Source organism: Qipengyuania pacifica (assembly GCF_019857205.1).
Lineage (GTDB): Bacteria > Pseudomonadota > Alphaproteobacteria > Sphingomonadales > Sphingomonadaceae > Qipengyuania > Qipengyuania pacifica.
The window spans coordinates 109755-164709 of record NZ_JAHWXO010000004.1; the positions used below are offsets into that span (position 1 = coordinate 109755).

At 60.1% G+C, this 54955-nt stretch carries 66 protein-coding genes and 1 tRNA gene (2 of these 67 only partly in view); 33 read left to right on the plus strand and 34 right to left on the minus strand.

The features are described from left to right. Positions 1-55, plus strand: the end of a protein-coding gene (locus KYK83_RS07875; RefSeq protein WP_222827825.1) for a hypothetical protein. 365 nt of this gene lie to the left of the window's left edge; 55 of the gene's 420 nt are visible here — the last part of the coding sequence; the start codon falls outside the window, past its left edge; it ends in the stop codon at positions 53-55. 57 nt (positions 56-112) lie between these two features. Here KYK83_RS07875 and KYK83_RS07880 read toward each other — a convergent pair whose 3' ends face one another. From KYK83_RS07880 to KYK83_RS07920, 9 genes are all read right to left on the minus strand, one after another. Further along, positions 113-868 (minus strand): phosphoadenylyl-sulfate reductase, encoded by a 756-nt coding sequence (locus KYK83_RS07880; protein ID WP_222827826.1) that lies wholly within the window; start codon positions 866-868, stop codon positions 113-115. Beyond that, positions 865-1290 carry a DUF934 domain-containing protein gene (locus KYK83_RS07885; RefSeq protein ID WP_222827827.1) on the minus strand — a complete coding sequence of 142 codons (426 nt, stop codon included), beginning with the start codon at positions 1288-1290 and terminating at the stop codon, positions 865-867. Before KYK83_RS07885 ends, KYK83_RS07880 begins: the two co-directional genes overlap by 4 nt. After that, positions 1283-2917 (minus strand): nitrite/sulfite reductase, encoded by a 1635-nt coding sequence (locus KYK83_RS07890; protein ID WP_222827828.1) that lies wholly within the window; start codon positions 2915-2917, stop codon positions 1283-1285. The genes KYK83_RS07885 and KYK83_RS07890 overlap by 8 nt, the downstream gene beginning before the upstream one ends. Then, positions 2917-3213 carry a DUF2849 domain-containing protein gene (locus KYK83_RS07895; RefSeq protein ID WP_103024254.1) on the minus strand — a complete coding sequence of 99 codons (297 nt, stop codon included), beginning with the start codon at positions 3211-3213 and terminating at the stop codon, positions 2917-2919. Before KYK83_RS07895 ends, KYK83_RS07890 begins: the two co-directional genes overlap by 1 nt. Beyond that, entirely contained in the window at positions 3210-3968 is a 759-nt protein-coding gene (cobA, locus tag KYK83_RS07900; RefSeq protein WP_222827829.1) for a uroporphyrinogen-III C-methyltransferase, read from the minus strand. Before cobA ends, KYK83_RS07895 begins: the two co-directional genes overlap by 4 nt. 97 nt (positions 3969-4065) lie before the next feature. After that, positions 4066-5133 carry a mechanosensitive ion channel family protein gene (locus KYK83_RS07905; protein ID WP_196847906.1) on the minus strand — a complete coding sequence of 356 codons (1068 nt, stop codon included), beginning with the start codon at positions 5131-5133 and terminating at the stop codon, positions 4066-4068. Positions 5134-5135: 2 nt separating this feature from the next. Continuing rightward, entirely contained in the window at positions 5136-6347 is a 1212-nt protein-coding gene (metC, locus tag KYK83_RS07910) for a cystathionine beta-lyase (protein WP_222827830.1), read from the minus strand. A gap of 2 nt (positions 6348-6349) precedes the next feature. Beyond that, the gene (locus KYK83_RS07915) at positions 6350-7183 is read right to left on the minus strand and encodes a sulfurtransferase (RefSeq protein WP_221598640.1); all 834 of its coding nucleotides are present in this window, start codon (positions 7181-7183) and stop codon (positions 6350-6352) included. 37 nt (positions 7184-7220) lie between these two features. Further along, on the minus strand, positions 7221-7889 hold the full coding sequence (locus KYK83_RS07920; protein ID WP_222827831.1) for a hypothetical protein: 669 nt from the start codon (positions 7887-7889) through the stop codon (positions 7221-7223). A 540-nt stretch (positions 7890-8429) separates the two neighbouring features. On the opposite strand from KYK83_RS07920, the gene queF reads away from it, so the two are divergent. From queF to KYK83_RS07935, 3 genes are all read left to right on the plus strand, one after another. Beyond that, positions 8430-8888 carry a preQ(1) synthase gene (gene queF / locus KYK83_RS07925; RefSeq protein ID WP_103024249.1) on the plus strand — a complete coding sequence of 153 codons (459 nt, stop codon included), beginning with the start codon at positions 8430-8432 and terminating at the stop codon, positions 8886-8888. A gap of 15 nt (positions 8889-8903) precedes the next feature. Then, positions 8904-10511, plus strand: coding sequence for a phytoene desaturase family protein (locus KYK83_RS07930; RefSeq protein ID WP_222827832.1), 1608 nt, complete (start codon positions 8904-8906; stop codon positions 10509-10511). A 116-nt stretch (positions 10512-10627) separates the two neighbouring features. Further along, entirely contained in the window at positions 10628-11050 is a 423-nt protein-coding gene (locus tag KYK83_RS07935; protein ID WP_222827833.1) for a response regulator, read from the plus strand. 21 nt (positions 11051-11071) lie between these two features. Here the strand turns inward: KYK83_RS07935 and KYK83_RS07940 are convergent, their stop codons facing one another. From KYK83_RS07940 to KYK83_RS07960, 5 genes are all read right to left on the minus strand, one after another. Further along, positions 11072-12262: a sensor histidine kinase gene (locus tag KYK83_RS07940; protein WP_222827834.1), complete on the minus strand. Its 1191-nt coding sequence runs from the start codon at positions 12260-12262 to the stop codon at positions 11072-11074. A gap of 213 nt (positions 12263-12475) precedes the next feature. After that, the gene (locus KYK83_RS07945; RefSeq protein ID WP_103024245.1) at positions 12476-12688 is read right to left on the minus strand and encodes a hypothetical protein; all 213 of its coding nucleotides are present in this window, start codon (positions 12686-12688) and stop codon (positions 12476-12478) included. 57 nt (positions 12689-12745) lie between these two features. Next, positions 12746-12898 (minus strand): hypothetical protein, encoded by a 153-nt coding sequence (locus KYK83_RS07950; protein ID WP_222827835.1) that lies wholly within the window; start codon positions 12896-12898, stop codon positions 12746-12748. Between the two features lie 44 nt (positions 12899-12942). Next, a complete protein-coding gene (gene infA, locus KYK83_RS07955) occupies positions 12943-13209 on the minus strand; it encodes a translation initiation factor IF-1 (protein WP_103024406.1) in 267 nt (88 codons plus the stop codon). 357 nt (positions 13210-13566) lie between these two features. Continuing rightward, a tRNA-Ser gene (locus tag KYK83_RS07960) sits at positions 13567-13656 on the minus strand. A 161-nt stretch (positions 13657-13817) separates the two neighbouring features. On the opposite strand from KYK83_RS07960, the gene hspQ reads away from it, so the two are divergent. Continuing rightward, on the plus strand, positions 13818-14198 hold the full coding sequence (hspQ, locus tag KYK83_RS07965) for a heat shock protein HspQ (protein WP_103024244.1): 381 nt from the start codon (positions 13818-13820) through the stop codon (positions 14196-14198). 13 nt (positions 14199-14211) lie between these two features. Here the strand turns inward: hspQ and KYK83_RS07970 are convergent, their stop codons facing one another. Continuing rightward, entirely contained in the window at positions 14212-15111 is a 900-nt protein-coding gene (locus KYK83_RS07970; RefSeq protein ID WP_221598713.1) for an ABC transporter permease, read from the minus strand. A gap of 71 nt (positions 15112-15182) precedes the next feature. Here KYK83_RS07970 and KYK83_RS07975 point away from each other — a divergent pair, with 71 nt between their 5' ends. Together KYK83_RS07975 and KYK83_RS07980 are read left to right on the plus strand one after the other, a co-directional pair. Next, the gene (locus tag KYK83_RS07975) at positions 15183-15872 is read left to right on the plus strand and encodes a GcrA family cell cycle regulator (RefSeq protein WP_222827836.1); all 690 of its coding nucleotides are present in this window, start codon (positions 15183-15185) and stop codon (positions 15870-15872) included. Positions 15873-16070: 198 nt separating this feature from the next. After that, positions 16071-16592 carry a DUF1993 domain-containing protein gene (locus KYK83_RS07980; protein ID WP_222827837.1) on the plus strand — a complete coding sequence of 174 codons (522 nt, stop codon included), beginning with the start codon at positions 16071-16073 and terminating at the stop codon, positions 16590-16592. Here KYK83_RS07980 and KYK83_RS07985 read toward each other — a convergent pair. The 7 genes from KYK83_RS07985 to KYK83_RS08015 all read right to left on the minus strand — a co-directional run bounded on the left by KYK83_RS07985 (position 16582) and on the right by KYK83_RS08015 (position 23277). Next, positions 16582-17268 (minus strand): spermidine synthase family protein, encoded by a 687-nt coding sequence (locus KYK83_RS07985; protein ID WP_196847895.1) that lies wholly within the window; start codon positions 17266-17268, stop codon positions 16582-16584. The two genes, KYK83_RS07980 and KYK83_RS07985, sit on opposite strands and share 11 nt — an antisense overlap. A 73-nt stretch (positions 17269-17341) precedes the next feature. Next, positions 17342-18094, minus strand: a complete 753-nt coding sequence (locus tag KYK83_RS07990; RefSeq protein WP_222827838.1) for a hypothetical protein — start codon at positions 18092-18094, stop codon at positions 17342-17344. 151 nt (positions 18095-18245) lie between these two features. After that, positions 18246-20537, minus strand: a complete 2292-nt coding sequence (pnp, locus tag KYK83_RS07995; RefSeq protein ID WP_222827839.1) for a polyribonucleotide nucleotidyltransferase — start codon at positions 20535-20537, stop codon at positions 18246-18248. Positions 20538-20710: 173 nt separating this feature from the next. After that, the gene (gene rpsO, locus KYK83_RS08000; RefSeq protein WP_103024238.1) at positions 20711-20980 is read right to left on the minus strand and encodes a 30S ribosomal protein S15; all 270 of its coding nucleotides are present in this window, start codon (positions 20978-20980) and stop codon (positions 20711-20713) included. Between the two features lie 5 nt (positions 20981-20985). Continuing rightward, on the minus strand, positions 20986-21984 hold the full coding sequence (gene truB / locus KYK83_RS08005; RefSeq protein ID WP_103024237.1) for a tRNA pseudouridine(55) synthase TruB: 999 nt from the start codon (positions 21982-21984) through the stop codon (positions 20986-20988). After that, the gene (locus KYK83_RS08010) at positions 21981-22673 is read right to left on the minus strand and encodes a site-2 protease family protein (RefSeq protein ID WP_103024236.1); all 693 of its coding nucleotides are present in this window, start codon (positions 22671-22673) and stop codon (positions 21981-21983) included. Before KYK83_RS08010 ends, truB begins: the two co-directional genes overlap by 4 nt. Before the next feature lie 25 nt (positions 22674-22698). After that, positions 22699-23277 (minus strand): thymidine kinase, encoded by a 579-nt coding sequence (locus KYK83_RS08015; RefSeq protein ID WP_222827840.1) that lies wholly within the window; start codon positions 23275-23277, stop codon positions 22699-22701. Between the two features lie 99 nt (positions 23278-23376). On the opposite strand from KYK83_RS08015, the gene KYK83_RS08020 reads away from it, so the two are divergent. Continuing rightward, positions 23377-25008, plus strand: a complete 1632-nt coding sequence (locus tag KYK83_RS08020; protein WP_222827841.1) for an AbgT family transporter — start codon at positions 23377-23379, stop codon at positions 25006-25008. A 3-nt stretch (positions 25009-25011) separates the two neighbouring features. Here the strand turns inward: KYK83_RS08020 and rbfA are convergent, their stop codons facing one another. The 7 genes from rbfA to pspF form a co-directional block, all read right to left on the minus strand. Further along, positions 25012-25410: a 30S ribosome-binding factor RbfA gene (gene rbfA / locus KYK83_RS08025; RefSeq protein ID WP_103024233.1), complete on the minus strand. Its 399-nt coding sequence runs from the start codon at positions 25408-25410 to the stop codon at positions 25012-25014. Then, positions 25410-25820, minus strand: a complete 411-nt coding sequence (locus tag KYK83_RS08030; RefSeq protein ID WP_247714503.1) for a PaaI family thioesterase — start codon at positions 25818-25820, stop codon at positions 25410-25412. The genes rbfA and KYK83_RS08030 overlap by 1 nt, the downstream gene beginning before the upstream one ends. Further along, positions 25820-28372: a translation initiation factor IF-2 gene (gene infB, locus KYK83_RS08035; protein ID WP_222827842.1), complete on the minus strand. Its 2553-nt coding sequence runs from the start codon at positions 28370-28372 to the stop codon at positions 25820-25822. Before infB ends, KYK83_RS08030 begins: the two co-directional genes overlap by 1 nt. A 50-nt stretch (positions 28373-28422) precedes the next feature. Further along, positions 28423-29121 (minus strand): DUF448 domain-containing protein, encoded by a 699-nt coding sequence (locus KYK83_RS08040; RefSeq protein WP_222827843.1) that lies wholly within the window; start codon positions 29119-29121, stop codon positions 28423-28425. After that, on the minus strand, positions 29102-30763 hold the full coding sequence (nusA, locus tag KYK83_RS08045) for a transcription termination factor NusA (protein WP_103024230.1): 1662 nt from the start codon (positions 30761-30763) through the stop codon (positions 29102-29104). Before nusA ends, KYK83_RS08040 begins: the two co-directional genes overlap by 20 nt. After that, positions 30763-31329 (minus strand): ribosome maturation protein RimP, encoded by a 567-nt coding sequence (gene rimP, locus KYK83_RS08050; protein ID WP_222827844.1) that lies wholly within the window; start codon positions 31327-31329, stop codon positions 30763-30765. Before rimP ends, nusA begins: the two co-directional genes overlap by 1 nt. A gap of 135 nt (positions 31330-31464) precedes the next feature. Continuing rightward, a complete protein-coding gene (gene pspF / locus KYK83_RS08055) occupies positions 31465-32487 on the minus strand; it encodes a phage shock protein operon transcriptional activator (RefSeq protein WP_222827845.1) in 1023 nt (340 codons plus the stop codon). A gap of 167 nt (positions 32488-32654) precedes the next feature. Here pspF and KYK83_RS08060 point away from each other — a divergent pair, with 167 nt between their 5' ends. The 13 genes from KYK83_RS08060 (at position 32655) to KYK83_RS08120 (ending at position 37083) form a co-directional block, all read left to right on the plus strand. Beyond that, positions 32655-32807 carry a hypothetical protein gene (locus tag KYK83_RS08060; RefSeq protein ID WP_222827846.1) on the plus strand — a complete coding sequence of 51 codons (153 nt, stop codon included), beginning with the start codon at positions 32655-32657 and terminating at the stop codon, positions 32805-32807. Positions 32808-32809: 2 nt separating this feature from the next. Beyond that, a complete protein-coding gene (gene pspA, locus KYK83_RS08065) occupies positions 32810-33700 on the plus strand; it encodes a phage shock protein PspA (protein WP_430299113.1) in 891 nt (296 codons plus the stop codon). Positions 33701-33703: 3 nt separating this feature from the next. After that, a complete protein-coding gene (pspB, locus tag KYK83_RS08070) occupies positions 33704-34000 on the plus strand; it encodes an envelope stress response membrane protein PspB (RefSeq protein WP_103024226.1) in 297 nt (98 codons plus the stop codon). Continuing rightward, positions 33997-34374 (plus strand): envelope stress response membrane protein PspC, encoded by a 378-nt coding sequence (pspC, locus tag KYK83_RS08075; protein WP_103024225.1) that lies wholly within the window; start codon positions 33997-33999, stop codon positions 34372-34374. Before pspB ends, pspC begins: the two co-directional genes overlap by 4 nt. Positions 34375-34397: 23 nt before the next feature. Continuing rightward, positions 34398-34706 (plus strand): hypothetical protein, encoded by a 309-nt coding sequence (locus tag KYK83_RS08080; RefSeq protein WP_222827847.1) that lies wholly within the window; start codon positions 34398-34400, stop codon positions 34704-34706. After that, complete coding sequence (locus KYK83_RS08085) at positions 34706-35014, plus strand: hypothetical protein (RefSeq protein ID WP_196847886.1); 309 nt, start codon at positions 34706-34708, stop codon at positions 35012-35014. The genes KYK83_RS08080 and KYK83_RS08085 overlap by 1 nt, the downstream gene beginning before the upstream one ends. Next, entirely contained in the window at positions 35014-35328 is a 315-nt protein-coding gene (locus KYK83_RS08090; RefSeq protein WP_222827848.1) for a hypothetical protein, read from the plus strand. Before KYK83_RS08085 ends, KYK83_RS08090 begins: the two co-directional genes overlap by 1 nt. Further along, positions 35325-35612, plus strand: a complete 288-nt coding sequence (locus KYK83_RS08095; protein ID WP_222827849.1) for a hypothetical protein — start codon at positions 35325-35327, stop codon at positions 35610-35612. Before KYK83_RS08090 ends, KYK83_RS08095 begins: the two co-directional genes overlap by 4 nt. A 35-nt stretch (positions 35613-35647) precedes the next feature. Continuing rightward, positions 35648-35872 (plus strand): hypothetical protein, encoded by a 225-nt coding sequence (locus KYK83_RS08100; protein ID WP_247714544.1) that lies wholly within the window; start codon positions 35648-35650, stop codon positions 35870-35872. Further along, positions 35869-36045, plus strand: coding sequence for a hypothetical protein (locus KYK83_RS08105; RefSeq protein WP_222827850.1), 177 nt, complete (start codon positions 35869-35871; stop codon positions 36043-36045). Before KYK83_RS08100 ends, KYK83_RS08105 begins: the two co-directional genes overlap by 4 nt. Positions 36046-36086: 41 nt before the next feature. After that, positions 36087-36494, plus strand: a complete 408-nt coding sequence (locus KYK83_RS08110) for a SufE family protein (protein ID WP_222827851.1) — start codon at positions 36087-36089, stop codon at positions 36492-36494. A gap of 6 nt (positions 36495-36500) precedes the next feature. Next, a complete protein-coding gene (locus KYK83_RS08115) occupies positions 36501-36851 on the plus strand; it encodes a YbaN family protein (RefSeq protein ID WP_103024219.1) in 351 nt (116 codons plus the stop codon). Positions 36852-36924: 73 nt separating this feature from the next. After that, entirely contained in the window at positions 36925-37083 is a 159-nt protein-coding gene (locus KYK83_RS08120; protein WP_103024218.1) for a YqaE/Pmp3 family membrane protein, read from the plus strand. A 36-nt stretch (positions 37084-37119) separates the two neighbouring features. On the opposite strand, the gene KYK83_RS08125 is transcribed toward KYK83_RS08120, so the two are convergent. Together KYK83_RS08125 and KYK83_RS08130 are read right to left on the minus strand one after the other, a co-directional pair. Beyond that, positions 37120-37638 carry a sterol desaturase family protein gene (locus KYK83_RS08125; RefSeq protein ID WP_222827852.1) on the minus strand — a complete coding sequence of 173 codons (519 nt, stop codon included), beginning with the start codon at positions 37636-37638 and terminating at the stop codon, positions 37120-37122. Between the two features lie 52 nt (positions 37639-37690). Beyond that, positions 37691-38116 carry an acyl-CoA thioesterase gene (locus tag KYK83_RS08130; RefSeq protein WP_222827853.1) on the minus strand — a complete coding sequence of 142 codons (426 nt, stop codon included), beginning with the start codon at positions 38114-38116 and terminating at the stop codon, positions 37691-37693. Between the two features lie 91 nt (positions 38117-38207). On the opposite strand from KYK83_RS08130, the gene leuC reads away from it, so the two are divergent. The 11 genes from leuC (at position 38208) to KYK83_RS08185 (ending at position 46485) form a co-directional block, all read left to right on the plus strand. Continuing rightward, positions 38208-39659, plus strand: a complete 1452-nt coding sequence (leuC, locus tag KYK83_RS08135) for a 3-isopropylmalate dehydratase large subunit (protein ID WP_222827854.1) — start codon at positions 38208-38210, stop codon at positions 39657-39659. A 13-nt stretch (positions 39660-39672) separates the two neighbouring features. Further along, positions 39673-39831: an isopropylmalate isomerase gene (locus KYK83_RS08140; protein WP_222827855.1), complete on the plus strand. Its 159-nt coding sequence runs from the start codon at positions 39673-39675 to the stop codon at positions 39829-39831. 70 nt (positions 39832-39901) lie between these two features. Then, entirely contained in the window at positions 39902-40507 is a 606-nt protein-coding gene (gene leuD / locus KYK83_RS08145) for a 3-isopropylmalate dehydratase small subunit (RefSeq protein ID WP_222827856.1), read from the plus strand. Beyond that, positions 40504-41502 (plus strand): NADPH:quinone oxidoreductase family protein, encoded by a 999-nt coding sequence (locus KYK83_RS08150; RefSeq protein ID WP_222827857.1) that lies wholly within the window; start codon positions 40504-40506, stop codon positions 41500-41502. Before leuD ends, KYK83_RS08150 begins: the two co-directional genes overlap by 4 nt. A 67-nt stretch (positions 41503-41569) precedes the next feature. After that, positions 41570-41896: a DUF1476 domain-containing protein gene (locus tag KYK83_RS08155; protein WP_103024211.1), complete on the plus strand. Its 327-nt coding sequence runs from the start codon at positions 41570-41572 to the stop codon at positions 41894-41896. A gap of 5 nt (positions 41897-41901) precedes the next feature. After that, complete coding sequence (locus KYK83_RS08160; RefSeq protein ID WP_222827858.1) at positions 41902-42135, plus strand: BolA/IbaG family iron-sulfur metabolism protein; 234 nt, start codon at positions 41902-41904, stop codon at positions 42133-42135. Positions 42136-42169: 34 nt separating this feature from the next. Continuing rightward, positions 42170-42499, plus strand: coding sequence for a Grx4 family monothiol glutaredoxin (grxD, locus tag KYK83_RS08165; protein ID WP_221598729.1), 330 nt, complete (start codon positions 42170-42172; stop codon positions 42497-42499). A gap of 358 nt (positions 42500-42857) precedes the next feature. Then, the gene (locus KYK83_RS08170) at positions 42858-43640 is read left to right on the plus strand and encodes an NUDIX hydrolase (RefSeq protein WP_146029850.1); all 783 of its coding nucleotides are present in this window, start codon (positions 42858-42860) and stop codon (positions 43638-43640) included. A gap of 138 nt (positions 43641-43778) precedes the next feature. Then, positions 43779-44789, plus strand: a complete 1011-nt coding sequence (locus tag KYK83_RS08175; RefSeq protein ID WP_222827859.1) for a LacI family DNA-binding transcriptional regulator — start codon at positions 43779-43781, stop codon at positions 44787-44789. A gap of 75 nt (positions 44790-44864) precedes the next feature. After that, positions 44865-45617, plus strand: coding sequence for a carboxylesterase family protein (locus KYK83_RS08180; RefSeq protein ID WP_222827860.1), 753 nt, complete (start codon positions 44865-44867; stop codon positions 45615-45617). Continuing rightward, positions 45610-46485 carry an endonuclease/exonuclease/phosphatase family protein gene (locus KYK83_RS08185; protein WP_222827861.1) on the plus strand — a complete coding sequence of 292 codons (876 nt, stop codon included), beginning with the start codon at positions 45610-45612 and terminating at the stop codon, positions 46483-46485. The genes KYK83_RS08180 and KYK83_RS08185 overlap by 8 nt, the downstream gene beginning before the upstream one ends. Before the next feature lie 4 nt (positions 46486-46489). Here KYK83_RS08185 and KYK83_RS08190 read toward each other — a convergent pair whose 3' ends face one another. Together KYK83_RS08190 and KYK83_RS08195 are read right to left on the minus strand one after the other, a co-directional pair. Then, positions 46490-47974 (minus strand): glucoamylase family protein, encoded by a 1485-nt coding sequence (locus tag KYK83_RS08190; protein ID WP_222827862.1) that lies wholly within the window; start codon positions 47972-47974, stop codon positions 46490-46492. 67 nt (positions 47975-48041) lie between these two features. Continuing rightward, a complete protein-coding gene (locus KYK83_RS08195) occupies positions 48042-51095 on the minus strand; it encodes a TonB-dependent receptor (RefSeq protein WP_222827863.1) in 3054 nt (1017 codons plus the stop codon). Positions 51096-51295: 200 nt separating this feature from the next. Between KYK83_RS08195 and bglX the strand changes: the two genes are divergently transcribed. Continuing rightward, positions 51296-53629: a beta-glucosidase BglX gene (bglX, locus tag KYK83_RS08200; RefSeq protein ID WP_222827864.1), complete on the plus strand. Its 2334-nt coding sequence runs from the start codon at positions 51296-51298 to the stop codon at positions 53627-53629. A 150-nt stretch (positions 53630-53779) separates the two neighbouring features. Here the strand turns inward: bglX and KYK83_RS08205 are convergent, their stop codons facing one another. After that, positions 53780-54955, minus strand: the 3' portion of a protein-coding gene (locus tag KYK83_RS08205; protein WP_222827865.1) for a glycoside hydrolase family 97 protein. 879 nt of this gene lie beyond the right edge of the window; only the last 1176 of its 2055 coding nucleotides appear in the window; its start codon lies beyond the right edge, outside the window; its stop codon occupies positions 53780-53782.

Sequence of the window (54955 nt, forward strand, 5' to 3'; positions counted from 1 at the left end):
CGTCTGGACATCGACCAATGCCGATGGGGAAACGGCGACCGTCGAACGGATGTAACGCCGAGGCCTGATCTGACGAGTGGCGCCGAATTGCGTGTCGGCGCCACTTTCTGCCTTACAGGAACGGTTCCTCGCCGGGCCGGTGAATACCGCATTCGACCTTGTCCCAGCCGGACCAGCGTCCCGCACGGGCGTCCTCGCCTTCGGCCACCGGTCGCGTGCACGGCATGCAGCCGATGCTGGGAAAGCCGCGCTCCACCAGCGGGTGGCGTGGCAGATCGTGCTTTTCGAAATAGGCGGTGATGTCGTCGGCGGACCAGTCGATCAGCGGATTGATCTTCAGCCGTCCCTGCGCATCGGACGTATCGACTTCGAAACGCGGCAGATTGGCGCGGGTCGACGACTGGAACGCCTTGCGACCTGTGAAGCTTGCATCGTATTCTTCCAGCGCCTTGGCCAGCGGCCTGACCTTGCGCAATTCGCAGCAGCCATCCGGGTCGTACGACCATCTGAGCCCGCTTTCGTCACGCGCCTTCAGGTCGGCGAGTTCGGGATAGAGATCGATGCGCCTGAACCCGAGCCGGTCGGTCAGTTCGTCCCGATAGGCCAGCGTCTCGGGGAAGTGCTTGCCCGTTTCCAGAAACAGCACGGGCACATTCGGGTCGATCTGCGAAATGAGGTGCAGGAGCACGGCGCTCTCGGCCCCGAAGCTGGAAACCACCGCCGTATCGCCAGCGAGGCTCCCCTCGATTACCGCGCGCAGCCATTCTTCCGTCTCCGTCCCGCGAAACATGCGGTTGAGGCGAATGGCGTCCTGCTCGGTAAAGCGGGGCCCCGTGTCGAGCCGGTCGATGGCGCGCAGTTCGTTCATGAGTGCCGTTTCGCCCAGATCGGCGTCCGCGTGTCCGCAGCCTTCTGATAGACATCCGGCCAGCGATCGAATGCAGCTTCCACGTCGTCCATGTCCAGCTGCTGGTCCGGCTCGAATGCGTCGAAGCCGCAGCGGCGCATATAGGCGAGCTGATCCACCAGGACATCGCCCACGGCACGCAGTTCGCCGTCGTAACCCGCTTCGCGCAGGATGCGGGCGGAGGAATAGCCGCGCCCGTCTCCGAAAGCGGGAAAGTTCACCTCGACCAGCGCCAGCCGCTCGAGATGGGGCACCAGTTCGCGGGCATCGTCGCCCGGTTCGATCCGGACTGCCGATGCATTGGACTGGTCGAGAAAAGCATCGACGGTGACCGCCGGGTGATCGACGGGCTCGTCTTCGCGATAGCGCAACGTATCAGCCATAAAGCGCCTCCTTGAAAGGGTTCATGCCGATGCGGCGATAGGTGTCCACGAAGCGCTCGCCATCCTGACGCTCGCGTTCGTAAACCGTGGTGACCGTCTCGACCGCGTTGACGATGCCGTTCTCGTCGAAACCGGGGCCGGTGATCTTGGCCAGGCTCACATCCTCGGCTTCGCTACCGCCGAGCAGGAGCTGGTAATTCTCCACGCCCTTGCGATCGACGCCGAGGATGCCGATGTGGCCCGCGTGGTGATGCCCGCAGGCATTGATGCAGCCGGAAATCTTCAGCTTCAGTTCGCCCAGCGTACCGGTCTTGCCGGTCTCGGCGAAGCGCTCCGATATCCTCTGCGCGATGGGGATCGAACGGGCATTGGCAAGGCTGCAGTAATCGAGCCCCGGGCAGGCGATGATGTCCTCGACCGTATCGAGGTTCGGGCTGCCCAGCCCCGCTTCGTCCAGCGCGGTCCACAAAGCATGCAGATCGGCCTTGCGAACATGCGGCAGGACGATGTTCTGCGTGTGCATCACGCGCAGTTCGTCGAAACTGTATTCCTTCGCCAGATCGGCCATCAGGTGCATCTGCTTTGCCGTGGCATCGCCGGGGATCCCGCCCACCGGCTTGAGGCTGATGACGGCAGACACATATCCGCTGGCCTTGTGCGCCACGGTGTTGCGATCCACCCACAGCGCGAAATCGGGATCCGAACGATCGATATCGTTCGGTGCCGTTTGGTCGGTGTTCGGCGCCTCGAACATACGTATGATCCGCATGAGTTCGTCATGCGGCGGTTCCACGCCCTGCTCGAGCAGATGCGCGAACTCCTCCTCGACCTGGCGGGTATATTCCTCCGCGCCGAGCTCGTGAACGAGGATCTTTATCCGGGCCTTGTACTTGTTGTCCCGTCGCCCGTACCGGTTGTAAACCCTTAAGCAGGCTTCACAATATGTCACCAGCTGGTCCAGCGGAACGAACGGATTGATGCAGGGCGCGATCATCGGCGTACGGCCCATGCCCCCGCCGACATAGAACGCCGCCCCCAGCTCGCCCGCATCGTTCTTCACGATGTTGATGCCGATGTCATGCAACCGCATCGCCGCACGATCTTTTTCGCTGGCGATGACGGCAATTTTAAATTTACGCGGCAAGTAGCTGAATTCAGGGTGGAAACTGGACCACTGACGCAGCAGCTCCGCATAGGGGCGCGGATCGACAACTTCGTCCGCCGCCGCTCCTGCGAAATGGTCTGAACTGATGTTGCGGATGCAATTGCCGCTGGTCTGGATCGCATGCATCTCCACCTTGGCAAGGTCGGCCAGGATGTCGGCCGCGTCCTCCAGCCTGATCCAGTTGTACTGGATGTTCTGGCGCGTCGTGAAATGGCCGTAGCCGCGATCGTACTTGTCCGCGATGTCGGCAAGCGCATGCATCTGCCGGCTGTCGAGCGTGCCGTAAGGGATGGCGACGCGCAGCATATAGGCGTGGAGCTGAAGATAGAGCCCGTTCATCAGCCTGAGCGGCTTGAACTGATCTTCGGTCAGCTTCCCTTCGAGACGTCGGCGGGCCTGATCGCGGAATTCCTCGACGCGGGCATCGACCATCGCCTGGTCGTATTGGTCATATTTATACATCAGATCACCCAGTTGCCGATTTCCGGATCGGCAGGCTTGAGAGTCAGGTCGGGACGGACCGTCGGTCCAAGTGCGCGAACGCGCTCCTTGATGTGCGACGGTCGCGGCGAGCCATCGTGCATTTCGGCATCGACAGCGTAAGGCACATTCACGCGGCGGGCGGCTTCTTCGCGGCGCGCGATCTCATCTTCGTTGCCGGACACGTCTACGGCTTCTTCGATATGGATCGACCAGTCTTTACCGGTCCACCAGGTTACCGCTCCCGTCTTGAGGTCGTTTCCTGTCAGGAGCCTCATCGCGCAGCCTCCTGTGCTGCCAGCGCGAGCGCAACGTCGTCGCGTGCAGTCACTTCCCCGATCACGATAAGGGCCGGGCTTACGACATTCTCGTTCTCGACCAAATCGGGCAAGCCGGCTAGCAGACCGCGTAACACGCGCATTTCCGGGCGAGTACCGTTTTCGATGATGGCCAAGGGCATGTCAGGAGCAAGGCCGTCCTCCATCAGCTTTTCTGCGATCATGGGCGCAGTTTTGACGCCCATGTAGATCACTAGCGTGCGGCCTCTACCGGCCAGCCCCGCCCAGTCCTGATCCTTCAGGCCTTTGCACTGACCCGCAACGAAGCTGACGATGCTCGACGCGTCGCGATGCGTCAGCGCGATCTGCGATGCGGCGGCTGCGCCATTTGCAGCGCTGATACCGGGCACAACTTCGACCGGGACACCTGCCGCACGGGCAACCTCTGCCTCTTCGCCACCGCGCCCGAAAATGAAGGGATCGCCCCCCTTCAGGCGCACGACGTCCTCGCCGGAGCGCGCAATGCGGACCAGAAGGTCGCTGATCGCTTCCTGAGGAAGAGTATGATGAGACCGGCGCTTCGCAACCGAGATGAGTTCCGCGTCATCACGCGCAAGCGCCATGATCGCCGGATCGACGAGCCCGTCGTGCACGATGATCCTGGCGCGTTCGATCAACCGCGCGGCGCGGATTGTCAGCAGGTCGGGGTCGCCCGGCCCTGCGCCGACAAGGTAAATGGTTCCGGTATCAGCCATCGTGGCAAGATGCGGACCGGGGCCCTTTCGCGCCAATCAGAATGCGTGTGCGGCAAGGAAGGGTAGATTTTGAAACCGACGCTGTGCGTGGGGCAATCTATTCTTTTGCCGGAGTGGGCGCGATCGCGCCTTGCCCCATTACTTCGATAAGACGATCGAAATCGGCACTGGAGCGGATATGCAAATCGCGCTGCGGGAACGGGATTTCGATGTCGTGTTCCTTGAAGAGCCACCACAGCTTCTTGAGCACAACACTGCGCACATTTCCGACGCCTTCTTCCGGGTCCTGTATCCAGCAATGAATGACGAAGTTGACCGAGCTGTCGCCATATTCCTTCATCCAGACTGTGGGCGGCGGCGCGCTGAGTACCCGTTCACAGCTCTTCGCTGCTTCGAGCATCAGCTTTTCGGCAAGATTCATATCGGCTTCATAGCTGACGCCAACCGGCACCTGCATACGGACATTCTTTGACGAGTAAGACCAGTTTTCGACCTGATTGATCATCAGGTTTTCGTTCGGAATGAGGTATTCGCGCTGGTCGCGCGTCGTTACCGACACGGCCCGGATTCCGATCTTGCGGATCTGACCGAAGCTTTCGTTGCCCGCCATGTCCGTCACGGCGATCACATCGCCCGGCTTGATGGATCGATCCATCAGCAGGATAATACCCGCGATCAGATTGCCGAAGGTTTTTTGCAGACCGAAACCGATCGCAAGGCCAAAAGCGCCGGAAAACACCGCCAGGGCGGTCAGGTCGATCCCGAGCAGATCGATCGCGAGGAAGAAGGCGATGGCCCACACAATGATCGTGGCGACCTTTTCGACCAGCAACTGCTGGGCATTGTCCAGCCTCGTCATCCGCCTGACGAGGCGTCGAGCCATCCTGCTGACGAACCAGGCAAATACAAGAACGCCGATGATGACGGAGCTCACCATCAGCACATCGAACAGAGAAACTCTGAATTCTCCGAACGACAAGGCCACGGCATCGAGCGTATCGACCACAGACTCCACGGTTTCGCTTCGCGAGCTCAGCGCTTCCCTCGCGCCGTCGGCCGCGTCCAGCCCGCCCTGCTCCTGAGCAGGCTCGGCAAGGCTCCACGCCTGTTCGACGGGAGCCGTGGTGGGTGTCGCACCATCGCTAGGTGGGGTTTCGCCCTGCACGTCTATCCTTCGTTCATCGCCGCAAAACCATTGGTGAGGTCGGCAATCAAATCGTCCTTGTCTTCAAGACCGATCGATAGCCGGATAGCGAAGCGGTCCTCAAGCCCCCATCCTTCCTTCGGCCATGCCATAGTGCTGCGGATTGGATCGACATCGAACGGCAAGGCCAGGCTTTCGAAACCACCCCAACTGTAGCCGATGCCGAACAATTGCAGGGCATCGATCAACCGGCAACGGGCGGCATCGTCTCGGCCCTTCAATACGAAGCTGAACAAGCCGCAGCCCCCTGTAAAATCGCGCTGCCATAGGTCATACCCCGGCCCACCCGGCAGCATCGGCGAAAGAACGTGAGCGACCTCGTCGCGATCACCGAGCCATTGCGCAATCGCAAGTGCGGTCTTGCTCTGCCGTTCGAGGCGTACGCCCATGGTCCGCAACCCCCGAAGGGCCAGCGCAGCATCATCGGGGGACACGACATGACCCAATTGCTGCGCACCGAGGCGCAGGCGCCGATACCATCGCTCCCCCGCAGATGCGGCGCCCATCATAAGGTCGGAATGTCCGCCCACATGCTTGGTCAGCGCGGTGATGGCGATATCGCAACCATGGCCGAGAGCTTCAAAGCCGAGCGACGTGGCCCACGTGTTGTCGATGAGACTGACCGCGCCCTTGTCTCGCGCTATTCGCGTAAGTGCAGGGATGTCGCAGACTTCCATGGTAAGACTGCCCGGTACTTCGAGCATAACGGCCCTTGTGCGATCGCAAAACGCCGCTTCGAACGCCTCGAGATCGAGAGGGTCGAAGAAACGATGCTCCACACCGAAGGTCTTGAGCAGTCCCATCGCCGTATTGCGTGTAGGTTCGTAGGCGTTGTCGGCGACGAGCAACACGTCTCCGCTGCGCAGAACAGCCAATAGTGCCCCCGCCAGAGCCGCAAGGCCACTGGGGTACAGGACCGTTCCCGCCGCCCCAGGCTCCAGCGCAGTCAACGCCTGTGCCAGAGCCCACTGCGTCGGCGCGCCGCGGCGGCCGTAGAAGAATTGTCCGTCTTCGTTACGAGCTTTTCGCGCCTTGAGGTCGGCGCAATTCGCATAAAGGTGGGTACTTGCGCGCCAAATCGGCGGATTGACGACATTGTCGGCAAAGTCGCCAGAGCGGCCAACCGTTACGAGACGCGTCGACCGCGCGTAGCTGTCGTCATTTCCCCCAGCCATCGCTACTGCGCCGCCCCTTTTTCCTTCGGTGTATCGGCGTCCTCACCCCATTCGAGCCAACTGCCGTCGTAAAGGGCGACATCGTCTTTTCCTGCCAGATGCAGACCATACGCGAGAACGCACGCCGTCATGCCGCTGTTGCAATAAGTGGTGACCGGACCATCCAGATCTACGCCGGATTCCGCGAACAAAGCAGTTATATCGTCGGGCGACCGGTAGGTTCCGTCTTCAGCGAAGAGTTTGGCGAAGTGCAGGTTCGCCGCCCCGGGAATATGACCTTCCGAACCGCTGCCTTCTTCCCCCGCAAAGCGCGCCGCGTCTCGCGCATCGACGATCTGTTCGGCGCGAGAACTATCGTTTGCGAGCATCTGATCCTTGCCGCGAACGGCGCCAGCTATGGAGGGGGTAGGGAATTCTGTTTGTTCGTAAGTTGCCCGGCCCGCCTCGATGGGCCGTTCTTCCTGTTTCCATCTCGAGAACCCGCCATCCAGAATGGCGACATTCCGGAAACCATAGAGGCGAAAGATAAACCACGCGCGGGCTGCACTTTTTATCTGGCTGTCGTCGTAGAGCACGACGCGGCTCGACGGGGTGATCCCCAACTGCCCCAGGCGTCTGGCAAACTGATCCGCCGTAGGGACTGCCTTGGGAACCTGTGATGCCGTATCGACAAAGCTGGTCAGGTCGAGAAACCGCGCATCCGGGATGTGACCTTCCGAAAAATCCGCGGCCGAATTACGCGGGCTGTCGGGTAGATGAGCCGACGCGTCGAGTATCACCAGGTCGGGAGAGCCGGATTGTTCGGCAAGCCATTGGGTCGAGACGAGACTATGCATTGTCGCCCGGTTAGCGTGCGGATGAAGCGAAGTCGACTCAGGCAAGCTCGCGCTGGGCAATCGGTTCGTAACTGCGCGGGCCTTCATCAAGCCTGAAGGGTTGCACGCGGCCGCCGTCCGGCATGCCCTGCCCGACCACGAACGTCTTGAGCAGTGCCCCTTCGCCCGGACCGTCTATCCTGACCCGCATCAGCGGAACCAGTAGCGGGTGGCGACCCTGCCTGATCACATGGGCTTGCGCGAGCGGGAGCTGGACTTGCCCTGTAAGGGTGACGCTTTGCCGCGGAGAGATCCGGGGAACCTCATGGCGTTTTTCGAGCACCGTGCCATTGGTAGCGATCTGCTGTTCCATCGGCGCACCGGAATGAGCCGAAACCAGGTCTATGCCGACCACGACATCCGCTAGCGAAGCATTGGTACGATTGATCAGCGTCAACCGGTATTTGAGCGTGGCGAAGGCCGCGCTGCGGATGAGCTTTTCGTTTTCTATCCGTACAGACAACGCATCCGCCAACGGGACCGCGTCGACGGGCCCCGCTGCGGCAACCAGCGGTCGTTCGATTTCCGGTACGACGGCTTCGCGGCGGCGGTTCCAGATAACAAAACCTGCGCCGAGAAGTGTAAGCAGCGCTACGATGCCGCCTATCGGCAACCAGGGGAGGTCTTCCCCATTGTCATCACTCGTTGCCGGTTGTGCGGGCGGCAACGGCTGCGGCGACGGTGAGGCTGGCGATAAGATTGTAGCGCTCGGCTCGCTCGCCGGCTCGGATGGCGACGGGGTCGGCTGTGCTTCGGCTTGCGGATCTACCGTTTCCACCGTGCGGGGCGTCACGGTTGGGAGAGGACTTGCCTGCGGGGCCTGTCTTGTAGGAACAGGCCGCGGTTCGGAAAGCTGGACCGGCACCGACGGCGCAGGCGCCGAGGACGGCGTTGGTGTCGGTGTCGGGGTATTAACGGCACGCGGACGGATCTCCACGCCCCTCTGCGTATCCGCAGGCCCCTGTGCTTGCGGGGTGGCGCTTGGGCTTGGCGCAGGTTCCAACGAAAAATCGTTTACTGACTGGGCGTGCGCCATGGCCGGTAAAGACGCGACAAACGCCAGGATGGAAATGCGGGTACGAAGATTCATGCGGTTCGTTTCGCGGATTAAACCCGCCACTGTGCGGAGGCGCGCTGAATAGGTACTTAAGCGCACAGTTCCAAGCCCCGGCTTGCGCATTTTCGCGCATCACGGCAGGAGCGCGGCATGAGCGACACACCTTCTCCCAAATTCCTCGGCGTAAGTACTGGCTTGCCCACCTCTCCGGACGAGGCGGAACTCGATTATGTGGCGAACCCGCGCGCAGGCCAGCTTTATCTCGTGCGGTTCGCGGCGCCCGAGTTCACATCACTTTGCCCGGTGACGGGACAGCCCGATTTCGCACATATCGTTATCGATTACGCACCCGGCGAAACAATCGTGGAATCGAAAAGCCTCAAGCTGTTCCTTGGGAGTTTTCGCAACCATTGCGGTTTTCACGAAGATGTGACGGTCGGCATCGGCCAGCGCCTGTTCGACGAAATGAAGCCGCAATGGCTGCGCATCGGCGGTTATTGGTATCCGCGCGGTGGCATTCCGATCGACGTGTTCTGGCAAAGCGGCGCTCCGCCGGAGGCTCTTTGGCTACCGGATCAGGGCGTTCCGTCGTACCGGGGTCGGGGCTAATCCGGACAAGCGCACATGGCCAGTAGATATGACGCCGTCATCATCGGAGCAGGCCATAACGGGCTGGTATGCGCATTCTATCTCGCCCGCGCGGGGCTGAAAGTCCGCATCGTCGAACGGCGCGATGTCGTGGGCGGTGCGGCCGTTACGGAGGAATTCCTCCCGGGTTTCCGAAATTCCATAGCAAGTTACACCGTCAGCCTGCTGCAGCCCAAAGTCATTCGCGACATGCGACTGGAAGAGCACGGTTACACCGTCATCGAGCGTCCAATCTCCAATTTCCTTCCGCAGGAAGACGGGGGCTATCTGAAACTGGGCGGCGGGCTGGAACGAACACAGGCCGAATTCCGCAAGTTCTCCAAGCATGATGCCGATACACTCCCGGCCTATTACGATGCGCTGGAAGGGGTGGCTTCGGTTCTCCGCGACCTGGCGCTCAAGAGCCCGCCGAATGTCGGCGAAGGCCTGCGCACACTGATTTCCGGGGCGTCGCAAGGGTGGGGCATGGCGCGTCTCGACCTCCCGGCCAAGCGCGACATCCTCGATCTGTTCACGAAATCCGCGTCGAGCTTTCTCGGCCAGTGGTTCGAGAGCGAAGCGGTCAAGGCCGCGTTCGGCTTTGACGCCGTAGTTGGCAACTACGCCTCCCCCGACACGCCGGGCAGCGCGTATGTCCTCCTTCATCACGTGTTTGGCGAGGTAAATGGCAACAAGGGTGCCTGGGGCCATGTGATCGGGGGTATGGGCACGATCACGCAGATCATGGCCAAGGTGTGCCGGCAGGCGGGTGTCGACATCAGCCTGGAGGCGCCGGTGACCCAAGTTCTGGTGGATGGCGATGAGGTCGCAGGGGTACGGCTCGAAAGCGGCGAGGAAATCGCGGCGGCGCGGGTCATCGCCAATGTCGGCCCCAAACTCCTCTATGGTAAAATGCTGGACGAGAGCCACCAGCCCGAGGATTTCCGCCGCCGCATGCGCGGGTTCAAGGCGGGCGGCGGCACCTTCCGCATGAATGTGGCGCTGAGTGAGTTACCGACGTTTACCGCGCTCCCTCATCCGGGTGAGCACCACCGGTCGGGTATCATTCTCGCCCCGACACTGAATTACATGGACAGGGCGTTCCTCGATGCCAAGACCGAGGGCTGGTCCAAGAAACCGATCGTCGAAATGCTCATCCCCAGCACGGTCGACGATAGTCTGGCTCCGGCAGGCCAGCATGTGGCGAGCCTGTTTTGCCAGCAATTCGCGCCCGAACTCCTCGATGGCCGCGATTGGGACGATGAAGAGGATGCTGCAGCCGATACCATAATCGATACGGTCGAGGCGGTCGCACCAGGCTTCCGCGCCTCCATCCTGGGGCGACAGGTTCTCAGTCCCAAAGGACTCTACAGGAAGTTCGGGCTGGTCGGAGGCGATATCATGCACGGCCATATGAGTTTGGACCAGTTGTGGTCCGCGCGGCCGGTGTTGGGTCACGGCGCCTACAGGGGGCCGGTAAAGGGGCTCTACATGTGTGGTGCGGGGACCCATCCCGGCGGCGGGGTGACAGGCGCTCCCGGCCATAATTGCGCACGCGAAGTCATCTTCGACCGCGGCAATTGGCGCAGATTCAACGGCGTTTAGTTCGTCACCGAAGGACGACAATGGCTATTTCGCCTGCTTCAAGTGCTTCAAGATCAATACATTTCGTATCTTAAGATCGACTGGGGAACGTATGCGTGCGCGCAGGCGTTCGAGATATGTCGTTCCACAAGGCGGAGGGGCTATCCGAGAAGGATATCGTCCCCATGCAGAACCCCGACACCGTGATCCTCGTGGTCGAGGACGAAATCCTCATACGTATGGATGCGGTCGATCAGCTTGGCGCTCTTGGTTACAGGCTGATCGAGGCGGCGAACGGCCAGGAGGCACTCGATGCGCTGTCAGACGGCAGTGCGATCAATATCCTTTTCACCGATGTGCATATGCCGGGCGATCTCGATGGGGTTATGCTGGCGCGAGAGGTTTCGCGACGTCGACCGGAAATCGGCATTATTGTGACATCTGGCAGAGCCTCGCTCAGCGCGGATTCTCTACCGGAAGGTTCGCGATTCTATCCAAAGCCCTACGCGTCGACCACGGTCCACACAGCGATACAGGAAATGCTGGCGTCGCCGGGCTGAATTCAAACTGGTGACAACAATCTAGGGCGGCAAAACAATCGTCACGCGAAGCCCATCGTTGCGCCAGTCATGATAAATGGTCGCACCAAGCTGGCGGATGGTGGAAGCCACCAGCCGGCTGCCGAAGTTCTGGCTTTCGGGTTCGACCGTCGCAGGACCTCCACTTTCAGACCATTCGATCTTCAAACCCTCAGGACCCGTATTCCACTCGATGGAAACGACGCCCGAAGTGTCCTTCAATCCACCATATTTCGTCGCATTGGTGGCAAGTTCGTGAAAGACCATCGCCAGACCCGACAAAGACTGCGCATCGACCGTTTGATCATCCCCCGCCAAGCGTATGCGCTCATCCACATCGCCATATCCCAGAGGGCTCAATATCGTCGCGAGCAGCGTGCGGATGGATGTCATTTCATCGGAGCGACCCGCCGCATTTCGCACGATTATCAAATCCTGGGCAGACGCAATGGCACGCAGTTTGCCATTGACCTTGTCTGCCAGATCGCGGGCACTGAGCGCTGCCGGCACGTTGAGATTGATGAGACTTTGGGCAAGCGAGAAGGCGTTCTTCACGCGGTGCTGCAGCTCTTCGAGAACAAGCCCCTTTGCCTCTTCGGCGCGATGCCGCATGCGTTCGAGGCGGATCCGCTCGACAGCGATCGATGTTGTGAGCGCAATTGCCTCGATAATCTCGCGGTCGAGATCCGACGGTTGGCGCGGCTCGCGATAGTAATTGGCAAAGGTGCCGAGCACGCTTCCGTCACCCGCTTTGATCGGCACTGACCAGCAGGCTGCCAGACCGTGAGACAGGGCTAGTTCGCGAAAATCGGCCCAGAGCGGATCGGTCGCTATGTCTTCGACAAAAACAGGGCGTCCCCGCGCCGCCGCAGTCCCGCACGACCCCTCGCCCTCACCGATTTCCATGCCTTCGATGGCGGCGTTGTATTCATCGGGAAGGCTCGGCGCACCGCCCAGCTCGAGATGTTTTCCATCTTCGGAAAGCAGCAGGATCGACGCCAGCATTCCATCGCCGGTCTGTTCTTCAGCCAGACTGACAATGTCGGACAGTATGGCTTCGCGATCGCCCCCCAATGCGACGCGGCCGAGAATCTGCTGCTGGCGGCGCCATACTTCTGCCAGATACCTGTCCGACAATGGATTGGTCGCGGAGGGAGCATCGGCGGTTTGCGAATTTTCGATGGCCCACTCCATTCCAAAGTCGACAAAGTAGCAAGTCCGGGAAATTTAACAAGGTATTAGCAGGCCCTCGCCCCGATCACGGTTCCCTGTCCGCCGCTTGGATAGGGGGGGCTGGCATTGCCTCAACCCAAGTCCGGGAAAAACCTCTTTCGAGACGCATCAAGAAACTGAAGCATCGATCCAGGCCAACGACTTGGCATGGGTTGGGACCGCGCCACGCAAGGGTTACGGGGTTTCCGTTATCGGAACCGGATTGGCAAAGTGCGCCTTGCTCCAGGCACAGGCTGCCGCAGCGCCCAATCCGTGCTGAAAGTCGCTGATGCGACCGGCAATGTGGGACGCCGTTGCCAATTTGGCGAGGCGATCATCATCGTTCGCGGCGCATCCAGCACCCATGAGTGCCCGCTGATGCTCGGCGTATTGATGGTTCAGGTCCATGTCAGTTCTCCTGCTGTGGCGGGAATGCTGGTGCACGGCCGCGAATAAGATGGGCGCTCAGTCAATCATCGTCGCGACGAGACGTCGCAGTTCGGTGGTCGCAATCGAAGCTGGAATGTCTCGCTCACGGCTCACGCTCGGAGCATTGGTCGCGCCATAGCGCAGCGAAAGCTTGGGGCGCGACGCATCGCGCACGTTCATTGTGTTCATTAATTGTGTGCTGGCAGGTTGATCCCGCCACTTTCTTAAAAGTCTCAGCGCCTGTAGCCGCGCTTGCGCGCACCGGCGGGCGCTTGCCCTGGTGTTCGTTCGCGGAAGACGATCCGGCCCTTGCTGAGATCGTAGGGTGTCATTTCGACATGTACGCGGTCTCCAACGACCGATCGGATGCGGTAGCGACGCATTTTTCCCGCCGTGTAGCAGATAATGCGATGCTCATTATCGAGAGTGACGCCGAAACGTCCATCGGGCAGGACCTCGTCGATCGCACCCTCCATCGTAATGAGCTCTTCCTTCGCCAAACAACCATCCTTACGTACAAAAATAATCCGCGCAGACGCATTCCGCAGCGGAGCCAACTTGGATGAAATGGAACTGGTGCCAACCCCGTGCTTTAGCGCGGTCGGTGGCAATCAACATCCGTCGCAAACGACGTCAGGCAATTTTCATATAACAGCGTGCAAAAAAATTACAATAGCCCGGCATTGGAATTATGAAAAATGCTCACCCAGATACAGGCGGCGTCTTGCTGTAAGTTTCCCGACCATTGAACTGAGAAACGGCCTCAGTACCCCACAACAGCTGTGCGAAAGAGCCAAAGCTGATAACGCCCCACAGCTGCGCTGTTCGCGAGCGACACAAACAAATGCGTGAAATTATGGCGGAGAGGGAGGGATTCGAACCCTCGATACGGTTGCCCGTATACCGCATTTCGAGTGCGGCGCATTCGACCACTCTGCCACCTCTCCGCATGTATCGGGTGCGCTTTCGGGCACGAGGCCCCGGTCGAAGCGAGGGCGCCGATTAGCCGAGCGCCCCACCCTTGCCAAGCCCTTTTCACGAGAATTCGGGGGATCGTCCGCCATTCCCCATTGTAAGGGCCGCGAATTATCCCATATCTGCTAGTCACATGGATCGCACTCAATACTTTTCCGCCCAAGCTGGACGCACGATCGACGTTCCGCGTCGTGTAAAAAGCCGCTTCGCCATTGGCGATGTGGTTAAACACCGCGTGTTCGATTTTCGCGGCGTGATCTTCGATATCGATCCGGTGTTTGCCAATAGCGACGAATGGTACGAAGCCATTCCCGAAGACATTCGCCCCGATCGCAACCAGCCCTTCTACCATCTCCTCGCAGAAAGCGATGACAGCGATTACGTCGCCTATGTCAGTCAGCAGAACCTGGTGACGGATTCGATCTCTGGGCCGGTTTCGCACCCTGATGTGCACCAGTATTTCGAACAGTTCGAAAACGGTCGCTATCGCATGCGCCGCAGCATGACGCACTGATCGATCGTTACGATCAGTTCTTGATCTTCCAGCCTGATACAAGAAGCCGGTAAGTCACGAAGGCCAGCACCGCATTCAGCGCCAGAAGGCCGAGCCCAGCCAGCATTACAGCCGTTCCATCGCCGATATCGCTTTGACCGAGAAAGCCGTAACGGAAGCCTGAAATCACGTAAAAGAACGGATTTGCCCGGCTGACGGACTGAAACGCGGGCGCAAGCCGGTCGATGATGTAGAACGTGCCCGAAAGCATGGCGAGCGGAGCGATTACGAAATTCGTGACGGCCGCGTTGTGATCGAATTTTTCGGCCCATATGGAAGCGACCAGCCCCAGCAGCGAAAGCATTAACGCCCCCATCAGGCCGAACCATACCACCGCCCACGGGTGAGCCATGGCAAGGTTGACGCCGGGATAAAGCAGCATTGCGCCAGCCACTACGAAGCCCACGGCAACCGCGCGCGTCATTGCAGCGCCGACAATCCCCGCCATCAGTTCGCCTTCGGACAAGGGCGGCATCAGCAGGTCGATGATGGTTCCCTGGATCTTGCCCGACAGCAACGAGAAGCTCGAATTGGCAAAGCCATTTTGCATCATTGCCATGGCAATCAGTCCCGGCGCGACGAAGGTCGGGAAATTCACTCCCAGCACTTCGCGCCCCCCACGGCCGAGCGCTACCGAAAATATCACGAGAAAAAGCAGCGTTGTGATCGCTGGAGCCCAGATTGTCTGCGTCTGGACCTTGAGAAACCGGCGTATCTCCTTAATATAGAGACTCCACAGGCCAATCCCGTTGATCCCCCGGATCACCGGGCGTCCCCGCGGCGGAAAACGGCCCTCCCCTCCGGCATGGTCCTCTACGAAAGAGGCGTCCGGGTGCTCGTTTTCGGGCGATGCGGGCTGGGCTTGATCCACCATGAGGCCGCGACTAGGCCCAAGCGTCCCAGCTTGCAAGCTGAGGCGTCAAGACACGAGATACAGGACTGCAGATGAGCTGGACCGACGAACGGATCGCAACGCTGAAGAAGATGTGGGAAGGCGGATCTACCGCCAGCCAGATTGCCGACGAACTTGGTGGCGTCAGCCGCAATGCCGTGATCGGAAAGGCACATCGCCTCGGCCTCAAATCACGTCCGTCGCCAGTCAAGGCGAACGAGAAGAAGAAGCCTGCCGTAAAGGCCAAACCGGCTGCACCCAAGCCGGTCGCAAAGAAGCCGGTAAAGCCTGCAGCGAAACCCGCTCCGACCGCTCCAATCGCTCCGGCGAAGCCTGCGGCGGCGCAGTCGCCAGCGCCCGATGCCTCAATCCCGTCGCAGCCCCTGCCCAACAAGTCTTCGGACCTGCCCAAGATCGTTTCGGTCGGTCCGGGCGGTTTTCTCCGTCAGGGCCCGGGCGACCAGCAGGCCCCTATCCCGCCGGCGCCGCCGCGCCGACTGGTACCGGCCAAACCTAGTGCGGAGATCGCCGACAAGACGAGCCTGCTGGATCTGTCGGACAAGGTATGTCGCTGGCCTATGGGTCACCCTGGCGAGCCCGATTTCCATTTCTGCGGGGAGTCCGTAAATCCCGGCTTTCCCTACTGCGTTGAACATTGCGGCCGGGCGTATCAGGCACAGCTTCCGCGCGGCGCGCGCCGCCCTCCTCCGCCCCTGCCCTTCGGCGGACCGCGCGTACGCTGATCGAACTGTCTGAATTCCTCGCCTTCTCCTTCATCCGCGATGCGGAGAAGGCGAGCATAGTTTCACGACCTATCGAAACGGGCGCGAACATCTGCCGGGTCGGACGCTGGCGCTTGGCCAATTTCGAAATCCCTCATTGATGCATATGTGACACGTCAGTTAGATGTCGACACAAGCGAACAAGAGAGGATCCAGTCGATGCCATTGTCACTTCACGCCGCCTATGTGCCCAGCGCCCTCCAGATGCTTGGGACAGCCAAGCATCTAGTCGGCACGGCAGAACAATGGTGCGACGATCACGGCCATGACCATGCCGACATCATCGGCGCTCGGATCGTCGATGACATGCTGCCCTTTTCCTATCAGATAAAGAGCGTTGCCGAACATACGAAAGGGTCGATCGAAGGTCTACGCGCCGGCGTCTATTCCCCCGACCTGTCGCCGCCACCTGCAAGTCTCGGCGATTTGCGCACCAAGCTGGCGCAAGCGACCGAATTCATGAACGGCCTGACGGAAGAGGACATGGAAGCGTTCATCGGCCAACCCATGCGGTTCGAATTCAAAAGCAACCGAATGGATTTTACCGCTGAAGACTTCCTGCTGAGTTTCAGTCAGCCGAACTTCTATTTCCACTGCGCCACTGCCTATGACATCCTGCGCATGAAAGGCGTTCCTGTCGGCAAACGCGATTTTCTGGGACGAGTGAGGATCAAGCCCTAGTCTTACGGGCAAACCAGATCGTATGGCGCGGGCCCTTGTTGTTGGGCCTTGCGCGCACTTCGCGCACCTCCACGTCGAAACCGCTTTCCTTCAGGCGCATGGTGAACCTGTGATCGGGAGCAGCAGACCAGACCGCAAGAATGCCGCCCGGCTTCAGTGCGTCGCGCGCCTTGCCGAGCCCCGTCTTGCTGTAAATACGATAATTCGCATCGCGTACGATCCCGTCGGGGCCGTTATCGACGTCGAGGAGAATGGCATCATATTTGGCGCTCGTTCCGTCGTTCGCGTCGTCAATAAGGGCGGCGACGTCGCAAATCACGACATTCCCGCGCGGATCCTGAAGGCTATCGCCCGTGAGATGGGCTAGCGGACCTTCAGCCCATTCCAGTATTTCCGGCACGACTTCGGCAACGGTAACCGTGCCCTTCTCCGGCAGGCCCGCAAGTGCCGCGCGATAGGTGAAGCCCATTCCATAGCCGCCGATGAGGATACGCGGAGCCCGCGCATCGAGTTCGGCCAGCGTAAGCACCGCAAGCTGTTCTTCGGAGAACTGCATGCGCGTACCCATGAGTTCGTCCCTGCCGAGCATGATGACGAAATCGCGCCCGTGACTAACGAGCGTGAGTGTTTCGCCATCAGGTATGTCGGCAGTGGCAATCGTTTCACGCGGCAGCACATTTATCTCCGGAAAGGTCCCCGCCCCTAACCCAAATCATGCTCGCGTCAAACTCAAGGCGTCATCCGTACGATCAGCGCCCGGTGTAAGCGTCTTCGCGCCAGTCGCCGCGTTTGACTTCGCACCACTGGACGGGGGACGATGTCCGCTGATCTCCGATTTCAGGAATAAGGGTGTAGCTCACCTGACGGCAGTTGCGGTCCGAATAGGCAGTGGCTCCGCTCACCAAGACATAGCCGCGTTCGCCATTATCCTTCCACATGCGAGCCTTTCCGCTTTTCAGGGCCCGCACGGTCGTACGCCGCACCGCCGATTTGTCGGGGCCGGCGAAGGGTATCGCAACCGGTGCGCTGGCCGGCGGCGGGCCTAGCAGGATGAATGGACCGGGTGACGCCTCTGACTTGCCGGACTTCGCTGCCCTGCCAGCTTTGGGTGTTGTCGTAGCATCATCTTCATCGATCGCCACTGGTTCTTCGGCTTCGACGGTCGAGCGGAAGAAATCGGCAACGGTCCCGCCGGACAGAATGCCGCCCGAGCCTTCTTCGCTTTCCGTTACAACGTCGCTATCGGCTGCACCGGCCGGATTGGCGTACATGTGCCACCCGTAGAGGCTGGCCGCCAGCAACAACGCCGCCAGCGTCAGCAGAACGAGCAGGAGATTGTGCCGGTCCAGGCGCTGGGTTTCGGCAAGTTCCTGTTCGGAATAGCCCCGCTCGCGAAGCGTCGCGATCCGTTCAGACTGACGATTGCGTTTCGGGACTTTTGTCAAAGCAGCACTGCTCCACCCCGCCGCATGTTCATCCATGCTGATGACACCAACTCGCATGCGAGCACTCACATCCTTCATTATCATGTAGAAGTCGCAGTGTCATTTATCACGGTTAAAAACGGGTTAATTCATCATAACCAAGCACACTTAAAGAAAAGGGCCGAGAGGTCTCCCTCACGGCCCTTTCCCGAAAGTTATTGTGGAAGGATCAGTCCTTCAGGAAGTCCGGAACGTGGGCTTCGCCGCCACCGTTGCCGCCATCGCGATCGCGACGCGGACCACGGTCACCGCCGCCGCGGCCACCACGGCCGCCACGACGATCGCCGCCGCCGCCACCGCCGCCACGCGGACCACGGTCGCCGCGCGGTTCGCGCGGCGGACGGGTGTCTTCCAGCTCTTCGCCGGTTTCCTGATCGACGACACGCATCGACAGGCGGACCTTGCCACGCTGATCGATCTCGAGGACCTTGACCTTAACTTCCTGGCCTTCGGACACGACGTCGGTCGGCTTCTCGACACGTTCGTTCTTCATTTCGCTGACATGGACGAGACCGTCCTTGCCACCCATGAAGTTCACGAAAGCGCCGAAATCGACGATATTGACGACCTTGCCGTTGTAGATCTTGCCGACTTCCGCTTCTTCGACGATGCCTTCGATCCAAGCCTTGGCAGCCGCGATCTCGTCGGCGTTCGAAGACGAAATCTTGATCACGCCTTCATCGTCGATGTCGACCTTGGCGCCGGTTTCGGCGACGATCTCACGGATCACCTTGCCACCCGTGCCGATGACGTCGCGGATCTTCGACTTGTCGATCTGGATGGTTTCGATACGCGGAGCATGCTTCGAAACCTCGTTGCGCGAACCGGTCAGAGCCTTGTTCATTTCACCGAGGATGTGCGCACGACCGGCCTTTGCCTGCTCGAGCGCCTTCTGCATGATTTCCTGCGTGATACCGGCAACCTTGATGTCCATCTGCATCGTAGTGATGCCGGCTTCCGTACCTGCAACCTTGAAATCCATGTCGCCGAGGTGATCTTCGTCGCCCAGAATGTCGGACAGAACGGCAAAATCATTGCCTTCGAGGATCAGGCCCATCGCGATACCGCTCACCGGACGTTCGATCGGAACGCCGGCATCCATCATGGAGAGGCAGCCGCCGCAGATCGTTGCCATCGAGCTCGAGCCGTTGGACTCGGTAATGTCGGACAGCACGCGGATGGTGTACGGGAAATCGTCATGGGTCGGCAGCACGTTGTGCAGCGCACGCCAGGCAAGCTTGCCATGGCCGGTATCGCGGCGCGACGGGGCACCGAAACGACCGACTTCACCGACCGAATACGGCGGGAAGTTGTAGTGCAGCATGAAGCGTTCGTACGACAGGCCTTCGAGACCGTCGATCATCTGCTCGCTGTCCTTGGTGCCAAGGGTGGTCGAGCACAACGCCTGCGTTTCACCGCGGGTGAACAGCGACGAACCGTGCGCACGGGGCAACACGCCGACCATGGCTTCGATCGGGCGAACCTGATCGAGCTTGCGGCCGTCGATGCGGGTGCCGTCCTTGAGGATGGCGCCGCGGACGATTTCCGCTTCCAGCTTCTTGGTCAGCTTGATCGCGGTCATGCGCTGCTGGCCGTCGAATTCATCCGAACCGTAATGCGCCTTGACCTTGTCGCGGGCGGCATTCAGCGCGTCCGAACGGGCCGACTTGTCGGTCTGCTTGTAGGCAGCTTCGATGTCTTTGCCGATCATCGCCTTGATGGCCGACTTCATGTCTTCATTGCCATCCTGCGAGGCAACGTCCCACGGATCCTTGGCGGCCTGTTCGGCCAGGTCGACTATCGCATTGACGACCGGGCGGATGTTGTCGTGTGCAAAAGCAACGGCGCCGAGCATTTCTGCTTCGGTCAGTTCCTTGGCTTCCGATTCAACCATCATCACGGCATCGCCGGTGGCGGCAACGACGAGATCGAGACGGCCGTCGTCGGCCAAGGCCGAGGCCTGCTTCGGGTTGAGGATGTATTCGCCATCCTTGAAGCCGACGCGGCAGGCACCGATCGGGCCCATGAAGGGAACGCCTGAAATCGTCAGAGCTGCCGAAGCGGCGATCATCGCCAGAACGTCGGGCTCGCATTCGCCATCATAGCTGAACACCTGCGCAATGACGTTGATTTCGTTGTAGAAACCTTCGGGAAACAGCGGGCGGACCGGACGGTCGATCAGGCGGCTCGTCAGCGTTTCCTTTTCGGTCGCACCGCGCTCGCGCTTGAAGAAGCCACCCGGGATACGGCCGGCTGACGAGAATTTTTCCTGATAATGGACGGTCAGCGGGAAGAAGTCCTGACCTTCCTTCACGCTCTTGGCGGCCGTGACCGCACAGAGCACAACGGTTTCGCCATATGTGGCGAGGACCGCGCCGTCAGCCTGACGGGCAATGCGGCCGGTTTCCAGAGTGAGGGTCTTTCCGCCCCACTCCAGCGATACGGTTTTCGTGTCGAACATGTATTTTCCTTGATGACCCGCACGGCCTTATTGCGATGCGGGGCCTACTGTGCCGGGTATTCCGTCCCGGTCCGGTACGAGGCTTTCGTCGCCTCTTTTGTCCGCCCCAGCGCCGGATTGCGCGGAAGCCGGATAAACAAAGGGGCGACCTGAGCCGCCCCTTTGAGAAACTCTTACTTGCGAAGACCCAGCTTCTGGATCAGCGCGTTATAACGCTCCACATCCTTCTTCTTGAGATAGGCGAGAAGGTTGCGGCGCTTGTTGACCATCATGAGGAGGCCGCGACGCGAGTGGTTGTCCTTGTGGTTGGACTTGAAATGCTCGGTCAGGTTGCGGATGCGTTCGGTCAGGATGGCGACCTGAACTTCCGGAGAACCCGTATCGCCCTGGGCGACGGCATTGTCCTTGATGATCTCTTGCTTCTTTTCGGCGGTAACCGACATACTTCTTACTCCGCGACATCCGGTAGGTTGAACCCCCGCACGACTTTCGCCGTACCACCGCTGAGTTCCATCAAGGCCACCGGCACATCGTGCAGTGTCGCAAGGTGAAGCCCGTCGGCATGGGGCAGTTCCGAAAGTACCCGGCCCTGGCGGACCGCCTGCGCGCTATCGGGATCGAGTTGCAAGGCCGGGATGTCGTCCAGCCCCGCCTCGAGCGGCAGGAGGAGGTTTTCAATGCGCGCGCCCTTAGCGACTTCCTCCAGTTTGTCCAGCGAAATCGCCTGTTCTTCGGTGAACGGGCCGGCCTTGATGCGCCTCAGATAGGTGACATGCCCCAACGTTCCAAGCGCGCGTGCGATATCCCGTGCAAGCGAGCGGATGTAGGTGCCCTTCGATACATGAGCCACGAGTGTGATGCTGTCGGCCAGTTCCAGCGGAGCTTGTGGATCGTAAGGGTCGGGGCGACCGGCGGTGGTGGCAAAAGCGGACCGCAATTCACCATCTTCGCGGTTACCTTCCAGGTCGAGTGAGTACACCGTAACGGCGCGGGTCTTCATCTCGACCTCTTCGCCGGCCCTCGCCCGATCGTAAGCCCGCTTCCCATCGATCTTTACAGCCGAATAAGCGGGCGGAACCTGATCGATATCGCCTGTAAAATGATCGAGCACGGCTGGAATCGCAGCCATCGGCGGGCGGCGGTCGGATGTTTCGATGACCTCGCCTTCGGTATCCAGAGTGTCGGTTTCCTCGCCGAACTGGATGGTGAAGGCATAGATCTTTTCGGAATCGAGCATGCGACCGGCGAGTTTGGTCGCTTCACCCAGAGCGATGGGCAGCACCCCTTCGGCCAGCGGATCAAGCGTACCGCCGTGACCGACCTTGGTCTTAGCATAGCCGCCCTGCCGCAGCACACGCTTGACGGCCGAAACGGCCTGCGTCGAGCCAAGGCCGCGGGGTTTGTCGAGGATCAACCAGCCATGTGACGGGGGTTTCGTGCCGCTCATCCGGCGATACCGCGGGCCATCCACTCGGCAATCTCGAAATAGCGCTCCTGCAGCCACAAGACCGGCGGCAGCACGGTGTTCTCGATCAGGCCACTGTTCGGAAAGGCCCACGTCGCTGCGATCAGGATGATGAAGAATAGCATCCCCATCGATTGCAGCTTTTGCCAGTTCGCCGCCCATTTGGGCGGCAGCAAGCCGCCCACGATATGCGATCCGTCGAAAGGGGGGATCGGCAAAAGATTGAACAGTGCCAGGAATACGTTGATCAGGATGAACATCCCGCCTGCCGACAGCAGCCAGTCCGGCGGCGTTCCGCCCGATGCGATGATGGTGCCCGAGACGGCGCCGAATACCAGCGCCCCGATAAAGGCCAGAACAAGATTCGTGGCCGGTCCTGCTGCTGCCACGGCTACCATTCCGAAACGTGGATCGCGCAGCCGGTCGCCGCGAACCGGCACCGGCTTTGCCCAGCCGAATATCGGCCCGCCGAACAGGGCCAGCGCTCCCGGCACCAGCAGCGTACCTATTGGATCGACGTGGCGGATCGGATTAAGCGAAAGGCGCCGCTGTTCCTTGGCGGTCGGATCGCCCAGAGCAAGCGCAGTCCAGCCGTGGGCGACCTCGTGAAAGACAATGGCGATGATCAGACACGGGATCAGAATCACCGCTAGCAGAATGGTTTCAGTCATGGCGCTCTAGATAGGGTGGGCCTGCCTAGCGCGCTAGCGCTTGGCGGAAATGCTTTCGGCACATGGCGACATACCGGTCGTTGCCGCCGATTTCCGTCTGTGCACCCTCGATAACGGCGTCGCCTCGCGCATCGACGCGCAGGTTCATCGTCGCTTTGCGACCGCAATCGCAGACGGCTTTCATCTCGATCAGCGCATCTGCCAAGCCCAGCAATGTGGCCGACCCTGCAAACAGTTCGCCCTGGAAGTCCGTACGCAGGCCGTAACACAGGACAGGGATGCCCGCATCGTCCGCCAGCCGTGCAAGTTGCCAAACCTGATCCTTGGTCAGGAATTGCGCTTCGTCCACCAGTACGCAGGCGATCGGGCTTTCCGAATGATCGGCAAGAACGCGCGTCTCGATATCGGTGTCGACCTCGAACCGGTGGGCATCGCTCGATAATCCGATCCGGCTGGAAATCGCGCCGAAGCCCGGCCGGTCGTCGAGAGCCGCAGTCCATAACGACACGCGCATGCCACGTTCGCGATAATTGAATGCAGCCTGCAGCAGGGTGGTGCTCTTGCCCGCATTCATACTGGCATAATAGAAATACAGCTTGGCCATCGACTGGCTCTAGCCCTTGCGGCACCACCTGTTAAGCACGGTGTCAGAGAGGATGATCATGATCATCCATCCAACGAAGATGATATTCAGGGATATTCGATGTCGGAAGTAGCAGCGAAGGCAATACCTACCCAGACCGGCATTCTGGGATGGGTCGAACGGACAGGCAACAAGCTGCCCGATCCAGTCTTCATTTTCTTCTATCTGATAATTGCCCTGGTACTTTTCTCGGTCGTTGCGGCGATGTCCGGCATCTCGGCAATGCATCCCACTGCGCTCGACGAGGTCACTGGAAATGCGCAGAGGATCGAGGCGATAAGCCTGCTTTCGCCCGAGAATATCCAGCGCCTCTGGGTCGAAATGCCGACAACGTTCACCCACTTTCATCCCCTGGGCTATGTCCTCGTGGTCATGCTGGGCGCAGGGGTGGCGGAACGCTCCGGCTTCTTCGCCGCAGGCATGTCGAAGGCCGTGAAGAGCGCACCCAGGACGATGCTGACTCCGGTCGTCGCGCTGGTCGCCATGATCGGCAATCATGCCGCTGACGCGGGCTATGTCGTGCTGATACCGCTTGCCGGAATCCTTTTCGCAGCCGCCGGTCGCCATCCGCTTGCCGGCATCGCAGCCGCTTTTGCCGGCGTCTCAGGCGGGTTTTCCGCGAACATCTCGCCGGGCCAGCTCGACGCATTACTGTTCGGTATTACGGAAGAAGCCGTCGCTGCCAGCGCGCTTGATCCCACCTGGACCGCCAACATTGCCGGGAACTGGTTCTTCATCAGCGTGATGACAGTCGTTTACCTGCCGATCATCTGGTACGTTACCGACAAGATCATCGAGCCACGCTTGGGTCCATGGACTGGCGGCGCGACCGCAGGTCGAAGCGCTGACGATGCCAGCCCGGACCCGGCCGGGGAGACCGGCGAACTCGCCTCCAGGGGATTACGCCATGCAGGGCTTGCGGCGTTGTTCGTGGTCGGGCTTTGGCTCTTGATGGTGTTCGCCCCGGGAACGCCCCTGATCGACGAAGCAGCTTGCGAAGCGATCCCCGCCGCGGATTGCTCAATCCACGCGCAATTGGCGCCTCTATATCGCAGTCTCGTTGCCGCTTTCTTCCTGCTCTTCCTGCTCACAGGCTGGGCCTATGGCCGCGCGACCGGAAGCATCAAGAACCACCGTGATCTGGTCGAGATGATGGCCGAATCCATGAAAGACATGGGTTATTACCTCGTCCTGGCATTCGCGGCAGCGCATTTCGTGGCCATGTTCGGCTGGTCCAATCTGGGTCTGATCAGCGCCGTTCACGGCGCGGCGGCGATCGATTCCACCGGCCTTCCCCTGCCGATCGTGCTTGGCCTGATGGTCGTCTTCACCGGATTGCTGAACCTGTTCGTTGGCTCCGCCAGCGCGAAATGGGCACTGCTTGCACCCATCCTCGTACCCATGCTGATGCTGCTCGGCATCAGCCCGGAAGGTGCCACCGCTGCGTACCGCGTTGGCGACAGCGCGACCAACATCATCACGCCGCTGATGGTCTATTTCCCGCTCATCCTGGTGTTCGCCCAGCGCTGGCAGAAGGATTTCGGCCTTGGTAGCCTGACCGCGATGATGCTGCCCTATTCCATCTGGTTGATGGTGTCGGGCACAGTGCTGATCGTGCTATGGTTCTATCTCGGTATCCCGCTGGGGCCGGATGCTCCGGTAGGCTATGTCATGTCCGCCGCGATGCCGTAGCGATCAGTCTTCGTCGTCGAGGTCGCGTGCGACCTTGGGATCCGACAGCAGCTTTTCGATCCGATCGGCTTCGTCGAAGCTTTCGTCGGGTTGAAAGCTCAGCTTCGGCGCGAATTTGAGGCCGAGCCGCTGGGCGACTTCCTTCTGGAAGAAAGCCGTATTGGTACGTAGCGCTTTCAGGACGGTCGCCTCGTCTTCGCCCAGCAACGGCTTCACATAGGCCTTCGCGTTGCGCAGGTCGGGCGTCATGCGCACTTCGGTGACCGCGATATTGCTGGCCGAAAGCACATCGTCATGTGCCTCCCCGCGCGCGAGCAGTTCGGACAGGATATGCCGGACCCGCTCACCCACCTTGAGGACGCGAACCGATTGCTGTTCGGGGGTGGACTGCTGGCGGACCATCACTTCTCTCCGGTAGGACGTGGGGTGGGAATGGCGGTGCTGGTCGACCGGGCGAGAAGCCGGTTCTCGCCATCGAACAGTTCACCTTCGAGGAAAATCACCTTGCGCCCGCGCCGCACCACCCGGCCCTTGCCGATCAGCGGGCCAGCCGGGACGGGCCGCAGCAGGCTCATCGAGATTTCCAGATTGAGCGGTGCTTCCTTCTGATCGGTGGCCCAGACATGTGCCCAGCCCATCACCTCGTCGAGGAAACCTGCGACCAGTCCGCCCTGCACGCTGCCGCGCGGGGTGATGAAGGTCTCGGGAGCAGTGAAACGGAGCGTGATTTCCTCACGCTCCGCATCGAAATGATCGAACTCGACGCCCATCAGTTCCGCATGGGCCGCGCCGAGAGCGTGTTCGGACGCCATTACAGGGTACGCTCACGCTCCTCGACTTCGAAGACTTCCAGCTGGTCGCCAGCCTTGATGTCGTTCGTGTCGGCAAGCACCACACCGCATTCCAGACCGGCGCGGACTTCGTCCACATCGTCCTTGAACCGGCGCAGAGAGGCGATGGTCGTGGCCGAGACGATGACATCGTCCCGCGTGAGGCGTGCGTGCAGCCCCTTGCGGATGACGCCTTCCTCGACCAGCAGGCCGGCGGCCTTGTCCTTCTTGCCCGAACGGAACACTTCCTTGACGGCGGCACGGCCGACGACATGCTCGATCCGCTCCGGACCCAGCTCGCCTGCCATCTCCTTGGCGATCTCCTCGGTTAGGTGATAGATGACGTCGTAATACTTCATCTCCACACCGTCGCGCTTCACCAGCTCGCGTGCCTTGGCATTCGGGCGTACGTTGAAGCCGATGATCGGCGCGTTCGACGCAGCGGCCAGCGTCACGTCGCTCTCGGTGATCGCACCCACGCCTGCATGCAGCACGCGGACCTTGATCTCGTCGTTCGACAGATTGTGCAAGGCAGAGGTGATCGCTTCCACCGAACCCTGCACATCGGCTTTCACCAGCACGGGGAATTCGATGACATTGGCGGCCAGATTGTTGAACATCGTGTCGAAACTGGTCGGGGCTAGCGCCGTGCGCTTTTCCGTCGCCTTTTCCTGACGATATTCCGCCACTTCACGCGCACGCTGCTCGTTTTCGACCACGGTCAGCACATCGCCCGCACTCGGCACGCCGCCAAGGCCCAGGACCTCGACCGGCATGGAAGGCCCGGCCTTCTTGATCTGCTTGCCCTGATCGTCGACGATCGCACGGACACGACCGCTCTGCGTACCCACGACGAAGGTGTTGCCACGCTCCAGCGTGCCGCGGGTCACCAGCACGGTCGCTACCGGGCCGCGGCCCTTGTCCAGCTGCGCTTCGATCACGGTGGCCTCGGCCATACGATCGGGGTTGGCCTTCAGTTCGAGCAGTTCGGCCTGCACGCTGATGGCTTCGAGCAGCTTGTCGAGGCCGGTCTTTTCCTTGGCCGAGATTTCGACATCCTGCACATCGCCCGACATCTTCTCCACGATCACTTCGTGTTCGAGCAGGCGATTGCGGATGTTGTCCGGATTGGCTTCCGGCTTGTCCATCTTGTTGATCGCCACGATCATCGGAACGCCGGCAGCCTTGGTGTGATTGATGGCCTCGATCGTCTGCGGCATGATGCCGTCGTCGGCGGCCACCACCAGTACCACGATATCGGTGATGTTCGCACCGCGCTGGCGCATCTGGGTAAAGGCAGCGTGGCCAGGCGTGTCGAGGAAGGTGACCAGATCGCCGCTCTTCGTCTTCACCTGATAACTGCCGATATGCTGCGTAATGCCGCCGGCTTCGCCCTTGACGACATTGGCCCCGCGAAGCGCGTCCAGCAGGCTGGTCTTGCCGTGGTCGACATGGCCCATGATGGTGACGACCGGAGGGCGCGCCTTGAGCGTTTCTTCCGGATCGACATCTTCGTCGGCCGCAATATCGACGTCCGCTTCGGACACCTTCTGGATGGTATGACCGAACTGTTCGACGAGCAGTTCCGCCGTATCCTGGTCGATCGTCTGATTGACGGTAACCATCATGTCGAGGTTGAAGAGTTCCTTGACGAGATCGGCCCCCTTCTCACCCATACGCTTGGCCAGTTCGCCGACCGTGATCGCCTCTGGGACGATAACGTCGCGCACCTGCTTTTCGCGCGGCTTGCTCGAGCCACCGCCCTGCATCCGGCGTTCCTTTTCACGGGCGCGCTTCAGTGCGGCGAGGCTGCGCGCACGGCGGCCTTCGTCCTCGTTGAGAGCCTTCTTGACGGTCAGCTTGCCCGAACGGCGCTTGTCCGGCGTTTCGGCCTGCGCACCGCGGGCGGGCTTCTCTTCCTTCTTCTTGCGCTCGGGCTTCTTGATTTCGGGTCGCGCGACCGGTGTGAACCGGCGCGGAGCAGGCGCAGGCGTTGCCGACGACGCTTCCTCTGCCGGTGCCTCTTCGGCAGCCGGTGCCGGTGCTTCGGGCTCCTTCTCGGCCTTCTCTGCCTGGTCGACCTTCTTCGGCTCTTCAGCGGCCTTCTTGGCCGCTTCTTCCTCGGCCTTGCGGTTTTCTTCCGCCCGCTTCTTCTCGTCTTCTACTGCCTGCCGGGCCTGCTCTTCCTCGCGCTTGCGCGCTTCTTCGGCCTGGCGCAGCCGGTCTTCCTCGGCTTCGCGCTGAAGCCGGGCGACGCGTTCCTGCGGCGTCTCGTTCGACGGGGCAGGCTTCTTCTTGACCTCGGGCTTTGCAGCCGTCGGGGTGGGCGCAGGGGCCGGCGCGGGCTCGGGCGCCGGCGGCGGAGGTGGCGGCGCGGGCGGCGTCTCGCCGGGCTTAACAAGCTTGCGGCGGCGCTTCACCTCGACCGCCACCTTGTTGGTGCGGCCGTGGCTGAAGGTCTGCTTGACCTCACCCGGTTGCGCGCCCTTCAGGGTAAGCGGTTTGCGGGCTGGTTTCTTGTCGTCGTCGCTCATTCTTGCTCGTTTCTCTTCGTATCAATCGTTCAATTCGTCGCTGGCGCTCGCTAACGCGGCGCCATACCGGCAGGGAATTCCTGTCCCAGATAATGCATGAGGCGCGTCAGGGGCTTGATGACCCTGGTAGCCGATGCATCCTCGGCCAGCGCCAAATGGACGACATTGTCGCGGCCCAATGCCACAGACAAAGCGTTCCGGTCCAGAGGCAGTTCGAGGCCCCGTTCTCCGGACCCTTCCGCCTCGCGTCCGACCCGCCAGGCCTGATCCAGCTTCTTGCGCCCATCTTCGCTTGCATCGCTGGCGTGCAGCAACAGGACCACGGCCCCGCCGCGCGCCGCCTCGGCAATGCGCTGCGTACCTAAGATAAGACCTCCGACGCGCATTTCGAGCCCCAGTCGGTCAAGCAGCACGCGTGTCAGCGCATCCTGCACCATCTGGGGCAGCGTCTCGGGAATTTCCAGGTTCCCCGTCTTGAAGGCGCGCGACAGCCCGCCCTTCAGTTTGCCATTGGCCAGCGCCGCTTCCAGACCGACGCGGTTTTCACCGACCCAGGCCCCGCGGCCCGGCGCCTTTTCCTGCGCATCGGGCAGGACAAGGCCGGACGGCGAAACCGCCAGCCGCACGAGTTCTTCGCGCGGGCCGGTCTGCCCTGAAATGACGCAGCGCCTTTCGGGCTCGGAAGCTTTCCGTGCCTTGGGCGCTTCGACGATGTCGGAACTCAGGCTCTCATTGGGTGGAGTCCGCATCGGCGGCCTCCTGCTTGTCGGTCGTCTCGGCAGGTGCCGGAGCTTCCTCTTCGTCTTCGAACCAATGGGCGCGGGCAGCCATGATGATCTCGTTGCCCTGCTCTTCGGTCAGGCCATATTCGCCCAGCACGCCGCCCTTGTCCTGCTCGCGGACCGAGGGACGCCGCATGGGCGGACCGTCGGCATTGTTGCGGCGACGCGGGGCTTCGCGCTTCTTCTGGATGAGTTCGTCGGTGGCAAGATCGGCCACGTCGTCCAGCGTCTTGAGCCCTGCCTTGCCCAGCGTGACCAGCATGGCCTCGGTCAGGTGCGGCAGTTCGGCCAGCGCGTCTTCCACGCCCAGTTCGCGGCGCGCCTCGCGGTGCGCTGCTTCCTGGCGATCGATGGCTTCCTGTGCGCGGCTCTGGAGCTCTTCGGCCAGATCCTCGTCGAAACCTTCGATGCCCGCCAATTCTTCCAGCTCGACATAGGCGACTTCTTCGAGTTCGGCGAAGCCTTCGGCAACAAGCAGCTGCGACAGCGTTTCGTCGACGTCGAGTTCCTCTTCGAACATCTTGGAACGCTCGGCAAATTCCTTGCTCCGCTTTTCCGAGGCTTCTTCCTCGGTCATGATGTCGATCTGGTTGCTCGTCAGCTGGCTGGCGAGGCGCACGTTCTGACCGCGGCGACCGATGGCCAGCGAAAGCTGGTCGTCGGGCACGACGACTTCGATGCGGCCATCTTCCTCATCGAGAACGACGCGGCTGACGGTGGCCGGCTGAAGCGCATTGACGATGAAGGTCGCGCCATCTTCCGACCAGGGAATGATGTCGATCTTCTCGCCCTGCAGTTCCTGCACGACGGCCTGCACGCGGCTACCTTTCATACCGACGCAGGCACCGACGGGGTCGATGCTGCTGTCGTGGCTGATAACGCCGATCTTTGCGCGGCTGCCCGGATCGCGGGCGGCTGCCTTGATCTCAATGATGCCGTCATAGATTTCGGGCACTTCCTGCGCGAACAGCTTCTTCATGAAATCAGGGTGCGCGCGGGACAGGAAAATCTGCGGACCGCGGTTGTTGCGTTCCACCTTGGTGATCAGCGCACGCACGCGTTCGCCGACACGGGCGGCTTCGCGTGGGATCTGCTGGTCGCGGCGGATCACGCCTTCGGCGCGTCCTAGGTTCACGATCACATGGCCGAATTCGACCGATTTGATCACACCGGTGATCACTTCGCCTGCGCGATCCTTGAATTCGTCGAACTGGCGCTCGCGCTCGGCGTCGCGGACCTTCTGGAAGATCACCTGCTTGGCACTCTGCGCGTCGATCCGGCCGAGATCGACCGGGGGAAGCGGATCGACGATGAAGTCGCCGATCTTGGCGTCGTCCTGCAGCTTCTGCGCAGCCTTCAAATCGACCTGCTTGAAGTAGTCTTCGACTTCCTCGACCACTTCGACAACACGCCACAGGCGCAGATCGCCGGTCAGCGGATCGAGCTTGGCACGGATGTCGTTTTCGGCGCCGTAGCGGTTACGGGCAGATTTCTGGATCGCCTCTTCCATCGCTTCGATGACGATCGCCTTGTCGATCATCTTTTCCGAAGCGACCGAGTTTGCGATCGCGAGGAGTTCAGCCTTGTTGGCGGAAATGGCGCTGGCCATCAGTCGTCTGCCTTTTCTTCTTCGGTTTCGACAATTTCGTCGGCACCGCTCGTGTCGAGCGGCTGGGTGGCGGCAATAAGTTCGTCGGTCAAGACAAGCTGTGCCGAATGAATCTGGTCGCGGGGAATGGAAACTTCCCCTGCCTTGCGATCATCGATCGTGACCAGGTCGCCATCGATGCCCTTGAGCGAACCGCGCAGATTGCGCTGGCCGTCATATCCCTTCGCCATGGAAATCTTGGCTTCGTGCCCTGCCCAATCGGCGAAATCCTTCGCTCGGGTGAGCGGGCGGTCGATGCCCGGGCTCGACACTTCGAGATGATAGGCGCCCGGAATCAGCACTTCGCCTTCTTCTTCCAGCGCGTCCAGCCGCTCGGACACGCGGCGCGACAGGGCCGCACACTGATCGATCACGAGCTGGCCCGTCGCCGGGTCTTCGGCCATGATCTGCAGCGCCTCGCCGCCGTCGCCGGCTTCGGACGGCATCATCTTGACGCGCACGAGATCAAATCCGAGCGCCTTTGCCTCGGGTTCGATTACTTCGGTCAAGCGTACCAGGTCGGCCATTCAGTCTCCATTTGCACATGCCAGGCGACAATGGGGTTTCGTGCCGGCCCCTTGCGGCGCCAGCCCCTCCAGTGTCGCGACAATGTCGGGATGCGCAGCCAGATAGGCGCGAGTCTTGCGAAAAGCAAGCGGCGATCAACTATCGTCCGCCAGCGCGTGCTTCTTTATACAATGGCGCAACTGATCGTAACTCAGCCCCAGCGCCTTGGCTGTCTGCCGCTGGTTCCAGCGATGCTTGCCCAGCGCATGCTCCACTATGGCGCGCTCATGCGCATCCACGGCCGAACGCAGATCGTCCACATGATCGAAATCAGGCGGGCGGTCGGCGGGCGCATTGACTTTCGCGGCCGCTTTCTCGGCCCGCGGTTCCGGCGATACGGGCTTCCAGGGGCTGTCGAAAGGATCGAAAACCACATGCCCGATCGGCTCGCTCCAGTCGTCCCAGCGATAGATGGCGCGTTCCACGACGTTGCGCAGTTCGCGTACATTACCGGGCCAGTCGTGCTTTTCCATCTGTTCGGCAACATGGGGCGCGAAGCCTGGCCAGCCCTCCCAACCCAGTTCGGCAGCCATGCGGCGGCCGAAGTAATCCGTCAGGACATGCACATCCCCTTCGCGCACGCGCAGGGGCGGAAGGGTAATGACTTCGAAACTGAGCCGGTCGAGCAAGTCGGCGCGGAAATCGCCGCGCTCCGCTTTCCTAGGCAGGTCCTCGTTGGTGGCCGCGACGATACGGACATCCACCCGCATCGGGCGACTCGATCCGATGCGCGTCACCTCGCCATATTCGACTGCTCTCAACAGCCTCTCCTGCGCACCCATCGACAAAGTGCCCAGTTCGTCGAGAAAAAGCGTCCCCTTGTCGGCTTCCTCGAACCTGCCTGCCCTTGATCTGGTAGCACCGGTGAAGGCCCCCGCCTCATGCCCGAAAAGCTCGGCCTCGATCAGCGTTTCCGGCAGCGCGGCGCAGTTCATGGTGACCAGTGGCTCGTCCCATCTGGTAGAAAGGCGATGCAGACGTTCCGCGATCAGCTCCTTACCCGTGCCCCGCTCGCCGATGACGAGCACGGGCCTGCGCATTGGCGCGGCACGGCTGGCCCGCTCGACTGCGTCGAGAAAGGCCCCGGATTGGCCTATGAACTGGTTCTCCCGCTCCATGGGCCAATATATAGGAAAATACCCCAAGGATTGGCAACAAAAACCATCGACTCCCTTGTGCAGAGCCTCGCAACGCGCGGAAATCCCCCGTTTTCCGGGTTTGGCACGCCCTTTGCTGAACAAGGGATAACAGCAATCGGTCACCTGACCCAAGGGAGGCACCCCGCATGTACAACATCAACTTCTTCCGCAGCCAGCTCGGGCAAGCTGCCATCGCGAGCATCGCGGCCATGGCCACCTTCGTCGTGCTGAGCTCGCATATCACGGTCACCGCCCCCACCCCCGCCGTGGCCGCCTACGAACAGGTCGAGATCGCATGACCCTGCCTCCCGACCACGATCCCTTAGGGCCGGAGCGCCACTCCCCCGACAGTCCCCGCGGCAGTGATGCCGACGGCGCTTCGGCCCGCCCCCGCTTGTCGCGGATCGAGGAAGAGGTAGAACGGCTGCGCCGGTCACCGACGCCGACCCGCGACGCCGGACGGTCCAGAGGACCGGACTTTTTTGCCAATGGAGCACCTTTAATGGGCATTTTCAGCCGCACCCGCGACATCATCGCCGCCAACTTCAACGACATGCTGGACAAGGCGGACGACCCCCAGAAGATGATCCGCATGATCATCCTCGAGATGGAGGAAACGCTGGTCGAAGTCCGCGCGAGCGCCGCCCGTACCATCGCGGACCAGAAGGAGATGCATCGCCACACGGTCAAGCTCGACAAGCTTCAGGCGGACTGGAGCGAGAAGGCTCAACTCGCCATCTCGAAGGACCGGGAGGATCTTGCCCGCGCCGCTCTGGTCGAAAAGAAGAAGGCGGTCGACATGAGCGAGCAGCTCAAACAGGAGATCGCCGTCCTAGACGATGCGCTGCGCGCCTACGAGCAGGACATCCAGAAGCTTCAGAACCGCCTTCGCGAAGCGCGGAGCCGCCAGACGGCGATTGCCGCGCGCCTCGAAAGCGCGGAGAACCGCGTCAAGCTTCGCAGTCTGATGACAAACGAACGGGTCGACGATGCACTTTCGCGCTTCGATCAGCTTGAACGCCGCGTCGACTACGCCGAAGGCCGCGCCGATGCGCTGAGCATTGCCGACAAGTCTGACAAGCCCAGTCTGGCCGACGAAATCGCCGCCCTGGAAGGTGCCGACGCGATCGACGACGAACTCGAACAGATGAAAAAGGCGCTCGGCAAGAACGGCGCGAGCAAGGAGGACTGATCCGTGGAAGAGATTTTTGCAATCGTGGCCATTTTCATCGGCCTGCCGTGGATCATCCTCCACTACATCACGAAGTGGAAGACGTCGGCGACCATCACGACAGATGACGAAGCCCTGCTCGAGGAACTCTACAGCCTCGCAAAGCGGCTGGACGACCGCATGGATACAGTCGAGCGCCTCGTAGCGAGCGACAATCCGGACTTTCGCCCCGCCCGCCTCGTTCACGACAGTGAACAGGATAACCAGCAGCTGCGCGAACTCGAGCAGTTGATGGCCGAGAAGAAAGGAAGCCTGAAATGAACAGCCCCCGCACCACGCTTTACCGCGACAAGCAGAACGCGAAGTTGATGGGCGTATGCTCCGGCATTGCCGACTACACCGGCGTCAATGTCTTCTGGGTCCGTCTCGGCCTGGTCGGCCTGACCTTCATGTCCGGTGGTTCGACTATCCCGTTCTACTTCATTGCCGGCCTGCTGCTGAACAAGAAGCCGTCACATCTCTATGTCGACCGCGAAGAGCAGACCTACTGGCAGCGTGTTCGCCAGAACCCGAAGCGCACTGCCCGCGAAATCCGCGCGCGAATGAAGGACGTCGATCGCCGCCTTGCTGATGTCGAAACCTACTATGTCAGCAGCAATCCGCGCCTCAACGCCGAAATCGAACGGCTGCGCTGAGTGAAAAGAGGGGGAGAAGCAGAATGGACAACATTGGCGTTTTCATCCCGATCATCGCCCTGATGATCCCGATCATCGCGATCTGGACGAAGCACCAGCAAAAGCTGGCCGAAATGAACGTCAAGACCACTGCGCAAGCCACGGCAGAAAAGGCCGCGCAATACGCCAGCAAGGTCCACGACTTGGAAGACCGGGTGCGCGTGCTCGAACGTATCGTGACCGACAAGGGCTACGATGTCGCCACCCAAATTGAGGCACTGCGCGATCAGCGCACCGTCGAAGGAGCCGACAGCGGGGTGCCGCTGAGCATCAAGACAGGGGAGAAGGCATAATGGAATTCCTTTCCGAAACAACGATCATCGCAGGCGTCGGCATCATGACAGCCGGGTGGCTGATGACGACATGGATGCGGATCAAGAATGGTTACCCGCTCGAAAACAGCTGGGGTAAGGCAGTCTATCCAAAGAACGACCAGGCCGTCGAACGGGTCAAGTTGCTGACGCAGGAAAACGCTGAACTGCGTGCCGAACTCGGTTCGCTTAAGGATCGCCTCGGCAATGTCGAACGGATCGTAACCGACAGCGGCTATCATCTGACGCACGAAATCGACCGTCTGCGTGAAGGCAGGGAAACCAACTGATGGATCCCGACCTGATCCTTGTCTTCGGTTTCATTCTGGTGATCCTGATGTTGGTGTTGCCCTTCGCCTACGTAGTGAATCAGCGGGTCCAAGCGCACGAGGAGCGTAAGCTGGAACTGCATGCCCGCGCCGAAGAAGCGAAGGCAGACCAGGCGCGGTTTGCCAATGGTGATTATTCAAAGATGGAAGAACGGGTTCGCGTTCTCGAGCGCATCGCTACTGACGGCAATCATGTGCTCGCTATGCAGATCGACGAACTAAGAGACCTTCACCAGATCGATGACCGAACAGCTTCGCGTGAGAATGCATCATGAGTTTCTGGACTGCAGTTGTGATAATGTTGGCGATCATAGCCTTTACCGAAATGGTGAAGTCGAAGCATCGCCATGGTTCAGGACTTGGCCACGACCAGTCAGAGCGCGGGCAGCATCAGACGTTTGATCGCACCGAAGAGCGCCGCGAACTGGATGAACTGCGCGAGCGCATCAAGGTGCTCGAGCGGATAGCGACTGATAATAATTCGCTCGATGCGCGCGAAACGAAGCGCATCTCTGCCGAAATCGAGGCTCTGCGCGAAAAGCAGACCGATAGGGACTAGTTGAAGGAGGACATGAGGTGGTGTTCGAACCGACTATGATAATCGCAGGAGCCTCGCTGGTCGGATTGACCATCGTCGCTAGCGTGCTGCTCCGGGCCTGGCAGGGCTGGCTGGCTCTCAAGCGCCAGGAGCTTGAACGACACTACGCGCCTGATGACGAAAAGGCCGGATCATCGCTCGGCGCGGCGCGCATTGAGATTTCCGACCTCAAGGAACGCATCAAGAAGCTCGAGGCGATCGCCAGCGGAGTGGACCTTTGAGCGTCGTTAGGACCGACGCCGCACGGGCCGGTATCGGCCTCGGCAGCGCAATTGCCGTGGCCATCAGCTGGAGCGTGCACAAGTCCATCGTGTGGGCCGCCATCCAAGGCTTCTTTGGTTGGTTTTACGTTATCTACTATGCGTTTACCCGGCCCGGCGGTTTGTCAGGTTGAGGCACATGGACGGCTGCCGCCCAGCCCGCTAAAGGCGCGCCATGCGCACGATTTCCGATATTGCAGAAGAATACGAATTTCTCGAAGGCGACGAACGCTACCGCCTCCTGATCGAGCTGGGTCGCGACCTTGAGGAAATGCCGGAAGCGCTCAAGACCGATGCCACGCTGGTGCGCGGCTGCAGTGCCCAAGTATGGGTCTATCCAACCGGTGATGAAGGCAAGCTCCATTTTCTGGCCGACAGCAATGCAGCGATCACCAAGGGCATCGTCGCTCTGGTCATAGCGGCCGTGCAGGACAAGCCGGCAACCGAAGTCGCGGAAATGGACATCGATGCTGCACTCGCCCCTTTCGATCTGAAAAACCAGTTGTCGAGCAGTCGCACGCAGGGTGTGCCGAACATGATTGCACTGGTACAGGAACATGCCGCGCGGATTGCAGCGGGGTGATCTGACGTGAGACGGCCGATTTTCAAGGGTCTGGGTATTTTCGCAGTCGGTCTCGGTGCCATAGGGGCGGTGCTACCGATCATGCCGACAGTCCCTTTCCTGCTGCTGGCGGTCTATTTCTTTGCGCGATCGAGCCCGGAACTCGAACAGAAAATCCTCGATCACCCCCATTGGGGACCACAGGTGAAAGATTGGCGCGACCGCCGTGCCATAAGCCGATCTTCCAAGACGATGGCCATCGGCGCCATGGCAGCGGGCGCGGTGTTCACCTGGTACACCCTCGGCCATCCCTGGTACTGGATTTCCATCGGGATTCTTGTCGTCTGCGGCAGTTGGATAGCCACCCGGAACGAGTGACCTCTGGAACTGCCCCGTCGCCGATCGGTTGGTAATGCGAACGACGGAAGGGCATCAAAAGGACATTTTTTCCATGGCAATTCTCATTCTCATCGCCACGATCCTGCTTCCCCCCCTGGGTGTCGCTGCAAAGCATGGACTGGGCGGTAAAGCGCTGCTGAACCTTGTTCTAACCTTGCTGGGCTATTTCCCGGGGCTGATTCATGGCCTTTACGTGAACTACGCCAAGTAACCCATTCGCCAAGGGTTTATGAATTGCGCCGGGGCCTCAGGTTCCGGCGCTTTCGCGTATGATCGCGATACCCGCTTCACGCTGCCGCCGGAGTTCTGCCTTGAGCCTCGCAGGATCGCGAGCCAGGACAAATCCGAAACTCACCCCGCCTTCCTTACCCACAGTCGCGTGGTGCAGCTTGTGCGCCTGCACCAAGCGCTTCGCATAGCCACGCTTTGGAACCCATTGGAAGTAACGTTGGTGGACCAGGCCATCATGCACCAGCGTATAGATGATTCCGTAGAACAATATCCCTAGCCCGATCCATGTGCCCGGCCACCACGCGCCCGATCCCAGCACCATCGGGCTGCCGATGGCGAACATGGAAATGCTTGCCACTGCGCCGACGATTGCGAAAAGGTCGTTCTTTTCCAGCAAATTGTCATGAGGCTCGTGGTGGTCCCGATGCCACGCCCAAGCGAATCCGTGCATGATGTACTTATGGCTCGCCCATGCGACCCATTCCATGGCCAACACAGTGGCAAAGACGATAAGGGCCGGTGCGAGGAAATCCATGCACCCGATATAGTGTCATGCGCCCGGCAGGCAAAGGCCGCCTGCGTGAGGACTATTCGGCAGCGTAAGGTTTCTGCTTGCGCGGCATTCCGAAACAGCGCTCTGCAATATCGCGATCGATGCGAGCGGGCCGATGGCTGTCGGCATCGATGCAGCACCACATGCTTTGCACTTCGGCCAGCACCTCTTCGCCGCGACGGATTATCGTATTGTAGAAGCTGCGGGCACCCGCGATCTTTTCCAGCACGGTTTCCGCGATGACATCGTCATGCAGAAACGCTGGTCTGCGATAGGTAATCTCGTGCTTGAGAGCGACCCATGCCTTGGTTGCGACCTCTTCTGCAGGAGCCAGCTTCTGCCAATGCGCAAGCACTGTATCCTGAACCCAGTTCAGATAGCGGGCATTGTTCACGTGGCCCATGAAATCGATATCATCGGGGAGGACTTTGATCGGGAAGAAAAATGGCTTTGCTGACATAAGTGTCAATAGAGCAGAGAAAGGTTAAGTTTGGAAGACTCTGGATTTGCCTTTTTGCGGATACGGGCTGCTTGGCTCAAGGTTCGTCGCAATGGCTAGCAAACCGCGCACTCTTTACGAAAAGATTTGGGATCAGCATGTCGTCGATCGGCTCGATGACGGGACTTGCCTGATCTATATCGATCGTCACCTCGTCCACGAAGTGACCAGCCCGCAGGCATTTGAAGCCCTGCGGCTTGCTGGTAGAACCGTACGGCGCCCCGACCTTACGCTTGCGGTCCCGGATCACAATCTGCCGACTACGAAGCGGATCGCAGCAGACGGTTCGCGCCTGCCGATCGAAGATACGCAAAGTGCAGCGCAGCTCGCAGCCCTTGAATGCAATGCGCCTTCCTTCGGGATCGACTATATCGACGCCACCGCGCCCGAACAGGGTATCGTCCATGTCGTCGGCCCCGAGCAGGGTTTTTCGCTGCCCGGCACCACCATCGTTTGCGGCGACAGCCACACCGCCGCGCACGGCGGGATCGGCGCTTTGGCATTCGGTATCGGGACGAGCGAGGTGGAGCATGTGCTCGCGACCCAGACGCTACAGCTTCGCCCTTCGAAAACCATGGAAGTACGGGTGGATGGAATGCTCGGTCCGGGCGTTACTGCGAAAGACCTGATCCTGCATATTATCGGCATCATCGGAACCGCAGGAGGTACCGGACACGTCATCGAATATCGCGGCCGCGTGTTCGAGGAAATGAGCGTCGAAGGGCGGCTTACCGTTTGCAACATGAGCATCGAAGGCGGCGCACGCGCAGGCCTGATTGCGCCTGACGAAAGGGTTTTCGAGTATCTTCGCGGCCGTCCCTATTCGCCGCAGGGCGATGATTGGGATAACGCGGTCACCTGGTGGAGGTCGCTCGCCACCGATGAGGGCGCCTATTTCGACAAGTCGGTCGTGATCGAAGCCGCGAATGTTGAGCCAACCGTAAGCTGGGGGACCAGTCCTGAAGACGTGGTGGCGGTAGGCGGGTGCGTCCCCTCCCCAGACAGTTTTGCCGATCCATCCAAACAGGATGCGGTGCGTAAGAGCCTGGATTACATGGGCCTGGCCCCCGGAACGCCGATCGAGGATATCGCGGTAGAAAACATCTTCATCGGCAGCTGCACAAACAGCCGGATCGAAGATTTGCGTGCCGCGGCCGAGGTGTTGAAAGGTCGCAAGAAGGCGCCAAACGTGCGGTGGGCAATCGTGGTCCCGGGTTCCGGATTGGTCAAACGCCAGGCCGAAGACGAAGGGCTTGACCGGATATTCACCGATGCAGGCTTCGAATGGCGCGAGCCGGGCTGTTCCGCCTGCCTGGCGATGAACCCCGACAAGGTACCGCCGGGTGAACGCTGCGCCTCCACGAGCAACCGTAATTTCGTCGGCCGCCAAGGTCCCGGATCCCGAACGCATCTGGTCAGCCCGGCAATGGCTGCTGCCGCCGCCGTTACCGGGCGTCTTGCCGATGTCCGTAACCTCGCCCCTTGCCAAGACGGTGCGGCCTGACCATTGAGAACTCATGACCAAGAAGATCACCGGAAAAGCCGCCATTGCAAGCGCGATCGGATCGGCCGCCATTGCCGCCGCGATGCTTTATGCCCACAAGCGCAAGGAGCGGAAAAACCAGCCGCAGCGCCCCGGCCCTATACCTTCAGGCGAGACGCCCGAGACCGATTAGTCGACCGCTTCTGGAGGGAGCTTCCCATGCTGCGCAGCATGACATTGGCGACCATGCCGGGTGGTCGAGGATGAAGGCCGTTTCCACCATCGAGGGGCGCGCCATTCCGTTGGGCCTTAAGAACGTCGATACCGACGTCATCATCCCCGCCCACTGGCTCAAGACTGTCAGCCGCGAAGGGCTTGGTGCAGGCGCATTCGAAACCATCCGCGCGGCGCCCGGCAATCCTTTCGATGTCGAGGATTTCGCTAATGCCCCCATTCTCATCGCGGGCGACAATTTCGGTTGCGGATCGAGCCGCGAACATGCCGCCTGGGCCATGCTGGACATGGGGCTGACAGCGGTGATCGCACCCAGTTTTTCCGATATCTTCGCCGGCAACGCCTTCAAGAATGGTATTCTGGCAGTCGAGCTGCCGCAGGATCAGGTGGACCGGCTGCTGGAGATTGCCAAGGATCAACCGATTACGATCGACCTGGAAAATCAGGTGGTCACGACCCCCTTTCAGGACCGGTTCGAATTTCAGATCGATCCGTTCCGCAAGCGCTGCCTGCTCGAAGGTCTAGACGAGATCGGCCTGACGCTGGCCAGCGAGAGCGCTATTGCAGCGCACGAGATAATGCGCCGGGGCACTACGCCCTGGCTTGATAAAACAAATAGGAGAAGATCAGCGTGAAAGCAGTCCTTTCGAAGGAGACCGGTGGCCCTGAAACCCTCGTTGTCGAGGAGATTGATACCCCTACGGCCGGCTCGGGTGAGGTTCTGGTCAAGGTCGCTGCCTGTGCGATCAATTTTCCCGATACGCTGATCATCCGCGACATGTACCAGTTCAAACCCCCTCGCCCCTTCGCGCCAGGTGGCGAAATCTCCGGCACCATCGAAGCGCTGGGTGAAGGGGTCACCGATTTCGCCGTAGGTGACCGGGTGATGTGCGGCGTCGGCAACGGCGGCCTGCAGGAAAAGGTCGTCGTTCCGGCAGCCAAGCTGTTCAAGGTGCCCGATGGCATCGATCTGGTAAAAGCCAGCGCGCTACTGATGACCTATGGCACGACGATCCACGGGCTGAAGGATCGCGGTGATATCAAGGAAGGCGAGACGGTTCTCGTACTCGGCGCCGCCGGTGGCGTTGGTCTCTCGGCCGTCGAACTCGCCAAGGCGTATGGCTGCCGGGTCGTCGCTGCCGTCTCCACTGAAGAAAAGGGCGAAGTTGCCAGGAAGCACGGCGCCGACGAAGTGGTGATCTATCCTCGCGCCCCGTTCGATAAGGACACGTCCAAGCAGCTCGCGAATGACTTCAAGACGGCCGTAGGCCCTGATGGCGCCAACATCGTATATGATATCGTGGGCGGCGATTATTCCGAGCCAGCCTTGCGCGCGATCGCCTGGGAAGGACGCTTCCTGGTCGTCGGCTTCCCCGCAGGCATCGCGAAAATGCCGCTCAATCTCACCCTTTTGAAGAGCTGCGACATCCGCGGTGTATTCTGGGGCGCATTTGCCGCGCGCGAGCCGAAACGCAACGAGCAGAATATTCAAGAGCTCTTCGATCTCTGGAAAGCCGGCAAAATCGAACCGCTGGTGAGCGAGACATATCCGTTGGAGCGGGCGCACGAAGCGATCGCCAAGCTCGAGAACCGCGGAGCGATCGGTAAACTCGTCGTTGTAATGGAATAAGCGCCCTTGCAGGCCGGTGGGGCCACGCCTATTCCGGCCCGCAAGATTCCATCCCGAGAGGACTGACATGACTGATTTTAAAGATCGCGAACGCGGCGAAGAAGCCAAGTTTGCCTTCGACGAGGAAAATGCCTTCAAGATCGCTGCACGCCGCAATCGTCTTGTTGGCGAATGGGCTGCCGGGCTCATGGGCCTCACCGATGAAGAGACCGACGCCTATAAAAAGGCTGTCGTGCAGGCCGATTTCGAAGAAGCTGGCGATGAAGACGTCATCCGCAAGCTTCTGGGCGATCTGACTGCGGCCGAATGCGATGTCAGCGAAGCCGACATTCGCACCAAGTTGGAAGAATGCTCCGTCGAAGCGCGGCGGCAGTTCATGAGCGATCAGGGCTGAATGTAATGCCCATGGCCGCAGACGACATCGTCACGCTGATCGAAGAAGCGCTTCCCGGCGCAGTCGTGGAAATGCGCGATCTGGCGGGCGACAATGATCATTGGGCCGCCAAGGTTACGGCGCCGCAATTCGCCGGGCTGACGCGTGTCAGACAACACAAGCTGGTTTATGATGCGCTGGGCGGGCGAATGGGGGGCGAACTGCACGCCTTGCAACTCACTACACAAGCCCCCACCTGATCTCGCATACCGAATTTAGACAAAGGACGGACCAATGTCCGATACCAATCAGCGTATAACCGATATTGTCGGCGCCAACGATGTCGTGCTCTTCATGAAGGGCACCCCGCTTTTTCCGCAATGCGGATTTTCCAGTCGCGCGATTGCCATCCTCGACCATTGCGGCGTCGCTTATGACAGTGTGGACGTGCTGCAAGACATGGAAATCCGTCAAGGCATCAAGGCCTTTTCCGACTGGCCGACCATTCCCCAACTCTATGTGAAGGGCGAATTCGTGGGTGGCAGCGACATCATGATGGAAATGTTCGAAGCAGGCGAACTCCAGCAGATGATGGATGAGAAGCAGGTCGCCAAAGCATCGTAGCTTCTTGTTACCTTCAGCAGCCTTTCCAGCCAGCAACGCACTGGCTTTTGTGAAAGCGAGCTGAGCCCACTCCAATTGCAGTTGTAGAACGGGAAAGGCCCGTCCGGTGGGAAACCGGACGGGCCTTTTTTCTTAGCGACGCAGGGTTTGGAGACCGTGGGTTCGGCGTCGCCACAAAGACGTGATCGAGACACGGCACATAAAGCATGGGATGTGCCAAAATTCAGGCACGGGCGGTTGTTCTGGCCTTTCGTTGGTTAATGGGCATTCCGCGGCATTGCCTTCTGTAAAGTTTATCGACACCGGACATCCGGCTTTAGCCCTTGGCAATGGTCGCAGCCACCGTCACAACATCAGCATGAACGAACCAACCGATATCGGCGCCGACGGCATTCCAGCAGCGACCGTGGTCATTTTTCGCAATTCGTCAGAGGATGGCCCGCCTGAGATTCTGATGACGATCCGATCGCGCGAAATGGTTTTTGCCGGCGGCATGGCCGTCTTCCCGGGCGGACGGGTCGACCCGGCAGATTTCGACCTCGGGGCAAAGATTGGCGGTCGCCTCGATCCAGACGAAGCTGCACACCAGATCGCCGTTGTACGCGAAACGCTTGAAGAAACAGGGTTGGTCATCGGACTGAACGGCGAAATCAATGCCGATAAAGCGCGCGCCGCCCGGAAGTACCTCGAACAGACCGGTGAGCTCGAACCGGTTCTCGAACATTTCGGATGGGAACTCGATCTCGATCAGTTAGTGCCGTTTGCCCGCTGGTATCCAAAGAATGAACGCATCCCGCGTGTCTATGACACACGTTTCTACCTAGCCGACATCGGTACAGGCGCGGTCGAGATAGAGGCGGACCTTTCCGAAAATACGCATCTTTTCTGGACCACTGCCCAGGGCGCGCTCGATTCTGCGGAAAGGGGGGACATCAAGGTAATCTTCCCGACCCGCCGCAATCTGGAGCGCCTCGCCCTGTTCGAAAATTTCGCCGCGGCGAAGGCTCAGGCCGAAGCCATTCCCGTGAAAACGATAACTCCCTTCATTGGCGAAATGGATGGCAAGTCGTGGCTGCACATTGGTGAGGATCTGGGATACCCCGTGACGGGCGAACCGTTGAATACGGTGGCAAGAGGCTGACGTTTGGTGCTCACTCTTCCGGACTCATTGGTATGGCGTTGGCAATTATCGACGGTGCTTGCGGCCAAATAAATGTTTCCGCTCTGCGACAGGTGGCGTCGTAAGGCAGTTCGGGTAAGATAGGATTATGGGGGACGCATGGTAACGATACGCGACGTTGCGAAAGCCGCAGGCGTGTCGGTTGCCACCGCGTCGCGCGCGCTTAACGGCATGTCCATCGTCACAGCAAAAACACGCGAAAAAATCGAAGCTGCAGCGACCGCGCTTGATTATGTTCCACACAGTGGCGCGAGAAGCCTCACCAAGCGCAAGACCGATACGATAGGGGTTATTCTACCCGATTTATTCGGCGAGTTCTTTTCCGAAATCATTCGCGGTATCGACCTTGTCACCCATCGCGCCGGCAAGAGCTTGCTGCTGGGCAATATGCATGGGAGTGCCGAAGAAACTGCACAAGCGATCCGGGCGATGCGTGGCAGGGTTGACGGACTGCTTGTCATGCCACCGAACTCTCGCGCGGATACCGTAGAGGCAGTGACGCGCGATATCCCCACCGTACTGCTTAACGCCCAGGGAACCGATGACGTCACTCCGTTTGTATCGGTAGACAATTATACAGGCGCGCGGTTGGTCACGGACCATCTCATCGATCGCGGAGCACGCAATATAATTCATATCGCGGGTCCGGCTAACAATCGCGATGCGCGCGAGCGACAGCGGGGATATTGCGACGTGCTGGCGGAGCGGACCGGCAATGGAAGCCCATTGATATTGCCAGGCGATTTTCGCGATGATGCGGGTCGCGAGGCCGCCCGCTTGCTGCTTACCAGCGGCATTACCTTCGATGCTGTGTTTGCCAGCAACGACATGATGGCGGTCGAATTGATGAGCGAGTTGCGCGTGGCCGGTCTTCAGATCGGTAGCGATATTCTTGTCGCGGGGTTTGATGACATTCCGCTTGCCCGGCATGTGACGCCGGGCCTCACGACAGTTCATTCCGACATTACACGTGTGGGTTCGACGGCCGCCGAACTGATGCTTCGCATGATGGAAGGCGAGACGCTGGAACAGGATCAGAGTCTGATCATCGCACCCACCCTCGCGATCAGAGGATCAAGTCAAGGAGGAGCGGGAACGGCTCGTACCTGACGAATTGACCCCGTATCGAGAACTCGAATAGGACGAACTTATTTCTATTTTCGAGTTTCTTGGAGAAAGATCGCGATGACCCGGTTCGGACGTTTTGCCGTGCTGCTAACTGCAGCATCAATGGCCACGGCTTGCGCGAGTATGTCGGGTCCAGCGCTCGCTTATGCGGTACCCGTGATCACTGGACAACACCCGCAACAGAGTCTGGAGGCAGGAGGCTACCCGTACCAGTTGTTTGTGCCCCGTTCATACGATTCCGAAGCCAAATGGCCATTGATGATTTTCCTCCACGGCTCCGGGGAGCGTGGATCGGACATCGCGAAGGTCAAGGTTCACGGACCGCCCAAGCACGCGGACATGGATCCAGACTTTCCCTTCATTCTCGTCTCCCCATTGCTGCCTGCGGAAGAAGACTGGGATGTTTCGAAGCTGGAAGCGATCCTCGATCATATTGTGGAGACGATGCCGATAGATGAAAATCGCATCTACCTCACCGGTTTGAGCCGAGGTGGGCGTGCCACATGGCGGTGGGGAGCCGAGCGGCCCGATCTCTTTGCGGCACTAGTCCCGGTTGCTGGGCAAGGTGATCCTGCGACCGCCTGTGAACTGGTTGATGTACCAATCTGGGCATTGCATGGCGATCGGGACGATGTGGTCATTCCTGAGGGAAGTTTTGCGATGGCGCGCGCGATCAGGGCGTGCGGTGGCAATCGAAGCAGGCTGACGATCTATCCCGACCTTGGCCACAACGCATGGGACCCCGCCTATGCGGATCCCGAACTCTACCTCTGGATGCTTTCGCAGCGGCGGACTGACGCAGATGACTAGACTATATGCGGCGCTGGTGCTGATCGGCATGCTGCTGGTCGCCGGATGCATACACGCGCCGACCGCCAAGACAGAGCGCGAAGCGCAACTTAATGTGATGACCTATAACATCAGGCTCGATCTGGCATCGGATGGGCCCAATGCCTGGCCAGAGCGACGCACGCTCGTGCGCGATCTGATCCGCTATGAAGCGCCGGCAATCCTCGGCATGCAGGAGGTATTGCTTCCCCAGAAGCGCTATCTGGAAAAAACACTTCCCGCCTATTCTTTCATCGGAGCGGGCCGGGATGATGGGGAGGAAGCTGGCGAGTTTTCACCGCTAGCGTGGCGGCGCGATATGTTCGAAATGACCGACAGTGGTACCTTCTGGCTGTCTCCCACACCGGATGTTCCAGGTAAGGGTTGGGATGCCGCCTACCCGCGCATTGCCGCGTGGGCCATTCTGGAACGCCGCGATGGTCGAGGAAAGCTCCGCGTTCTCAATACGCACTTCGATCATGTCGGCGCGGCCGCTCAGGTCAACGCAGCCAAACTCATTTCGCACTGGATTAACGCGGGCCTTGGAAAGGGCTTGCCGACGATCGTGATGGGCGACTTTAACTCCGACCCGGACAGCGAAGCCTATCAGGTCCTGACTTCCGGGGCGCTTGTCGATAGCCGCGGCGAAAGCATCGCCCCTCCTTACGGACCGCCGGGCACTTTTACCGGCTTCGACATAGCCCAGAACGCCCGCGCGGCGATCGATCACATATTCGTATCACCTGACATTCTCGTCGATCGATATGCGGTGATCACTCAGCACTGGGGTGGCCGCCTGCCATCGGACCACTATCCGGTCAGTGTGGTTCTGCGACTGCCAGACAGTTAGAGCCCTACCGCTCGGCATCGTCCAGCCAGCCCCCGGAGAACCCGGCCCGCTCCAGGCCGCGGCGGATATGCGGGTTCTTACGCATCGTCGCCCATACGAGGCCGGTGCGCTGGTTTTCCAACATGGCCAGGATCGGGCCCTGGTCGATGCCGAGATGATCGCGCGCGACCCAGCCTTTGACCGGATCGGTATCGCCCGTTGTCGAGCCGGCGTCCACGAACGTAAAGCTGGGGTTGATGGCATCCTTGAAGCCGTAATCGGTGTAGAGGCGGTCGCCATACTTCGCCTTCATGCTCATCAGCGCCGGGATGGTAACCTCAGGCGCGAAGGGTATCGACCCGCCCGCTGCTGTCGGGACGATGGTGCCGTCATCGACCACGCGAATGGCACTGACGCCGCGCGCAGCATAGGTCAGGAAGGTGCGGGACTTGCCGTTAACGGTGTACTGGCCCGCCGATGAAGCTGGCCCGTCTGACGCAGTCCACCCCCAGATGCTAGCACTGTAATCCTTCCAGTCATTGGGATTGTCGGCACCATAGGCCCGCTGGCTCAACGTGGCGCGCCGGCTATTCTCGAAATAGTCGATGCCCTTCGAGCGCATGAAGTCATCCTGGATGCCACGGAAATCGATCCAGACGTGGCTGTACTGGTGTCCGAACAAAGGCTCGAACTGGAGATATTCGTAACCGTAGTAGGTGCCCCAGTCCTTCTCGAGATCCATGGCCCAGGCCTGATCCCAAGCTTCCTTGCCAACGGGATGTGTGGGGGATCCTGCTGCCAGTATGTAAACCAGCATGCCTTCGTTGTAGCCGATCCAGTCATGCGTACCAAAGTCGCCCCCTTCCCCGCGCTCGGGGTACCACCCCATGGCGATCGCCTTTCCGCTCCCGCCATTGGCTGATGGAATGGTGCTGTTTTCGCGCTGAACGAAAGTCCAGTCGACCCGCCGGTAGATCTTCTCCGCGAGATCGCGGATCTCCCGTTCCACGGCTGTGTCGCGATCGAAGTAGCTTTGAGCGAATAGAACGCCGCCGAGGAGTAGCGCGGTGTCGACTGTAGAAAGTTCGGTATTGCCGCGCCGCGTGCCATCTTCGTTATTCAGAAAATGGTAGAAGAAACCCTTGTGACCGCTCGTTCCGCTGACCGCGGGCCCTTGCGGGGCATTCCAGTAAAATTCCAGACAATCTCGCGTACGCTGGGCAGCATCGTCGCGCGAAACATAACCACGTTCAGCACCAACGCCAAAGGCGGTCAGGGCATAGCCTGTCGCAGCGATCGAGGAGAACGGGTTGCTGGGCCACCGGTCCGGCGCCAGGCACCGCTCGGTATCGGTAGTATCCCAGAAATACCGAAATGTGCGCTGAGTCAGATCTTCGGAGAAAGCAACCACATCGTTCGATGCGGGGCCAGAAGACGCAGGCGGATCGAAATTGGCGCAGGCAGCGAGGGTTAAAGACAGGGCGACAGCTGAAGCTGCGGAAAATCTCATGATAAACTCAAATCGTTATGATGTGCCGCACCGGGAGGACAGTGCGGCACACCTTGTTGCGACCCGATTAGAAGTCGAAGCCTGCAGAGACCTTGATCGTCCTCGGGAAACCGTCGGTGCTGTAGTTATTGAAGTTGCGCGCTCCAGTCACCGCGTCGAAACCGTTGTAATTGCGATCATCGAACACATTGAGCACGTCTGCGCGAACCCACAGGCGAGTGTCGTCGTTGATCAGACCGATGTTGAAATACTTGGTCAACGAAAGGTCGAACTGTCGGAAACCCCACAGATCACCATTTGCATCGTTTTCGACTGCCACAACATCGCGGGAATTTGGATCACCAGCTACAGAGACGAAAGCCTGCTGATATGCTGGCGATGCGATCTGGAACTTGCTGCCGAGAGTAAAGTCCAGCGGAAGATCTACCGTTCCAGCCATCACGAAACGATGCTTGCGTACGCCCGCCGACCGGATAACGGGATAATCGTCGAAAGATGGGAAATCGAGCGAGAAATACTCGCCAAAGCGGCGATTTTCTTCGGCCAGTGTGAAGGTGTAGGTTGCATCGATCGACCACGGTGACTGTTCCGTGTAACGCTTCCCAAACTTGAGATACGCGGAATCTGCATCGGTGTTGATGCCGTTAGTACCAATTAGAATAGCGCCATACGGACTTGGCGGAGTACCGAAAGGCGAGTCCGGATTGCCTTCGGCCGGGAAGAAGCTTCCGTCCGGGCGACGATTGCCGAGCAGATATCCAAATCCATCGCGGCTGGCGATATGCCGATATCCGACCTCGAGATTGAGGAGATCGAACGTGCTGCGAACACCCAGGCTGAACTGGTCCGAATAAGGCAGCTTCAGATCGTTATCGATAAAGCGGAGCTCGCCGCCAGCACCCGGAGGTGCTCCGTCGATTAGCTGCTGACGCCCAGCTTCCGTCAGATAGATCGGGTCGAACGGGATGCAGGTTGGACTGGCCGTGCAATCGCCGCGAGGGTCACCGGCATTCTGAAAGATGAATGTTCTCCCAAACGACGCTCCCTGTACGAGCTCTTGTTGAATGAAATCAAACTGGTTGCGGTCGTAAGAGCGGCCATATCCGCCAAAAAGCACGAACTGGCCATCAGGATCCAGCCAGTAAGAAAAGCCGAGCCGTGGCTGGATCGCGCCATAGAAGACTTTTCGTTCGGTACCGGTCGAGATGTAATCGTTGATGTCGTAGTTCGCGTTGATGAGATTGGGATAGTTTTCCGGCTGAACAGCCGCCACTCGCGCCGGATCGTGCACGTAATTGAGGAAATCTGGCGTGCGCTCGAAGTCCCAGCGAACGCCGAGATTGAGCGTCAGCCGATCCGTGACATCCCAGTCGTCCTGAATGTAGGCGCCAAACTGGAAAGTCTCTGAATTAAGCGACACATCGTCGCCCGGCACGATCGTGCTAAAATTCAATTCATATGGAATGGCGTCGTTGAAAGCGCCGCTGTTTGGTGTGGTGGGATCAGCGGGGTTGTAAGAGACGTTGTATGTGTATTGAGGATTGAAGCTGTTCTGCTGGGTCGAGTTGAGAGTGACCCACTTAGCCTTCACTCCGGCCTTGATTGTATGCCGCTCGAAGCCCGTCCAGGTGAAGTCGTTGGAGACCTGCCAGCCATCCTGGCCTTTGTCCTGGAAGTTTCGACCGCCACCGGTTTGAAGTACGGTGTCTTCGCGCCGGACATCGTCCTCTACAATCACGGCACGGAAGATGTTTCGCGGCTCAAGTAAGAACGGCCGCGGGTTCCATGTTACATCTTCGTAAGTGATCTTCAGATCATTGATGAAATTGTCGGAGGTGTGTTCCCACCGTGCGAGACCGCGCCATTCCTTCACGCTCGTGACTGTGCGCGTGCTGTAGGCAGCCGTACCGCTACCGAAATCTTCACCATCCTCGTCGCGATACTTGACCGAAACCTGGAAAAGGTCGGAATTATTGGGCGTGAAGTCCAGTTTTCCGAAATAGAGGTTTTCGTTGAATATCTCGCTGAACGTACCGAACGCACCCTGATATTCGCCGGGGAAGAAGCCGGTGGACAGATCAAGGCCGGGCGTCACGTCGCGCGGCGTGATGATCTCCTTGCCTTCATACGTGCCGAAGAAGAACAATTTGTCGCGGATGATCGGCCCGCCCAGGGTACCGCCGTACTGCAGATCCCTGCTTTCGGTTTTCCCTTGCGGATTTTCCCCGAACAATTCGATCGGGCGTGCAGCCCGCAAACTCTGGTTGGTGAAATCGATGAAACCGGAGCCATGGAACTCGTTGGTGCCGGACTTCGTGATAGCGGTGATTGCGACCGATCCGACCTGGTCGAATTCCGCCTTGTAGTTGGAACTGATGACGCGATATTCGCCGATCGCCGCCTGGGGGAACGGGTTGCCTTGCGTTGAATCCTGTCCGGTTACACCGCCTCGGAGGATATAGTCTTTCTGGCTCACGCCATCGATGAACACATTTACCGAGCTGCTGTTCTGTGCACCGCCCTGAAGCCGGCGGTCGCCGCCAAACCCGTCGATGAACTGAACGCCCGGTGCGAGATCGGCAAAAGCCAGGAAGTTGCGGTTCGTCTGCGGTATCTGTTCGATCAGCCGCTGGGAAATATTGATGCCGACTTCGCCGCCTTCCAGCGTACGAATGCGGTCGCCCGTCACCAGAATGACATTGTCGCCAGCAGCAACATCGTCTCCACCATCATCGGCGGCGGGGGGAGCTTCCGTTGCGGCGATTTCACCCACATCGAAGTTCAGGACAGCATCCTGCGCCACCGACAATTGGAAGGTGTCGGTCTGAAGCACACCGTCGGGCGTGGTAACTTCGAGACGATAGGTTCCCGCCGCGAGGGACGCGAAATTATACCGCCCGTCGGCAGCAATCGTGGCGGTGCGGGTCACACCCGTATCCACTCTGACCGCAGCGACCTGGGTGGCGCCGCCGGTAATCTGACCGCGTAGCGATGCATTGGATTCCTGCGCATGCGCCGGTGCAGCAAGGCCGATCGCCAGCGCACCCATGGCGCTACCCTGCACAAGAGCCAGAGCCATGCGACGAGCGACCGCCGAACGATTCATATGCGGAAACTTCATCGGTAATTCCTCCCCAAAATCGCGGTCTCGGCTCGACCGCTCAGGCTCGCGGCATTGCCTGCCGCGTAACCGAATCGACATTTGACGAGTGATGTTGTAACCGGTTTCATGATCGATGTATAGACAGATCGGAAGAGGCGATTCCCTTGGGGCGGCTCTTCATCGTGAATATAGTCAGAAGTCCAAATGGGAGGAATTACATGCGTTCATTGCAGCGAGGTGTGCTTGCGGGCGTCAGCGCGTTGGCACTTGCCGGTTGCGCCACTACCGGCGTGGCATCGGCACCCCCGCCATCCTCCAGCGCTTCGTCCACCGCAGTGCCGATCGAGCCCGCCCAGCCATCCTGGGCCGCGCGCGATGTAGAGATGGACGCCTTTCTCGATGATCTGATCGGGCGGATGACTCTTGAAGAAAAAGTCGGCCAGCTGACGCTGCTCACCAGCGATTGGGAATCGACCGGTCCGACCATGCGCGAAGGCTATCAGCAGGATATCGCAGCAGGGCGCGTGGGATCGATCTTCAATGCCTATACCGCAGATTATACGCGCGAACTGCAGCGGATGGCTGTCGAAGGCACCAGGCTGAAAATACCGCTGCTGTTCGGATACGATGTGATCCACGGCCATCGCACCATCTTCCCGATCTCCCTCGGCGAAGCGGCGAGCTGGGACATGGATGCAGTCGAGAAATCGGCCCGCGTATCGGCCGCGGAAGCGTCAGCCGAAGGGATACACTGGACTTTCTCCCCCATGGTCGATGTGTCGCGCGATGCCCGCTGGGGCCGCGTTTCGGAAGGTGCCGGGGAAGATGTCTACCTTGGCAGCAAAGTCGCCAAGGCACGCGTGCATGGCTACCAGGGCGACGATCTGAAGGCCGTCGACACGGTTCTGGCAACCGCGAAACACTTTGCCGCTTACGGGGCAGCCCAGGCAGGCCGCGACTATCACACGGTCGATATCTCCGAACGAACGCTGCGCGATGTCTACCTCCCGCCTTTCAAGGCCGCAGTCGATGAAGGGGTCGCCACCTTCATGACGTCGTTCAACGAATACGACGGCGTGCCAGCCAGCGGCAGCAAATTCCTGCTGACCGACGTCTTGCGCGATGAATGGGGCTTCGACGGCTTTGTCGTCACCGACTACACCTCCATCAACGAGATGGTCCCGCATGGTTACGCCAAGGATCTCGAGCAGGCTGGCGAACAGGCGCTCAATGCCGGCGTCGATATGGACATGCAGGGCGCCGTGTTCATGGAAAACATGGTGAAATCGGTCGAAGAAGGCCGCGTGAGCCAGGCGAATATCGACCGCGCAGTGCGCCGCGTGCTCGAAATGAAATATCGCCTCGGACTGTTCGAAGATCCCTATCGCTACGCCGACGAGGCGCGGCAGGAAGCAACGCTGTACAAGCCGGAATTTCTCGAAGCTGCGCGCGACGTAGCGCGCAAATCGATGGTTCTGCTCAAGAACGACGGCAATGTGCTCCCGCTGGCCGCCGATGCTAAGCGAATTGCCGTGATCGGCCCGCTTGGGGACAGCAAGACCGACATGATCGGCAGCTGGTCGGCAGCCGGTGATCGCGAGACCCGACCGGTCACCGTGCTTGAGGGCATGAAGGCCCACGCCGGAAACGGTGTCACGGTCCAGTACGCTAAGGGCGCGAGCTACGAGTTCGGCGACGAAGGCAAGACCGATGGTTTTGCCGAAGCGCTTGCGCTGGCGAAATCGTCGGACGTTGTCGTCGCGGTCATGGGCGAAAAATGGGACATGACGGGCGAAGCTGCCAGCCGTACCTCGCTCGACCTGCCAGGCAATCAGCAGGCCTTGCTCGAACAGCTCGTTGCAACGGGCAAACCGGTCGTGCTGGTGATGATGAGCGGTCGCCCCAATTCGATCACCTGGGCAAACGACAACGTGCCCGCCATTTTGCATGCGTGGTATCCGGGCACGCAGGGCGGCCACGCGGTCGCAGATGTGCTGTTCGGTGATTACAACCCTTCGGGCAAACTGCCGATCACCTTCCCCATCAATGTGGGCCAGGCGCCGATCCACTACGACATGAAGAACACCGGCCGCCCCATTGAACTGGGGGAGCCGGGCGCAAAATACGTTTCGCGCTATCTCAATACGCCGAACGATCCACTGTACCGCTTCGGCTATGGTCTCAGTTACACGACCTTCGGCTATTCACCGGCAACGCTGTCGGCCTCGTCGATGGGGCCCAAGGGTTCGATCACCGCTACTGCCACAATCACCAACACGGGCACGCGCGCGGGCGAAGAGGTGGTGCAGCTCTATGTGCGCGATCTTGTCGGATCGGTCACCCGGCCGGTGCAGGAACTGAAGGGCTTCGAAAAGATAGCGCTGCAACCGGGTGAAAGCCGGACAATATCCTTTACGCTGCGGCCCGAAGACCTCGCGTTCACCCGTGCAGACATGTCGCATGGCTGGGAACCGGGGGAATACCGACTCTGGATCGCGCCTTCATCGGGCGCGAAGGCGAGTACTCCGGTAACCTTTACCCTCACGGAGTAATCGCATGAACCTTCCCGGCTTCCATGCCCCCCAGCCCTCGCGCTGCTCGCATCCATTGCCCTGACGAGCTGTGCGGCGGTCGAGGCCGGGAAGGTTCACACTGCTGCGGCGGGGAAGGTTCGCTAAGGCACGCGGCCGGACGTCGCCGGCCTAGCTTGCCGGACGGAGAGATAGGGCAAAGCCCCCGCCTGCTTCCATCGCTAGCGTCAAAGTGTCGCCGCCGATGATCTCGCGTGTTTCTCGAACCATGGCGAAAGGATCGGCGTCGATCCCGCCGCCCTTGCCGTCCCGCCAGATTTCTGCGGTGTAGCGCTTGCCCTTTGGCAGAAAAGACAGATCGATCGGGATTTCGCGGCGTTCGGCATCCGTAACGCCGCCCACCCACCAGTCTTCACCGCCGCGCTGCTGGCGCGCGACAATCGCGTATTCGCCGATGTCGCCCGCCAGGACGCGCGTCTGTTCCCAATCGACGGGGACCTGTTCGATAAAGGCCAGCGCATCGGGATGCTTCGCGTAGTTTTCCGGCAGGTCGGCTGCCATCTGGAGGGGCGAGTAAATCACGACGTAATCGGCTAGCTGGCGGGCCAGCGTGTTCGGGATGGCGCGGCCATCGCGGCCTTCCAGACTGACGATGCCCGGCGTCAGATCGAACGGACCCGAGAGCATGCGGGTAAAGAGCAAGGTCGGTTCGTGCTCGGGCGGATTGGGCGGCTCGCCCCAGGCGTTGTATTCGGTCCCCCGAGCGCCTTCACGGGTGACGAGGTTCGGGTAGGTCCGCCTGAGGCCCGTATCCTTGATGGGCTCGTGGGCATTGATGGCTATGTGGTGCTCCGCGGCCCGTTCAGCCACGTGGACGTGATGGCGGGCCATGTATTGTCCGTCATGGTATTCCCATTGCTCCGTCCCATCGGGATCTTCGCGCAGGACACCGCCGGCGTCCGCGACGTAGCCGGTTTTTACCGAATGAACGCCATAGCGCTGGTAGTAATCGAAAGCCTTTTCGAGCTGGCGTTCGTAAAGCCCTGCATTCCCGGCAGTTTCATGGTGCCCCATGATCTCGACGCCTTTTTCGCGTGCGTATTTCGCGATGCGGTCCATGTCGAAATCGGGATAGGCTACGGCGAACTGGAAATTGCGTCCGCTCTCGCTCCACCAGCCTTCGTTCCAGCCTTCCACAAGGACCGAGCCGAAGCCATGGTCGGCTGCGAAATCGATGTATTCGAGTACGTTATCGGTGGTCGCGCCGTGCTTGGGTCCCGCGTTCCAACTCCATTTGTCGAGATGCATTCCCCACCAAATACCCACGTATTTCTGGGGTTTGACCCA

Bases quoted from the DNA above. Each gene is read 5' to 3' on its own strand.
- KYK83_RS07880 (WP_222827826.1), bottom strand. From the start codon at position 868: ATGAACGAACTGCGCGCCATCGACCGGCTCGACACGGGGCCCCGCTTT.
- KYK83_RS07885 (WP_222827827.1), bottom strand. From the start codon at position 1,290: ATGGCTGATACGTTGCGCTATCGCGAAGACGAGCCCGTCGATCACCCG.
- KYK83_RS07890 (WP_222827828.1), bottom strand. From the start codon at position 2,917: ATGTATAAATATGACCAATACGACCAGGCGATGGTCGATGCCCGCGTC.
- KYK83_RS07895 (WP_103024254.1), bottom strand. From the start codon at position 3,213: ATGAGGCTCCTGACAGGAAACGACCTCAAGACGGGAGCGGTAACCTGG.
- cobA (WP_222827829.1), bottom strand. From the start codon at position 3,968: ATGGCTGATACCGGAACCATTTACCTTGTCGGCGCAGGGCCGGGCGAC.
- metC (WP_222827830.1), bottom strand. From the start codon at position 6,347: ATGGCTGGGGGAAATGACGACAGCTACGCGCGGTCGACGCGTCTCGTA.
- KYK83_RS07915 (WP_221598640.1), bottom strand. From the start codon at position 7,183: ATGCATAGTCTCGTCTCGACCCAATGGCTTGCCGAACAATCCGGCTCT.
- queF (WP_103024249.1), top strand. From the start codon at position 8,430: ATGAGCGACACACCTTCTCCCAAATTCCTCGGCGTAAGTACTGGCTTG.
- KYK83_RS07930 (WP_222827832.1), top strand. From the start codon at position 8,904: ATGGCCAGTAGATATGACGCCGTCATCATCGGAGCAGGCCATAACGGG.
- KYK83_RS07935 (WP_222827833.1), top strand. From the start codon at position 10,628: ATGTCGTTCCACAAGGCGGAGGGGCTATCCGAGAAGGATATCGTCCCC.
- KYK83_RS07940 (WP_222827834.1), bottom strand. From the start codon at position 12,262: ATGGAGTGGGCCATCGAAAATTCGCAAACCGCCGATGCTCCCTCCGCG.
- KYK83_RS07945 (WP_103024245.1), bottom strand. From the start codon at position 12,688: ATGGACCTGAACCATCAATACGCCGAGCATCAGCGGGCACTCATGGGT.
- KYK83_RS07950 (WP_222827835.1), bottom strand. From the start codon at position 12,898: ATGAACACAATGAACGTGCGCGATGCGTCGCGCCCCAAGCTTTCGCTG.
- hspQ (WP_103024244.1), top strand. From the start codon at position 13,818: ATGGATCGCACTCAATACTTTTCCGCCCAAGCTGGACGCACGATCGAC.
- KYK83_RS07970 (WP_221598713.1), bottom strand. From the start codon at position 15,111: ATGGTGGATCAAGCCCAGCCCGCATCGCCCGAAAACGAGCACCCGGAC.
- KYK83_RS07975 (WP_222827836.1), top strand. From the start codon at position 15,183: ATGAGCTGGACCGACGAACGGATCGCAACGCTGAAGAAGATGTGGGAA.
- KYK83_RS07980 (WP_222827837.1), top strand. From the start codon at position 16,071: ATGCCATTGTCACTTCACGCCGCCTATGTGCCCAGCGCCCTCCAGATG.
- KYK83_RS07990 (WP_222827838.1), bottom strand. From the start codon at position 18,094: ATGCGAGTTGGTGTCATCAGCATGGATGAACATGCGGCGGGGTGGAGC.
- pnp (WP_222827839.1), bottom strand. From the start codon at position 20,537: ATGTTCGACACGAAAACCGTATCGCTGGAGTGGGGCGGAAAGACCCTC.
- rpsO (WP_103024238.1), bottom strand. From the start codon at position 20,980: ATGTCGGTTACCGCCGAAAAGAAGCAAGAGATCATCAAGGACAATGCC.
- truB (WP_103024237.1), bottom strand. From the start codon at position 21,984: ATGAGCGGCACGAAACCCCCGTCACATGGCTGGTTGATCCTCGACAAA.
- KYK83_RS08010 (WP_103024236.1), bottom strand. From the start codon at position 22,673: ATGACTGAAACCATTCTGCTAGCGGTGATTCTGATCCCGTGTCTGATC.
- KYK83_RS08015 (WP_222827840.1), bottom strand. From the start codon at position 23,277: ATGGCCAAGCTGTATTTCTATTATGCCAGTATGAATGCGGGCAAGAGC.
- KYK83_RS08020 (WP_222827841.1), top strand. From the start codon at position 23,377: ATGTCGGAAGTAGCAGCGAAGGCAATACCTACCCAGACCGGCATTCTG.
- rbfA (WP_103024233.1), bottom strand. From the start codon at position 25,410: ATGGTCCGCCAGCAGTCCACCCCCGAACAGCAATCGGTTCGCGTCCTC.
- KYK83_RS08030 (WP_247714503.1), bottom strand. From the start codon at position 25,820: ATGGCGTCCGAACACGCTCTCGGCGCGGCCCATGCGGAACTGATGGGC.
- infB (WP_222827842.1), bottom strand. From the start codon at position 28,372: ATGAGCGACGACGACAAGAAACCAGCCCGCAAACCGCTTACCCTGAAG.
- KYK83_RS08040 (WP_222827843.1), bottom strand. From the start codon at position 29,121: ATGCGGACTCCACCCAATGAGAGCCTGAGTTCCGACATCGTCGAAGCG.
- nusA (WP_103024230.1), bottom strand. From the start codon at position 30,763: ATGGCCAGCGCCATTTCCGCCAACAAGGCTGAACTCCTCGCGATCGCA.
- rimP (WP_222827844.1), bottom strand. From the start codon at position 31,329: ATGGCCGACCTGGTACGCTTGACCGAAGTAATCGAACCCGAGGCAAAG.
- pspF (WP_222827845.1), bottom strand. From the start codon at position 32,487: ATGGAGCGGGAGAACCAGTTCATAGGCCAATCCGGGGCCTTTCTCGAC.
- KYK83_RS08060 (WP_222827846.1), top strand. From the start codon at position 32,655: ATGTACAACATCAACTTCTTCCGCAGCCAGCTCGGGCAAGCTGCCATC.
- pspC (WP_103024225.1), top strand. From the start codon at position 33,997: ATGAACAGCCCCCGCACCACGCTTTACCGCGACAAGCAGAACGCGAAG.
- KYK83_RS08080 (WP_222827847.1), top strand. From the start codon at position 34,398: ATGGACAACATTGGCGTTTTCATCCCGATCATCGCCCTGATGATCCCG.
- KYK83_RS08085 (WP_196847886.1), top strand. From the start codon at position 34,706: ATGGAATTCCTTTCCGAAACAACGATCATCGCAGGCGTCGGCATCATG.
- KYK83_RS08090 (WP_222827848.1), top strand. From the start codon at position 35,014: ATGGATCCCGACCTGATCCTTGTCTTCGGTTTCATTCTGGTGATCCTG.
- KYK83_RS08095 (WP_222827849.1), top strand. From the start codon at position 35,325: ATGAGTTTCTGGACTGCAGTTGTGATAATGTTGGCGATCATAGCCTTT.
- KYK83_RS08100 (WP_247714544.1), top strand. From the start codon at position 35,648: ATGATAATCGCAGGAGCCTCGCTGGTCGGATTGACCATCGTCGCTAGC.
- KYK83_RS08110 (WP_222827851.1), top strand. From the start codon at position 36,087: ATGCGCACGATTTCCGATATTGCAGAAGAATACGAATTTCTCGAAGGC.
- KYK83_RS08120 (WP_103024218.1), top strand. From the start codon at position 36,925: ATGGCAATTCTCATTCTCATCGCCACGATCCTGCTTCCCCCCCTGGGT.
- KYK83_RS08125 (WP_222827852.1), bottom strand. From the start codon at position 37,638: ATGGATTTCCTCGCACCGGCCCTTATCGTCTTTGCCACTGTGTTGGCC.
- KYK83_RS08130 (WP_222827853.1), bottom strand. From the start codon at position 38,116: ATGTCAGCAAAGCCATTTTTCTTCCCGATCAAAGTCCTCCCCGATGAT.
- leuC (WP_222827854.1), top strand. From the start codon at position 38,208: ATGGCTAGCAAACCGCGCACTCTTTACGAAAAGATTTGGGATCAGCAT.
- KYK83_RS08140 (WP_222827855.1), top strand. From the start codon at position 39,673: ATGACCAAGAAGATCACCGGAAAAGCCGCCATTGCAAGCGCGATCGGA.
- leuD (WP_222827856.1), top strand. From the start codon at position 39,902: ATGAAGGCCGTTTCCACCATCGAGGGGCGCGCCATTCCGTTGGGCCTT.
- KYK83_RS08155 (WP_103024211.1), top strand. From the start codon at position 41,570: ATGACTGATTTTAAAGATCGCGAACGCGGCGAAGAAGCCAAGTTTGCC.
- KYK83_RS08160 (WP_222827858.1), top strand. From the start codon at position 41,902: ATGCCCATGGCCGCAGACGACATCGTCACGCTGATCGAAGAAGCGCTT.
- grxD (WP_221598729.1), top strand. From the start codon at position 42,170: ATGTCCGATACCAATCAGCGTATAACCGATATTGTCGGCGCCAACGAT.
- KYK83_RS08170 (WP_146029850.1), top strand. From the start codon at position 42,858: ATGAACGAACCAACCGATATCGGCGCCGACGGCATTCCAGCAGCGACC.
- KYK83_RS08175 (WP_222827859.1), top strand. From the start codon at position 43,779: ATGGTAACGATACGCGACGTTGCGAAAGCCGCAGGCGTGTCGGTTGCC.
- KYK83_RS08180 (WP_222827860.1), top strand. From the start codon at position 44,865: ATGACCCGGTTCGGACGTTTTGCCGTGCTGCTAACTGCAGCATCAATG.
- KYK83_RS08185 (WP_222827861.1), top strand. From the start codon at position 45,610: ATGACTAGACTATATGCGGCGCTGGTGCTGATCGGCATGCTGCTGGTC.
- KYK83_RS08190 (WP_222827862.1), bottom strand. From the start codon at position 47,974: ATGAGATTTTCCGCAGCTTCAGCTGTCGCCCTGTCTTTAACCCTCGCT.
- KYK83_RS08195 (WP_222827863.1), bottom strand. From the start codon at position 51,095: ATGAAGTTTCCGCATATGAATCGTTCGGCGGTCGCTCGTCGCATGGCT.
- bglX (WP_222827864.1), top strand. From the start codon at position 51,296: ATGCGTTCATTGCAGCGAGGTGTGCTTGCGGGCGTCAGCGCGTTGGCA.